The organism is Sphingomonas vulcanisoli (assembly GCF_011761305.1).
GTDB classification, from domain to species: domain Bacteria; phylum Pseudomonadota; class Alphaproteobacteria; order Sphingomonadales; family Sphingomonadaceae; genus Sphingomonas_I; species Sphingomonas_I vulcanisoli.
Genome location: NZ_JAAOZC010000009.1, coordinates 57,672 through 114,184, shown reverse-complemented (window position 1 = coordinate 114,184; position 56,513 = coordinate 57,672). Strand labels below are relative to the sequence as shown.

The window sequence follows — 56,513 nt, the reverse complement described above, 5'->3', positions numbered from 1 at the left end:
GCCGAGCTCAACCGGCGTCGCGCGGTGGTGTTCGTCCACCCGGTCTCCGCCGCCTGCTGCCGCAACCTCGTCGCGGGCGTGCCCGATACTTTGATCGAATATGGCGCCGATTCGACCCGCTGCATCGCCAGCCTGATCTTCAACGGCACGACCACGCGGTTTCCGGATGTACGATTCATCTTTTCACACGGTGGCGGTGCGACGATGGCGGTGATCGAACGCTTCCTCGGCGGCACCCATGGCGAAATCGTACCGGGGATCGAGACGCAGGGCGTCGCGATGTTCCCGGCGAAACAGCCGCCCGCGGGCGCGCTGGCTGAGCTGCGGCGGCTGTATTTCGATACCGCGCAGGCGAGCAACGCGGTTGTTCTCGGTGCGCTTAAGCAGGTCATGCCGATATCGCAGATCCTGTACGGGACGGACTATCAGTTCCAGACTGCGGAAGTCACGAGCCGGGAATTGCGCTTGGCGCGCGTCTTCAGCCCGGCGGAGTTGCGAGAGATCGAGCGCGGCAATGCGCTCCGTCTCTTCCCACACGCCGCCGGGTAGCGGAGCCGCCCGGAACGCTGGTCAGGCGGCGGATACGCTTTTGCGCCGCGCCAGCGCGGTGGGCGTTACGCGGGCCGGTGCGGCGGGCCGGGATCGGCTCGCGCGCTCCGGCTCGGCCGGGCTGCCGATCTCCAGATCGTCATCTGTGGAAAACCGATTCAGATTTTCTACGATGACGTGCAGAATGCGTGTGAGGTTGGAAACGTCGACCGGCGAGAGACCGGCGATCATATCGGCCTGCGTTCCCAGCGCCCAGGGAATCACGTCATTGACGATCGCGCGTCCCTTCTCGGTCAGCGTCACGCGAACCGTGCGCTGATCCTGCAGTGTTCGTTTGCGCTTGATCAGCCCGTCACGCTGAACGGATTTACTGATCCGCGACAAGGTCGATACCTCAATCGACGTCAGCTCGGACAGTTCGCGGTGAGAAAGATCATCATGCTGCCAAAGAACGGCCAAAATCCGCCATACCGCAACATTTATTCCGAACCGCGCCAACTGACCTGCGGACGCAACTTCAAGTTGCGAATGAATATGCTTGAACAGGTAAGGGAGATGTTCGGATAGCTCGAAGCTGAAGAGGGTCTTTGAAACGGCTTTCTCGGTCACGCCAACCTCTGGAGATCTTATGGACCGAAAAAGCACGGCCACCCCTTGACGGGAATCAAGTAGCGCGGGCTGCCCAATAGGGTCAACTATTGCGTATGAAACGATAAAAGGGCTGATGCCGCTGCATTATAGTGCAGTCGGTGAGGTGGTATTTGGGCGCGCTGCCTAAGCGCCCGGTCTAGCCGGGCCGGCGGCTGGAGGATAAAGCTATTGCGATGGAGCCGTTTTCCGAGCCCTTTGAACTCAGCGGCGCGAGGCGGCGCGGCATCAATTCCGTCGAGCAAGGCGTCGCGGTTCTCCAGGCCGTCGTGGAACTTCGCGCGGCCGCCTCCCTGAAGGATATCGCACGCGTGGCGCGGCTGGATTCCAGCCAAGCGCACCGATATATTTCCAGCCTGGTCAATTGCGGCATGGTTCGTCAGGATCCGGCGACCGGCCTTTATGACCTTGGGCCGACCGCGCTCCGCACCGGCCTGGCAGCGCTCGCCCGGCTCGATCCAATCGCGCAGATCGATGAGGCAGCCCGCGATCTTGCCCGGCGCTGCGGCGGCACAGTGCTTCTTGCCGTCTGGGCGATCGGCGGACCGACCATCATCCGGTGGTATCATGGTACGCCGCCGGTATATACCGCACTCACGATTGGATCGGTGCTGCCCCTGACCGCGTCGGCGACCGGAAAGATATTTCTCGCCTTTCTTGCCGATCCGCTGCTTGCTCCCCTGTTGAAGAGCGAAGGCATTTCGGCGCCGGATCACGATCCGAAGCTCGCCGAGGAGCGCGGCTGCGTGCGCGCGGCTCATTTCGCCACCGTCGACAATAGGGTCATTCCGGGGTTGCGGGCGATGTCGAGCCCGGTGCTTGGCGCGGGCGAACGGATCATCGCCGCCCTTGCGATCATCGCCTCGGATGCGACACCTCCCGTGGTGGACGCCGAACGGGCGGCCGCTCTGCTGACGACATGCCGTGGCCTGACACTCGACCTTGGGGGCCATTGGGGCGGACCTTCCCGTTAGTCCGTTCATCGATCGCTATTGTCCATTAGACAATACGCTGCTAAATATCCAGCACGGCATCCCGGAGCTTCGTGCACAATGACTCGGCATTTTCCTCACGATTGGCAGTCGGCCAACGTCTCGCGGATACCTTATCCGCTCTATACCGATGAAGACGTCTACCGGCGCGAGCTTGAGGCGATCTTCTATGGTCCGCACTGGAGCTATGTCGGGCTTTCGTGCGAGATTTCGGGGCCGGGTGACTATAAGGAGACCAGCATCGGCGAGCGCTCGGTGATCATGGTCCGCGATCCCGACGGGTCGATCAACGTCGTCGAAAATCACTGCGCGCACCGCGGCGTGAAATTCTGCCAGGAGCGGTTCGGCACGGTAAAGAGCTTCATCTGCCCCTATCACCAATGGAACTACAATCTGAAAGGCGATCTGACGGGCTTGCCGTTCCGCCGCGGCTTCAAGGGCCAAGGCGGCATGCCCGCCGATTTCGATACCAAGCAGCACGGCCTGACCAAGCTCCACGTCGCCGAGCATAATGGCGTTGTCTTCGCAACCTTCAGCGCCGACACGCCGCCGCTGCTTGATTATATCGGACCCAAGATCCTCGAGTGGTTTGAGCGCACCTTCGACGGGCGCGAACTGACTTTGCTCGGCTATTCGCGCCAGCGCATTCCCGGCAATTGGAAGCTGATGCAGGAGAATATCAAGGACCCCTATCATCCGGGGCTACTGCATACCTGGTTCGTCACCTTCGGGCTGTGGCGTGCCGACCAGAGCTCGCGGATGATCATGGATGAGCATGGCCGTCATGCGGCGATGGTCTCGGCCAAGAACGCGGGCGGCGGCGGCGAGGTCACGCAGAACGTGTCCAGCTTCAAGGCCGACATGGCGCTCAACGACGATCGCATGCTCGATATCGTGCCCGAGGAATGGTGGAAGGGGCCGACGGTCGTGATGACGACGATCTTCCCCAGCCTGATCCTCCAGCAACAGGTCAATTCGGTCTCGACCCGCCAGATCCAGCCGCGTGGGCCAGGCAAGTTCGATTTTGTCTGGACGCATTTCGGCTTCAAGGACGACACCCCCGAGATGACGCGGCGGCGGCTGCGTCAGGCGAACCTCTTCGGCCCGGCAGGGTTCGTTTCGGCGGATGACGGCGAGGTCATCGAATTTTCGCAGCAGGGGTTCGAACAGGATCCGGCGAACGAGACTTATGCCGAGCTGGGCGGAACCGATGTCGCGGATACCGAGCATATGGTCACCGAGACGCTGATCCGCGGCATGTACGGCTATTATCGCAAGGTGATGGACCTGTGATCGATCCATCCGTTCGCTTCGCCATCGAGCAGCTTTACGCCGCTTACACCTCGGCGCTCGATAATGGCCGCTTCGATGACTGGCCCGATTTTTTCATCGAGGACGGGCGCTATGTGCTGATCCCGCGCGAAAACCATGATCGCGGCTTGCCGCTGGCGACGATGTCGCTCGAAAGCCGCGGCATGATGAAAGACCGCGTCTACGGGGTCATCAACACGCTGTTTCATGCGCCTTATTATCAGCGCCATATTCTCGGGCCGATGCGGATCGAGGAGGACGGGGACGCGCTGCTCGTCGAGGCCAATTATGTCGTGTTCCGGACCAAGCGCAACGAAATGTCGGAGGTATTCAATACCGGCCGCTATATCGATCGGATCGTTAACACAGACGACGGCCTGCGGTTTGCCGAGAAATTGTGCGTGTTCGATAGCGAGATGATTCCCAACTCGATCATCTACCCGATCTGAAGCCGATCATGACGGCAATGCTGATTATCGGCGCGGGCGAAGCCGGGATCGCGGCCGCCGGGGCGCTGCGCGAAGCAGGCCACGTCGGGCGTGTCCTCGTCGTCGGAGAGGAGCCGCACCATCCTTATGCGCGGCCGCCGCTCTCCAAGGCGGTGCTGACCGAGGATGCCTGCCCGGTGGAGCACATCCGCAGCGCGGAATGGCTCGAAGAACGCGGGATCGAATTATGGCTCGGCGCCTGCGTTGAGTCGGTGGATGCGGCCGCGCATAGCGCCGAGATCGTGCGGGGCGCGGAGCGATGTGTCGTCCCTTATGATAAGCTGCTGATCGCCACGGGCGCCGCGCCGCGGCATCTGCCCTCGCTCGATCCGCTCGGCGGCCTCGTGACCTATCTCCGCAATTGGGAGGAGGCGATAGCGCTGCGATCGCGGTTGGCGCGGGCGCAATCGGTGGTGATCGTCGGCGGTGGCGTGATCGGTCTGGAGGTCGCGTCGTCGGCCATCAAACTGGGGTGTACTGTGACGGTCATCGAACCCGCCCCGCGCCTGATGGCGCGGGCGTTGGCGGCGGGCACATCGGAGATGCTGCTCGATCTTCACCGCACCGCCGGCGTATACGTCAGGCTTGGCGTGGGGCTCGCGTCTGCAAAATTGGTCGATGGGTACGCCGAGCTGACCCTCGATGATGGTGACCGGATCGACGCAGACTTGGTGGTCGCGGCGATCGGTGTCGTTCCCAATGACCTGCTGGCGAGCCGGCTGGGCTGCGCGGTGGATCAGGGCATCCTGGTCGATGCAAATTGCGCGACCAGCGTCGCCGATGTCTTCGCGGCGGGCGATGTCGCGCGGCTCGTCCATCCGCTGGCGGACGAGCCCATCCGGGTCGAAGCCTGGCAGCATGCCCGGCGGCACGGCGCACACGCCGCGCGGGCGATGCTGGGCGACACCTCGCCTTATGCCGAAATCCCCTGGTTCTGGACGGACCAGCATGGCGTCAACATCCAGGTCGCCGGTTTGCCCGGGCTCGCCGACAGCCATGTCGAGCGGGGAGCGACGACGCTGCATCTGCAAGGCGACCGATTGATCGCCGCGACCACGATCGACAATGGCCGCGATATCCGGCCCGCCACCAAGATGATCGCCGCGGGCTGGAGCGGCCCTGTCGCCGCGCTCACGGATCCAAGCATCCCGCTGGCGCGTCTGGCGCAGGCGCCGATCCCCGCTTAAAACCGCTCTACAGGAGAAGCCAATGAGTGATGAATGGACGCCGGTGGCGGCGACGGGCGATGTTAGTGAGGATCAGCCGTCGGTCGGCAACGTCGACGGTGCGGAGATCGCGATCTACAAGGTCGACGGAGACTATTTCGCGACCTCCAATATTTGCACGCACGGCCTCGCGCGGTTGTCGGATGGATATCTCGACGGCTTCCTGATCGAATGCCCGCTGCATCAGGGGCTGTTCGATATTCGCAACGGCAAGTGCGCCGGCGATCCGGTCGATGTGGATCTGGCAAGCTATGACGTGCGCGTTGTCAACGATACGGTCGAAGTCCGCCTCCGCGCCTAGATCAGCCCGGTCGCAGTCCCGCTATTTCCGTCGGACGCACTCTCGCGTACAAGGCGGCGAGAGTCGCAATAAGCGTCCAAAAAATAGCAAGCTGGAGAGCGCCATGGTCTGTATTTCTACGATCGACATCCAAACCAGGCTCGACGTTCAAGAACTGTTGAGCCACTTTTCGCATTTCCTGGATCATGACCGCGGCGCGTGCTGGGCCGATCTTTTCACGACCGATGGCGTTTTCGAATGTGCTGACGGCAATAGGCTGTGCGGCGCTGCCGAATTGGCGACCCTGCCCTCAATGGTGAATGAGCGCGGGCATGGCGCCTGGCGGCATCTCATCACCGCGCCGATCATCCAGCGGTGCAATACCCGCAAGGAGATGTCCGTACACGCTTATTGCCAGGTTCTCGATATGGACGAGAACAGCGCGGTCGCGGCGTTTTATGATCTCGATCTCACGCTTCGGCACGCGGCGCGCTGGCGGATCAGCCATGCGCTGGCCCGGCGGGTCGGCGTGTCCGTCAGCGCCAATATCGGCGCCGCAGCGATGGCGAATACGGCGTCGGCGCAACGATCGCTGCAATAGCTTAAAGCCAACTCGATCACGGTATATCTGTCGGTCGCTGTGGCCGAAGACCCGGACGTCTGCGCTCGGCCGCCCATTTCGTGTGGAAATGGCAAGCATAGCAACACGCTATTTGTTTTCATGCTTCCGAACGAGCAAAGCGTGCCTCCACAAGGCTTGAAAATGCCATTAGCCGCCGCGGCATAAGCTGCCGGTGCCCTGGGGGATGGGTGTGACCGAGACTGAAGAGTATCTGAGGCTGGACGAGGCATTCTTTTCCGCGCTCGAACGCGGTGACTCCGCCACCATCGCCCAATGCTATGGCCAGCAGATGCGGATCTGGAACAACGCCCAACAGGTCGAAATGACCGGCGCCGAACATATCGCGGGTCTGGAGGCCTTCTTTTTTCCGCGCTTTCTGAACCGTGTTTACGAGAATAAGCGCACCGATCTGCTCTCCGATGGCTTTGTGCGGCAGCAGGTGTTGAGCGCAACCTTCGATGGCGAGCCGGTTCGTATCCCGATGTGCCTGATATGCCGGGTCACAGAGGGGCGCATCAGCCGGATCGATGAATATCTGACGCTGTCCGCCATCCCGCAAACCTGATGGCGCAGCATTCACCGCATCGGGAGGAAGCCGGACTGCGCCCGCTCGAAGCCAAGGTGATCATCGTCACCGGCGCACTGGGCGGCATCGGCGGGGCCGCTGCCCGTGAACTGGTGGCGGCGGGCGTCCATGTTGTGGCGACCGACATCACGCCCGCGGGGGACGAGGCACTCGCGCAATGGGGCGCCGATGCCTCCTTCTTCCGGGCCGATCTGACGCAGGAGGATCAGGTTGCCGCACTCGTCGCCCATACGCTGGAGCGCCACGGCCGCCTCGACGGCGCCTTCAATAATGCCGGCATCGAGCAGCACGGCAAGCCGCTGACCCAATTGGATGCCGCGGAATGGGATCGCGTCCTCCACATCAACCTCGGCAGCATGTTCTTTTGTCTGAAGCATCAGATTCCCGCCATGGCCTCCGGCGGATCGATCGTGCTTACCTCGTCCATCCTGGGGCAGGTCGCGGTGCCTAATGCGGCCGAATATATCGCATCGAAGCACGCCGTGATCGGCCTGATGCGCGCGGCGGCGATCGAGGGTGGGCCGCTCGGCATCCGCGTCAACGCGGTGCTGCCCGGCGCTGTCGATACGCCGCTTCTCCGGCGGCAGTTCGACGATCCCGCGCTGCTTCCGATGATGGAGGCGGTTCGCAAGGCACATCCGCTGGGCCGCTTCGCCTTGCCGGAAGAGATCGCCAAGGCCGTGAAATGGCTGTTGTCGGGGGAAAGCAGCTTCACGACCGGCGCGACGATCAGCATCGATGGCGGCTTTACCGCGACCTAGCCGTCGCGCCTTCCCGGCAGCGACATTAACCAAGCAGAGATAAGCCATGGCGGCGGAATTTACGGATCGGGTGGCGCTGGTGACGGGCGCGGCGGGCGGCATCGGACGCGCCAGCGCGCTCGCCTTCGCCGCGCGGGGCGCATCGGTCGTCTTGTGGGACGTATCGGACATGGGAGAAACCGCGGCGATGGTGGAAGGCCTCGGGGCAAAGACGCTCACGACCAAGATCGATGTCTCGAACGGCGCATCGGTCCGCGAGGGCATCGATGCGGCGATTCGGACGTTCGGCCGCCTGGACTTCGCCCACAACAATGCCGGCATTTCGGCGATGGCGCCCTTGGCCGACATTGAAGAGGCCGACTGGAGCCGGGTGATCGGCGTCAACCTGACGGGCATCTTCCTCTGCATGAAATATCAGATGCCGCACCTAATCGCGTCCGGCGGCGCGATCGTGAACACGGCTTCGGTCTGGGGGTTGCAGGGCGCGGGCCTGTCTTCGCCTTATGTGGCGAGCAAGCATGGCGTCGTCGGGCTGACGCGGGCGGCGGCGCACGATTATGGCCCGCAGGGGGTGCGCGTGAACGCCGTCGCCCCCGGCCCCATCCGAACACCGATGACCGCGCCCGCGCCGGAAGAAGCGATGGCGGCGGTGGTCGCGCGAACCCGCGCCGGCCGCATGGGCGAACCGCAAGAGGTCGGCGAGGTCGTTGCCTGGCTTTGTTCGTCCGCCGCCTCTTACATCAACGGGGCTATCCTCCCCGTCGACGGCGGCTATCTGGTCACCTGACCAGCGCTCACGCGCCGGCCGGCGGCGGCCCCCTATGCTGATCGATGGTATCCGCCAGTCCGGTTACCGCCGCGATGAACCGATCGAGGTGCATCAGCGAAAGCTCCTTGTGGGCCATGGCCGCCGCGGGATTATCGGCCGCCAGTGCGCCGACCAGTTCGTCGACCGTTCGGCGGCCATGATAAAGACTGTCGAGAGGGTCCGCCTTCAAGCCTGCTTCCTTCGATCCCGGAAAGGCGCGGGGTTCATCGCAGCCCTCCGCCCAGCGAGCGATAGAGTTCAACCATGTTGGATTGCTCGGTCAGCCGTGTCGTGACGAGCGTCTGCTGTGCCGAATAGAGCGTGCGCTGCGCGTCCAGCACGGTCAGGAACGGATCGACGCCCGTGCGGTATCGCAGGTCCGACAGGCGCAGGCTTGCTGCCGCCGCCTCTTGCAGCCCAGTCTGGGCGGCCAGCTGGTCGCCGATCGTCGCGCGCTGCGCCAGGGCATCGGCAACTTCCTTGAAACCGGTCTGAATCGCCTTCTCATATTGCGCGATGGCGACATCGCGTGATGCCTTCGAATAGCGAAGGTTAGCCGCATTCTTGCCGAAATCGAAGATCGGAAGAGTCGCCTGCGGCTCGACCGACCAATTGCCGTTGCCGCTGCCGAACAGGCCCGACAGCGCTGGGCTGAGCGTGCCGAGCGCCGCGGTCAGGCTGATCGTCGGAAAGAAAGCGGCGCGGGCGGCGCCGATATCGGCATTGGCGGCGCGCAACTTATGCTCGGCCTCCGCGATGTCGGGGCGGCGCAACAGTACCATCGACGGCAGAGCGACCGGCAGATGGGGGATGGTGGCGCCGTTCTCGGGCAGGCCGTTGGGAAGTAGCTCGGCCGGCGGCGCCGCGCCCACCAGCAACTGGAGCGCGTTGAGATCCTGAGCGACCAGCGTCTTGCGCCGTGCGCTGTCGGCAAGCGCGCTCTCGTAGCTGGTCTGCGCTTGCCGCACGTCCAGCTCGCTCGCCGTTCCAACTTTTAGGCGGGTCCGGGCGAGATCGAGCATCGTCCGATTGCTTGTGACGGTGGCGGTTGCAACGGCGAGCCCCGCCTGATCGGCGCCGAGCGTCAGATAGGCGGTGGCGACCTCGCTGATCAGCAGAACCTGCGCAGCGTTGCGCGCCTCTTCGCTGGCCAGATAGGTCTCGAACGCTTCCTTGCTCTGGTTGCGCAGGCGGCCAAACAGATCGATCTCCCACGAGGAGATGCCGATGCTGCCCTGATAGATGTCGATCCGGCGCGGGGTCGATACGCCCGAAGTCGGAACACCCTGGGTTGCAAGCTGGCCCCGCGACTGCTTCTCGAATGTGGCACTGCCGGACGCCGAGATCGTCGGGAAGAGTTCGGCCTTCCGTTCGCCGAATTGGGCACGGCTCTGCGCCACGTTCGCCACCGCGATCCGCAGATCACGGTTGTTGGCGAGCGCGAGCTCGATCAGTTTCTGCAGCCGGGGCTCGGTGAAAAAATCGCGCCAGGCGACATCGGCCGGATCGACCGCGCTCGGATCGGGACTGGCGGCGGGCAAGGTCGGCGGCACTGGCAAAGCGGGCCGCACATAATGCGGCGCAAAGTCGCAGCCGCCAAGCGTAAGGGCGGCGGTCAGGGTCAGGCTCAGGGTTGTACGGCGCATATCATTCCCCTTGCGGCGAGGCGGAGGAGAGCGTCGGCTCTTCGCTGGTATCGGCGGGGTGCTTCTCGTCCTCATGCCCGAACAGCTTCTTCACCAGCACGAAAAAGACCGGCACGAAGAAGATCGCGAGCAAAGTGCCGGACAGCATGCCGCCGACCACCGCGCGGCCGATCGCATGGCGGCCCGCCGACCCCGCGCCGGTCGAAATCGCCAGTGGCAGCACGCCGAAGACGAACGCGAGGCTGGTCATCAGGATCGGTCGAAGCCGGAGCTTCGCCGACTCCAAAGCCGCTTCGACAACACCCATGCCGCCCGCGACACGCTCCTCGGCGAATTCAACGATCAGGATCGCATTCTTCGAGGCAAGGCCCACGGTGGTGATCAGGCCGACCTGGAAATAGATGTCGTTGTCGAGGCCCGTAATCGTCGCCGCGATCACCGCGCCGACCACACCCAGCGGCACGACCAGCAGCACCGCGATCGGCACCGACCAGCTTTCGTACAGCGCGGCGAGGCACAGGAACACGATCAGCAGCGACAGGCCGTAGAGCGGCAGCGCCTGCCCGCTCGATGCCATCTGTTCATAAGACAGGCCTGTCCAGTCGAAGCTGAAGCCGGGCGGCAATTTCGCGGCCAGTGACGCCATCGCGTTCATCGCGTCGCCGCTGCTCTTGCCCGGCACGGCCATGCCCTGCAGCTCCATCGCCGGTGCGCCGTTGTAGCGCTCGAGCCGGCTCGGCCCCATCGTCCAGCTGGTATCCGAGAAAGCGGAGATCGGCGTCATGACGTTGTTGGAGCCGCGCACGAACAGCGCGTTGACGTCCTCGGGCCGGGTACGGAACGGCGCATCGGCCTGGACGAACACCTTCTTGACGCGGCCGCGATCGATGAAGTCGTTGATATAGGCGCCGCCCAGCGCGGTGCTCAGCGTATCGCTGATGTCGGTCGGGGCGAGCCCGAGCGCGGTCGCGCGGGGCAGATCGAGATTGACCTTTAGCTGCGGCGCATCCTCGAGCCCGTTCGGGCGCACCTGGGTGAGCGTCTTGTCCTGCATCGACATGCCGAGCAGCTGGTTGCGCGCGGCGGTCAGTGCGGCGTGGTCATGATCGCCATTGTCCTTCAATTCGAAATCGAACCCGGTGGCGTTGCCCAGCTCGAGCACCGCCGGCGGCGCGAATGCGATCACCTTGGCCTGCGGCACCGCCCGCGCCATGCTCATGATCGCCCGGTTGGCGATCTGCTGCGCGCTGTTCTTCGATCCCTTGCGATCGTCCCACGACTTCAACCGCAGGAAGGCCGTGCCGACATTCTGGCCGGTGCCGCCGAAGCTGAACCCTGAGATGTTGAAGAAACCGTCGACGTTGTCCTTCTCGTCGACCAGGAAATGCTTGCGCACCGTGGCCATCGCCGCCTCGGTCTTGGCGACGGGGGTTCCCGCCGGCATGACCACCTGCGCGAACAGCACGCCCTGATCCTCATCGGGCAGGAAGCCGCCGGGCAGCCGCACGAACAGCAGCACCATGCCCGCGCAGACCAGCCCATAGACCAGCAACGTCCGGACCCAATGCCGGTTCGCGGCGGTGACGCCGCCCGCATAATGATCGCGCGTGCGATCGAACTTGGTGTTGAACCAGCCGGAAAAGCCGCCCTTGCGCTTCTCCTCCTTGGCGCGCGGCTTGAGCAAGGTCCCGCACAGCGCGGGCGTCAACGTCAAAGCCACCATCACCGACAGCACCATCGACGCGACGATGGTGATCGAGAATTGGCGATAGACCACGCCCCCTGAGCCGCCGAAGAACGCCATCGGCAGGAACACCGCCGACAGCACCACGCCGATGCCGATCAGCGCGCCGCTGACTTCGTCCATCGATTTGTGTGCCGCTTGCAGCGGCGAGAGGCCTTCCTCATTGATCAGCCGCTCGACATTCTCGACCACGACGATCGCGTCGTCGACCAGCAGGCCGATGGCGAGCACCGTGCCGAACAGGGTCAGCGTATTGATCGTGAAGCCCACCGCGTAGAGGATCCCGAACGTGCCGAGCAGCACCACCGGCACCGCGATCGTCGGGATCAGCGTCGCCCGCCAGTTCTGCAGGAACAGCAGCATGACGAGGAACACGAGCACCACCGCCTCGATCAACGTCTGCACGACCTCGTGGATCGACAGGGTGACGAACGGCGTCGAATCGAACGGATAAGCGACCTGAATATCCTGAGGGAAGGTCTTTTGCAGGCGCGCGATCTCTGCCTTGACGTTGCGCACCGTTTCCAGCGCGTTGGCGCCGGGCGCGAGCTTGACCGCGATGCCGCTGGCAGGCTGACCATTGTAGCGTGAGATCGTGCTGGCGGCTTCCGCGCCGATCTCGACCCGGGCGACATCGCCGAGCGTCACGGTCGATCCGTCGGTGTTGGTCTTGAGCACGATCGCGCGGAACTGCTCGGCGGTCTGGAGCCGCGATTGGGCGGTGACTACCGCATTGATCGCCTGGTTCTTCACGGTCGGCAAACCGCCGATCTGTCCTGCCGAAACCTGCGCATTCTGGGCGGTAATCGCATTGCGGATGTCGCCGGTTGTGATCTTCAGGCCCTGCATCTTGTAGGGATCGATCCACACCCGCATCGCATATTGCGAGCCGAACAATTGGGTGTCGCCGACGCCGGTGATGCGGCTCAGCGGATCTTGCATCTTGGCCGCGACCAAGTCGCCGATATCGTCCTGATCGTGGCTGCCGTCCTTGGAATAGACCGCGATCACCAATGCGAAATTCTTGACCGATTTGGCGACACGCAGCCCCTGGAGCTGGACCGCCTGCGGCAGCAAGGCGGTCGCCGCCTGCACCTTGTTCTGGACCTGGACCTGCGCGGTATCGGGGTTGGTGCCTTGCGCGAAGGTGAGCGTCACCACGGCCGTTCCCGACGCATCGCTGGTCGAGGAGAAATAATTGAGGTGATCGATGCCCTTGAGCTGCTGCTCGATGACCTGCGTGGTGGTATTCTCCAGCGTCTGGGCATCGGCACCCGGATAGGTGGCGGTGACCGAGATTGCGGGAGGAGCGATGTTGGGGAACTGGGCGATCGCCATCGATCGGATCGCCAGCACGCCGATCAACATCAGCACGATCGCGACGACCCAGGCGAAAATCGGCCGGTCGATGAAATAACGGGACATCAGGGGTGTCCCTGTCCGGGCTGTGATCCAGGGGCGCCCGGCGGCGGCGCGGGCGGCACGGTGCCGGCCGGATGCGCCTGCACCTTCATGCCCGGCATCACGCCGACCAGCCCTTCGGTGACCACGCGGTCACCCGGCTTGAGGCCGGCCGTGACCAGCCATTTATCGCCGACCGTCTGGCGGGTGGTGACGACGCGCGGCTGGAGCTTGTCGTCGGGGCCGAGCACCAGCGCCGTTGCCTGCCCGCGCTCGTTGCGCGAGATTCCCGCCTGGGGCACGAGCAGGCCTTGCGTCTGGACGCCCTCGACGATGCGGGCGCGGACATACAGGCCGGGGAGCAACATGCCGTCGGGATTGGGGAAGGTGGCGCGCAGCGTCACCGATCCCGTATTCTGATCGACCGTTACCTCGGCGAATTCCAGCTTGCCCTCTTGTCCGTAGGTCTGGCCGTTGGGCAGCAGGAGCTGGACGCGCGCGCTGTCAGGTTCCTGGCGGCTGACGCCGCCGCCGCTGACCGCCGCCTTGAGATCGAGCAATTGCGCCGCCGATTGCGAAACATCGACGTAAACGCTGTCCATCCGCTGGATCGTCGCCAGCGCATCGCTCTGGCCGTTGGCGACGAGCGCGCCTGGGGTCACCAGCGATCGGCCGATTCGTCCGGTGATCGGTGCCCGGACGCGGGTGAAGCCGAGATTGACCTGCGCGGTGCGAACGGATCCGCGCGCCGTGATGACCTGCGCCTGCGCCTGCCGAGCCGATGCGTCGGCGTTATCGGCATCCTGCTTGCTGACCGCGTTGGCGCCGGCCAGCTGGCGATAGCGATCGGCTTGCAGCGCCGTGGAGCGGATCGTCGCTTGCGCCTGGGCCAACTGCCCCTGCGCATTGAGCAGCGAGGCGCGGTAGGGGGCGTCTTCGATCACATACAGAATCTGACCAGCGTGAACGATCGAGCCTTCCTTGAACAGCCGCTCCCGCACGACCCCTGAAACCTGCGGCCGCACGTCGGACGTCTCCATCGCCGAGATGCGCCCGGGAAGCTCGGTCGTGAGCGTGACCGGCTCGGTCTTGAGGGTTACGAAGCCGACCGAGGGCGGCGGCGGCGCGGGCGGCGGCGCCTTGCCGCAGCCGCTGAGTACCGTGCCGGCAGCCGCAAGCGTGCAAAGCAGGAGACGGGTCATGTTCGGATCTCTCATTGGTTCGCGGCCTTGCGACGAGCACAAAAATATGCCGGATGGAACATATATATCGGGCGATACACTTGTGTCAAGTGATATATTTCTGTAAAGGGACCGAAAGAATGGATAGGAAGGGGAAAATGGCGGCGAGGGTACGCATCATCGGAGGCCGTTATCCGCGGGGCGAGGAGACCAAGCAGCGGGTGATCGACGCCGCCGTCGACATCTTCGGGCGGCAGGGTTTTGAAGGCACGTCGACTCGCGACATCGCCGCCGCCGCCGCGGTAAATACCCCGGCCATCCAATATTATTTCGGCAACAAGATGGGCCTGTACAGCGCCTGCCTCGATCAACTGACGGGCAAGGTCTGGCGCAGGATCGGGCCTGCCGTGCAGGCGTGTCAGTCAGGACTTCAGGCGGGCGCCACGCTGGAAGAGATCATCTTCCTTCTCAACGACGTGCAGAGCTGCCTGATCGATGCCTTCTTCTCCGATGACGAAGGCGCTGCGATTCGGCGGCTGCTGGCGTGGGAAGACGTCGAACATGACGAAATGGCGTCAGTCGATTTCATGAAAGCGCGGATCGGCCTACCGATCTTCCAGACATTCTACATGGCGGTCGAGCGCGTTGCCGCAACCCCCATGAAGCCCATCGAAATGGAAATGCATGCGCTGTCCCTGATGGGGATCTCGATGATCTTCCACTTCAACCAAAGTCGCGTGATGGACATGCTGAGCTGGTCGACATTGGATGATGGGCTGCTGTTGTCGCTCAAGGCGGTTGCGCAGAAACAGCTCGCATACGCCATCGTCGGCCTGTCGCGGCCCGACGAAGAGATCGATTCCCACAAGCATTAGGCCGCAGCGGCTCCGCTGCAAGGATCAGCAGCCGCCGTTCGGCCTCGGCAGCGGTGATCAGCTCGCCGGCCTCCACTAGCAGGGGTTGGATGCGCTCGAACGACCAGGCGGCGGCTGCGGCGGGGGTGCGCGGCCACGGCAGGCCTCCTGTTTTCGGTTGCCATCCTGCGCATCATCCTCGACGATTTCGCGCTGTCCTCGGCCAGCTATCGCGTCAGGGATGGTTCCCGCCTCAAGGGACTGGCTCACGAGAAGCGGAACTACGCCCTGCGGGCGGGCGAGCAGCGCACCCGATTATCTGGGGTCAATCCCGCCGCACGCCCGCGCCGTGAAATGGCGCTGAGTATCGCGTGCGATATCCACCCAATCAATAATCTGCGCGTTCCCTCGCCTGACCGCGATCGACGATCGGGCCGCCGAGTTGCCAGCCTTTCGGGAGGCATCCCCAAAACTGTAAGTTAGGGCTTTTCGTCCGCCAGTTCGCGCAATGCGTCCGTCGGATAGTCCCCCATACTTTCTAGCGCGTCCGCGATGGTTCTAAAGCCGATGGTCTTGCCGTAATGCATCGGGCCGCCGGTCCAGGCGGGCCAGCCATATCCCGTGGTCCACACCACATCGATATCCGACAGGCGCTGCGCGATCCCTTCGCGCAGGATCAGCGCGCCTTCCGCGACCATCGGCCAGAGCAGCCGCTGGACGATGGCGTCCGCCGTCACCTCGCGCTGGGTGGCGCCCTTCTCGGCCGCGAAGCGCTCGACGATCTCGATCGCCTGCGGCGAGGGGCTGGGGCGGCGCTTCTCGTCATAATCGTAGAAGCCGGCGCCAGTCTTCTGGCCCCGGCGGCCTGCCTCGCACAGCCGTTCGCGGATGGTCGCCCCGGTCGAGGTTTCGGCCGACCAGCCGAGATCGAGCCCGGCGAGGTCGCCGATCCGAAACGGCCCCATCGGGAAACCGAACGCCTCGATCGCCGCATCGATCGCATAAGGCGAAACACCCTCCGCCAGCATCGCCTCCGCCTCGCGGCGGCGGACGGCGAGCAGGCGATTGCCGATGAAGCCGTAAGCGTTGCCCGAGACCACGGGCGTCTTGCGGATGCGCTTGGCGAGCGCGAGGCCCGTTGCCAGCACATCGTCCGCGGTCGCGCGCCCGCGCACGATCTCCAGCAGCTTCATGATGTTGGCCGGGGAGAAGAAGTGCAGGCCGATCACGTCGGCGGGCCGGCCGCTCGCCGCCGCGATCGCATCGACATCGAGATAGGAGGTGTTGGTGGCGAGGATCGCGTTCGGCTTGGCGACCTTGCCGAGCGCAGAGAAGATCGCGGTCTTCACCTCCATCGTCTCGAACGCCGCCTCGATGACCAGATCGACCGATCCGAGATCGTCGATGATGAGCGTCCGGCTGAGCAGCGCCTGCGCCGTATCGGCGGCGGCCTGCGTCATGCGCCCGCTCTTGGCATTGTCGGCCAGCGTCTTGGCGATTGTGGCCGCGCCGCGTTCGAGCGCCTCGGGATTGGCTTCCATTAGCGTTACCGGCAGGCCGGCGATCAGGAAGTTGATGGCGATGCCGGTGCCCATCGTGCCGGCGCCGATCACGCCGACCGTGGCGATCGGGCGCGCGTCCACGCCATCGAGGCCGGGAACCTTGGCGGCTTCGCGCTCGGCGAAGAAGAGATGGCGGAGCGCCAAGGTTTGCGGGCCTTCGCGCAGCTTCAGGAAAACCTCACGCTCGCGCTTCGCGCCTTCCTCGAACGGCAGCTCCACAGCCGCGCGTACCGCCTCGACGATCGCGGGCGGGGCATCGAGCCCGCGGAACTTGCGCGCGTTGGCGGCGGGAAAATCCTCGAATAAGGTCGGCGATGTGAGCGCGGCGTTGCGATCCCGGCGACGTGGGACCGGCTTGTCCGCGATCGATCGCGCGAAGGCGATCGCATCGGCGACGAGATCCTCCCCGGCGATCCGATCGATCAGCCCCAGCGACAGCGCCTTGTCCGCGCCGATGCTGTTGCCGAACGCGATCATCGGCAGCGCTTCATCAGCCCCGATCAGGCGCGGCAGATGCTGGGTGCCGCGCGCACCCGGCATCAGGCCGAGCTTGACCTCGGGCAGGCCGAACTGCGCTTTCGGGGCGGCGATGCGATAATGGCAGGCCATCGCGACTTCGAGGCCGCCGCCGAGCGCGCTGCCGTGGATCGCGGCGACGACCGGTTTGGCGCTCGCCTCGATCGCATCGACCACCTGGGTCAGGAACGGTTCGGTCGCAGGCTTGCCGAACTCACGCAGATCGGCACCCGCGATGAAGGTCCGGCCCGCGCAGGCGATCACCAGAGCATCGACGCTCTCATCGGCCGAAATCGCCGCGATGGCGTCGAACAGCGCGATGCGCACGGCCTGCGACAGGGCGTTGACCGGCGGGTTGTCGATCGTGAGAAGGGCAACCCTGTCGCGGACTTCCCAGCGTGATACGGTGGAGGCGGGCGTGTTCACAGCGCGGCGACCGCATCGAGCGTCGCGGGCGCGCCCTGGATGGCGGTGCGCTGCATGTAATGGCCCATACCGATCAGCCCGCCGAGCTCCTCGCCGCCGCCCGCGCGGCCGGGACCACCATGGACCATGTGCGGCATGGCGGCGCCATGACCCGTCGAATCGGCGGCGCTGTCGCGATCGACGATCAACATCCGCCCATGGCTCGATGCCGCCTCGATCAGGAAGGTGCCGATCGCCGCCGCATCATGGCTGAACAGCGAGCATACCAGCGACCCTTCGCCCTTGCGCGCGATTTCGGCAGCCTCGGCGATGTCGCCATAAGGCATGATCGTCGAGACCGGCCCGAATGCCTCGACCCGATGGACGATTTCGGCGGTCAGCGGCGTGTCGCAGCGGAGCAAAGTGGGCGCGAGGAAGGCGCCCTTTTCGCCATCGGCATCAAGCAATGCGGGGACGTCGCCGCCGCAGACGAGAGTCGCCTCCTCGCGCAGCGTCGCTATCCGGGCGCGGACATCGTCGCGCTGCGCCTGGCCGGCGAGCGCGCCCATGCGGACGCCCTCGGCCCGTGGGTTGCCCACGGTCGTCTTGGCGAGTCGTGCGACGATCGCCGCCTGAACGGCATCGATCTGCGCGGCGGGGACAATGGCGCGACGGATGGCGGTGCATTTCTGCCCCGCCTTCTGCGTCATCTCACGCACCACTTCCTTGACGAACAGATCGAATTCGGGGCTGTCGGGCGTCGCGTCGGGGCCGAGCACCGAGGCGTTGAGGCTGTCCTGCTCGGCGGTGAAGCGCACCGCTTTGGCGATGACGTTGGGATTGGCCTTGAGCTTGGCGGCGGTGTCGGCCGATCCGGTGAAGGCGACGACGTCCTGCCCGTCGAGCCGATCGATCAGGTCACCCGCGCTGCCGAGCAGCAGCTGCAGCGCTCCAGCGGGGACGACATTCGCCTCGATCAGAATGCGGAAGGCGGCGGCGGTAAGATAGGCGCCGACGGTGGCCGGTTTGACGATCGCCGGCATGCCCGCGAGCAACGTCGGCGCCAGCTTTTCCAGCATGCCCCACACCGGGAAGTTGTAAGCGTTGATATGGACGGCGGCGCCGCGCAGCGGGGTGAGGATGTGCTGGCCGGCGAAATTGCCCTTGGACAGCGCTTCGCGATCGCCCTCGGCAAGCACATGCGTATCGGGGAGGCTCTTCGCCTTGGAGGCGTAGACGAACAAAGTCCCGATGCCGCCGTCGATATCGAACGCGCTATCGCCGCGCGTCGCGCCGGTTTCATAGGAGAGTTCGTACAGCTCTTCCTTCCGCGCGGTGAGCGCATCGGCCATCGCGCGCAGCATCTTGCCGCGCTGCTGGAAGGTCATCGCGCGCAGGTTGGCCGAACCAACCCTGCGGGCATGCGCGAGCATCGCGGCCGGATCGGCTGCGGCAGGCATTTCGGCAACGACATGACCGTCGACCGCCGACGCCAGTGCCGTTCCGCCGCCCGCCTGCAGCCACTTGTCCTCGGCATATGATGCCAAAGCGATCACGCTCATGTCAGCTCCTCTCGCTGAATTTCGGGGTTCGTTTTGCCGTAAAGGCGGTGACCGCCTCACGATAGTCGGTTGCTGCACCAAGTGCTGCCTGGCTGATCTGCTCGGTGGTGAGCGCGGCGGCCAAGTCAGAAGGCGGCGCGGTGCGCAACGCCTGCTTGATCGCGTGGATCGCTTGTTGTGGCCCTTTGGCAAAGCCGGTCGCCAGTTCGGTGGCCGCGCTGCCGAGGTTGTCATCGTTGACGATGCGATCGCACAAGCCGATGGCGAGCGCGCGATCGGCATCGATCGCCTCGCCGGTCAATGCCAGCGCCAACGCGCGGCCCCGCCCGACGCGGCGCGGCAGCAGCCAGCTCGTGCCCGCGTCCGGGCCGAGCGCGACGCGGACGAAGCCGAACTGGAACCGCGCCGATTGGGCCGCGACGACGATGTCGCAGGCGATGGCGAGCGCCGCGCCCGCGCCCGAGGCAATGCCGTTGACGGCGGCGATTACCGGATAGGGCAGCGCTACCAGGCGGCGGATCAGCGGATTGTAATTTTCGGACAGGGAGGCGCCGAGGTCCGGCGTTTCGCCGCGCGCAAAGGCCGCGTCGCGCTCGCCGAGATCCTGCCCGGCGCAGAACGCCCGGCCTGCGCCGGTCAGCACAAGTGCGCGCACCGAGCTATCGGCCTCGACCGCCGACAGTGCTTCGCGCAGGTCCGCGTGCAGCTCGGCATCGAAAGCGTTGAGGCGATCCGGACGGTTGAGCCGGATGGTGGCGACGCCCTCGGCGATCGCAAGCTCGACCTTGCCGACCACCGTTCAGGCCCGGGTGAACTCGATCGCGCCCTGCGGAAGCAGATAGAGGATCAGTGCCTTACCCCCGCGCACGGTCGGATGATGGGCGGAGCCGGGTCCGTAGACCTTCCAGCCGCGCGGGGTGCCGTCGAACGCGGCGTCGGCGTCGATCGGCATCACCATGTCGATCTCGCCATTGGGATGGGCGTGGTGGGGGCCTTCGATATCGGTCATCTCGACGACATCGACCGAAAAGCCATGCGTTTCCGGCGCCGGCTTGACCGGCCGGCCGAATTTGATGCCGCCATGCTCGCGTGCGCAGAGCCAGCCGTCGTGCGTGCCCTGATGGCATAGGGCTTCCAGCTCGGTGAAGACCGGCCCGTCGGCGGGAAACTCTGCATTCAAGGTCGCGGTGAGCGCCGGCTCGACCGGTTGCCCATCGATCTTGCCCGTGATTGTCGCAATCAGATCGACGAAACGCGAAGGAACTTCAGCCATAGATCAGGCCGCGATCCGCAGAGCACCGGCCCAGCCTGCGGCCCACTCGCCCGCTTCGTCTTCGGCAAGCGTACCCGCCGATGCGTCGTGGCGCTCCAGCGGAGCGATGCGCGTCGCGCCCTTGTCGGCGAACAAGGCGTCCCACTTCTCGCCTGCGTGGCAGAAGGTATCCATGTAAGTCCGGTCGCCGAGCGCGAACACGGTGAAGCTCTTGCCCGCAAGACTGTCGACCGCGGACAGCGCCTCATAAAAAGCCTGGCCGTTGTCGGGGATATCGCCGTGGCCGTAGGTCGAGGAGATGATCACGATCGTATCGAAATCATCGATCGCATCGGCGCCGAGCCCGTCCATCAACAAGGTCTCGGTGGCGATGCCGGCGTTGCCGAGCGCGGTCTCCACCTCTTCGGCGCAGATCGACGCGAGCCCGGTCATGGTCGCCACGAAAATTCCAGTGCGTCCGCTCGACATGCTTCTTACTCTCCGGCACTATCTACCATCATTCAATATGCACTATATAGCATTCTGGCAAGAGGTTTTCAAATTTGGCCGAAATCCAGTCGGTAGCCGAGGAAGGTAGCACGGATGTCGGCGTGCGGCTGCGCGCGGCACGGGCCAAGGTGGGCATGACGCGGCGCCAATTGGCCACCGCATCGGGCATGTCCGAACGCTATCTCGCGCACATCGAGGCGGGCACCGGCAACCCGACGGTGGCGGTGTTGGAGGCGCTGGCGGGCGCGCTCGATATGGCGCCGGCCGAACTGCTGCCGCTGGGCGGAGAGCGCAGCGAAGCGCGTGCGGCGGCGGCGGCGACGCTGCGCCGCCTGCCCGAATCGCGGCTCGGGCCTTTGCTCGATCAGATGGCGCAGCTCGGTGGGGCCAACAGCTCCAAGGGGCGGCGAATCGTGCTGCTCGGAATGCGCGGGGCAGGCAAATCTTCGCTCGGCAAGGCGCTCGCTCTAAGGCTGCGGGTGCCCTTCCTCGAAATGTCGAAAGAGGTGGAGATCGCCTACGGCGGCGAGATGCGGCTGCTGATCGAGCTCGGCGGCCAGAGCGCGCTGCGGCGCTATGAACATGAGGCTTGGGAGACGCTGATCGCCGAGCACGAATCGGCGGTGATCGCCACGCCGGGCGGCATCGCCGCCGATCCCGTGCTGTTCGACCGCCTCCTCGCCACCGCCCACAGCATCTGGCTCGAGGCTTCGCCGGACGATCATATGCAGCGCGTGATGGCGCAGGGCGACTTCCGGCCAATGGCGAGCAACCGCGGCGCGATGGAAGATCTCAAAGCGATCCTGCAAGCGCGGGCGAGCGAATATGCGCGTGCGGAAGCGCAACTCGATACGTCGGCGCAGGATTTTGAGGGCACGGTCGATCGCCTCGAGCAAATGGCGAGGCGCCTGATCGCCTAACATGCAATATAGTGCTTGCGGAATGGGATGATGCGCTATAATGCATGATCCGAGAGGAGTTTCGCATGGCCACCCAGCTTGCCCCGGCGCCCGCGCCGGCCACCGACCGCACGATCTTCACCTATGACCGCTCTCCCGAGACCTGGCGCCACTGGCGCCTCAGCATCGATGGGCGAATCGCGACGATCGCGATGGCGGTCGATGCCGACGGCGGCCTGGTCGATGGCTACAAGCTCAAGCTGAACAGCTATGATCTCGGTGTCGATATGGAGCTGCACGATATCGTCCAGCGTCTGCGCTTCGAGCATCCGGAGGTCGGCTGCGTTGTCCTCACCTCGGCGAACGACCGCATCTTCTGCTCGGGCGCGAACATCTACATGCTCGGCAAATCGACCCACGCCTGGAAGGTGAACTTCTGCAAGTTCACCAACGAGACGCGCAACGGCTTCGAGGATTCGAGCGAGAACGGCGGCTTCAAATTCCTCGCCGCGGTCAACGGCACCTGTGCGGGCGGTGGCTATGAGGTTGCGCTCGCCTGCGACGAAATCCTGTTGATCGACGATCGCTCCTCGGCGGTGTCGCTGCCCGAGGTGCCCTTGCTCGCGGTGCTGCCCGGCACGGGCGGCCTCACCCGCGTCGTCGACAAGCGCAAAGTCCGCCGCGATCTCGCCGATGTCTTCTGTACCTCAGAAGAGGGGGTTCGCGGCCGCCGTGCCAAGCAGTGGAACCTGGTCGACGATATCGCCGCGCCCGGCCGCTGGGCCGAGGCGGTGAAGGCGCGCGCCGAAGCGCTCGCCGCGCAGTCCAAGCGCCCGACGGCCGGCGAGGGCGTCACGCTCACGCCCGTCGCGCGCACCATCGATGAGGCAGGCTTCCATTATCCGCTCGTCGATGTGACGTTCGATCGCGCCCGCGGCTTCGCGACGATCAAGCTGACCGGGCCGTCCGACGAAGCGCCGACCGATGGCGAGGCGATGCGCGCTCAGGGCGTCGATTTCTGGCCGCTCAAGCTTGCCCGGGAGCTCGACGACGCGATCCTGATGCTGCGCACCAACGAGCCTGAGCTCGGCCTGTGGGTGCTGGAGACGGTGGGCGATGCCGAAAAGCTGCTCGCCTATGACGCGGCGCTTGCCGGCGCCGCCGATCACTGGTTCGTCAACGAGACGATCGGCATGCTCCGCCGCACGCTCTCGCGGCTCGATGTCTCGTCGCGCTCGATGTATGCGCTGGTCAAGCCGGGCTCGGCCTTTGCCGGCCTGTTCGCCGAATTGCTGTTCGCCGCCGATCGCGGCTACATGCTTGAAGTGCTGTCGAACCCGGAGACGGGTCCGGCACTGATGCTGTCGGAAGCCAATTTCGGTCTCTATCCGATGTGCAACGGCCTCAGCCGCCTGCAGAGCCGCTACCTCGGCAATCCGTCGCAGCTCGAAGAGGTGCGCGGTCTGATCGGTTCTCCGATCCCGACCGGCGAGGCCTATGACCTCGGCCTCGTCACCTTCGCGCCCGACGATATCGACTGGGATGAGGAGGTGCGGCTCGCGATCGACGAGCGCGCGGGTCTCTCGCCCGACGCGCTGACCGGCATGGAGGCGAGCCTGCGTTTTGCGGGGCAGGAAACGACCTGGTCCAAGGTCTTCGGCCGTCTCTCGGCCTGGCAGAACTGGATCTTCATCCGTCCCAATGCGGTCGGCGAGGGCGGTGCCCTTAAGCTGTTCGGCACCGGCCGCCGCGCCGAATTCGACGCCAAGCGCGTCTGACATCCTTTTTCGGAGAATCCCGATGGCGATCGACTATCAATCCCGCATTCCCAACAATGTCGATCTTTCGACCGACCGCGGCCTCCAGCGCGCGCTGGAGCATTGGCAGCCCGCCTTCCTCGATTGGTGGAAAGAGCTCGGCCCCGATCATTATCAGGGTCATGAAGTCTATCTGCGCACCGCCACCTCGGTCGATGCCAAGGGCTGGGCGAGCTTCGGTCACGTCAAGATGCCCGATTATCGCTGGGGTATCTTCCTTGCCGACAAGCAGCAGGATCGCACGATCGGCTTCGGCGATTTCAAGGGCAAGCCGGTGTGGCAGCAGGTGCCGTCCGAATATCGCTCGATCCTGCGCCGCCTGATCGTCACGCAGGGCGATACCGAGCCTGCCTCGGTCGAGCAGCAGCGCCTGCTCGCGCTGACCGCGCCGTCACTGTACGACATGCGCAACCTGTTTCAGGTGAACGTCGAAGAAGGCCGCCACCTGTGGGCGATGGTCTATCTGCTCCACGCTTACTTCGGCCGCGATGGCCGTGAGGAAGCCGAGGACATGCTCTATCGTCACTCGGGCGATATCGACAATCCGCGTATCCTCGGCACGTTCAACGAGCCGATCGATGATTGGCTGTCGTTCTTCATGTTCACCTATTTCACCGATCGTGACGGCAAGTATCAGCTCAAGAGCCTCGCCGAGAGCGGCTTCGATCCGCTGGCGCGGACCTGCAAGTTCATGCTGACCGAAGAAGCGCACCATATGTTCGTGGGCGAGACCGGCATCAGCCGTATCGTCAAGCGCACGATCGAGGAGATGCAGAAGCTCGGCACCGATGACCCGGTGACGCTGCGCAAGGCGGGCGTGATCGATCTGCCGCTGCTCCAGCGGTACATCAACTTCTGGTATTCGTCGGCGCTCGATCTGTTCGGCGCGGAAATCTCCTCGAACGCTGCCAATTACTTCGCCAATGGATTGAAGGGACGCCCGGACGAGGAGAGCTTCGCCGATCACGACGCCAGCACGACGATCGAGATGCTCGATACGCCGAACGGTGCCGAGGAAGTGCCGACGCGCAACGCGATGAACTATATCACGCGCTCGGCCTATGTCCGCGATTGCCAGGTCGGCTTCACGCGCTGGAACCGATCGATCGCCAAGGCTGGCTTCAGCTTCGAGCTGAGCTTGCCCTCCGAGCGGTTCAACCGCCGCGTCGGCCTCTGGTCGGGCTTCGATTTCGGCACCGACGGCAAGCCCGCGTCGCGCGACGCGATTGTGGCTTCGCTGCCGAACGATGCCGATCGTGGCTACGTCAAGTCGCTGATGGTGGCTGTTACCGAGATCGGCAAGTGCGCCAACTGGATCGCGCCGCCCGAGCGCGGCATCAACAACAACAGCTTCGATTACGAATATATCCGCGCAGCCTGATCGCAAGAGGCTGATACCGGGGGCGCCGTAAAGGCGTCCCCGCCTCAAGACGGGAGACGCCGGCCAACGGCGCAGTCTTCGGGAGAACAGAATGGACAGCAGTCTCGCGCGGACGATCGAGGATCTGCCCGAGCGCTTCAATGCGGCGAGCGATCTGCTCGATCCCAATCTGGCTGCCGGCCGTGGCGCGAAGACGGCGGTAATCGATGGCGCGGGCGAAACCAGTTACGATGCGCTGGCCGATCGGGTGGCGCGGATGGCGGGCGTCTTCGCGTCGCTCGGGGTACGGCGCGAGCAGCGCGTGCTGCTGTGCCTGGTTGATACCGTCGATTTCCCGACCGTCTTTCTCGGCGCGATCCGGGCCGGCGTCGTGCCGGTGCCGCTCAATACGCTGATGACGCCCGATGATTATCGCTGGATGCTGGCGAACAGCGATGCCGCCGCCGTCTTTGTCTCGAGTGAACTTGCGCACCATTGGGCGGAGATCGCGGCCGATTTCCCGCATGTCCGCTTCGTTTCGAGCGGCGGCGGCCCGTGGCTGTCGCTTGCGGCACTGATCGACGAGAGCGACACCGCCGAAATCCCACCCGCGCCGACCCACCGCGACGATGTCGCCTTCTGGCTCTATACCTCGGGCTCGACCGGGCGGCCCAAGGGCGCGATGCACACCCACGCCTCGATGCGGCTGACCGCCAACCTGTTCGGGATCGGCGTGATGGGCATCGGGGAGGGTGATGTCGTGCTTTCCGTGGCGAAGCAATTCTTCGCTTACGGCCTCGGCAACGCCTTGACGTTCCCATTCGCGGCCGGGGCGACCGTCGTGTTGCACGAGGGTCGGGCAACGGGAGAGGCGATCACCACTCTCATCTGCCGCCACAAAGTCACCGTGCTCGGGGGCGTGCCCACCTTCTTCGCCGGCTGGTTCGCGACCGGCACCGCCCCGACCAAAGGCGCCGCACCGGCGCTGCGCATTGCGACCTCGGCGGGCGAATGCCTGCCGGCGCATCTCGGCGAGGCCTTCCGTGCGCGCTATGGCGGCGACATTATCGACGGGCTCGGCTCAACCGAGATGCTCCACATCTTCCTGTCGCAGCGGCCGGGCGCAGTGAAATATGGCTGCACCGGCAAGCCCGTCCCCGGATATGAGACGCGCATCGTCGATGATGCCGGGCATCCGGTCGGCCCCGGCGAACTGGGCGAGCTTCAGGTGCGCGGACCCACTGCTGCGATCGGCTACTGGCGCAACCAGCCCAAATCGCGCGCTACGTTCCAAGGCGAATGGATGCGTACCGGCGACAAATATTCCTGCGATGCCGATGGCTGGTACACCTATGGCGGGCGCGGCGACGACATGCTCAAGGTTGGCGGCATCTACGTCTCGCCGATCGAGGTGGAAGAGGCGCTGGTCTGTCATGCTGCCGTGCTGGAGGCCGCCGTGGTCGGCGCGCCCGATGCCGACGGGCTGATCAAACCGCGCGCTTATGTCGTCGTCCGTCCGGGCGAGACCGCCGATGAGACGCTAGAGGCGGCGCTCAAGGCGCACGTCAAGGCGCTGCTCGCGCCCTATAAATATCCCCGCTGGATCGAGTTCCGCGAAGAGCTTCCCAAGACGGCGACCGGCAAGATCCAGCGCTTCCGGCTAAGGCAGACGGCATGACGGTCGCACTTGCCGCGGAACGGATCACGATCGGCGGCGTCGGGCTCGAGGTTCGGCGCTGGCCTGGCGTAGGAACGCCGATCCTGCTGCTTCACGAGGGGCTCGGCTCGGTCTCGATGTGGCGCGACTTTCCGGGCCGGCTGGCGGCGGCGACCGGTCGGCCCGTGATCGCCTGGTCGCGGCAGGGCTATGGCGCGTCCGATCCGCTGCCCGATCCCCGCGAACCCGCCTACATGCACGATGAGGCGCGATGGGTGCCGCTGGTTATGGATGCGCTGGATATCCCGCGCGCGGTCCTGCTCGGCCACAGCGATGGCGGCTCGATCGCGCTGCTCGCCGCCGCCTGGTTTCCCGAGCGGGTCGCTGCGCTGATTCTCGAAGCACCGCATGTCTTCGTCGAACGGCTGACGGTCGACAGCATCGCCAAGGTCAAGCAGGTCTATCTCACGACGGATTTGGGGACCAAGCTCGGTCGCCATCATCGCGACGCCCAAGAGGTGTTCTGGCGCTGGAACGACATCTGGCTCGATCCGCGCTTCGAGGCCTGGAACATCGAGGAATGGCTTCCCTCGATTGAGGCGCCCGCCCTGCTGATCCAGGGCCTTGACGATGAATATGGCACGCTGGAGCAGCTCGATCGCATCGAGGCGGTCCTGCCGCGTACCACCCGTGTCGAACTTGCCAACTGCGGACACTCTCCGCATCGAGACCAGTTTGATGCCGTGCTCGCGGCGTGCCTGGATTTTCTGAAGGATGATGACCTTGGTTGACGCTTTCCTCTGCGATGCCGTGCGGACCCCGATCGGCCGTTACGGCGGCGCGCTCGCTTCGGTACGCGCCGATGATCTCGCAGCGGTGCCGATCGCCGCGCTCAAGGCGCGCAATTCCGGGCTCGACTGGAGCGCGGTGGATGATGTCATCCTCGGATGCGCCAACCAGGCGGGTGAGGATAATCGCAACGTCGCCAGGATGGCGGCGCTGCTTGCCGGTCTGCCCGAGAGCGTCGGCGGCTCGACGGTCAATCGTTTGTGCGGATCGGGTCTTGATGCAGTCGGCACGGCGGCGCGCGCGATCCGTGCGGGCGACGCGGGCCTGATGATTGCGGGCGGCGTCGAGAGCATGAGCCGCGCGCCCTTCGTCATGCCCAAGGCGGACGCGGCCTTTTCGCGCGCCAATGCGGTCTATGACACGACGATCGGCTGGCGCTTCGTCAATCCCGCGATGCGCGCGGCCTATGGTGTCGATTCGATGCCAGAGACCGCCGAGAATGTCGCCGACGACTTCGGCATAGCACGCGCCGATCAGGATGCGTTCGCGCTGCGCAGCCAGCAACGTGCCGCGGCGGCGCAGGCCAATGGCCGGCTGGCGGCGGAGATCGTGCCCGTCACCATCCCGAAGAAGAAGAGCGACGCGGTGATCGTCGATCGCGACGAGCATCCGCGCGAGACGACGCTGGAGGCGCTCGCCAAGCTCAAGCCTGTGGTCCGCGCCGACGGCACCGTCACCGCCGGCAATGCCAGCGGCGTCAACGATGGTGCGGCGGCGATGCTGATCGCATCCGAGGCCGCCGCTGCGCACCATGGCCTGACGCCGCGCGCGCGGATCGTCGGCATGGCAACTGCGGGCGTCGCGCCCCGGATCATGGGCATCGGGCCCGCCCCTGCGGTGCGCAAGCTGCTCGCACTCACCGGCGTTGGGCTCGATCAGGTCGGGGTGATCGAGCTCAACGAGGCCTTCGCCGCACAGGGACTAGCAGTGCTGCGCGATCTCGGCATCGCCGACGACGATGCCCGCGTGAACCCCAATGGCGGGGCAATCGCGCTCGGCCACCCGCTCGGCATGTCGGGCGCGCGGCTCGCGCTGACCGTGGCCGAGGAATTGCAGCGCCGCGGCGAACGCTATGGTATCGCGACGATGTGCATCGGCGTCGGCCAGGGCATCGCGATGCTGCTGGAGCGGGTGTGATGCGGCATCGCCTGCTCGGCGGCAGCGGCTTGCGCGTGTCGGAACTGTGCCTGGGCACGCTGACCTTCGGCGAGCGCAAGGATTGGGGTGCGGATGCGGAGGCATCGCGGGCGATCCTGACGCGCTTTGCCGATGCGGGCGGCACTTTCATCGATACCGCGCCCAATTATGCCGATAGTGCCGCGGAAGAGATCGTCGGCGCGTTCGTGGCGGGCCGGCGCGACGATTTCGTTCTCGCCACCAAGTTCACCGCATCGGTCAATCGCCACCCGCTGGCCGGCGGCAACAGCCGCAAGGCGATGCTGCGCTCGGTCGAGGCGAGCCTGAAGCGGTTGGGCACCGATCATATCGATCTGCTCTGGCTCCATTTCTGGGACGGGACGACGCCGATCGAGGAGATTGCGCGCGGGTTCGATGATCTCGTCCGCAGCGGCAAGGTACTTTACACCGGCTTTTCCGATACGCCGGCCTGGCTGGCCAGCCGCGCCGCGACGATGGCGGAGCTGCGCGGCTGGGTGAAACCGGCGGCGATCCAATTCGAATATAATCTCGCCGCGCGCACGCCCGAGCGCGAGCTGGTGCCGATGGCGGAGGCGATGGACCTCGGTCGCGTCTGCTGGGGACCGCTCGCGGCTGGCGCGCTGGCCGGTGGTGAGCGCACCCGCCTTGCCAAGATGCCGCCGAAGCTTGCCGAAACCTCGGCCGCTTTGTCCGCAATCGCCGCCGAAACCGGCCTCACGCCGATCGTCCTCGCGCTGGGCTGGCTGATCGCGCGCGGTTGCATCCCGCTGATCGGGGCACGGCAACCGGAGCAGCTTGACGCCGCGCTCTCGCTGGCGCCGATCGATGCGGCGATCCTCGCGCGGCTGGATGCGATCGCGCCGATGGACCCGGGCTTCCCGCACGCGCTGATCAACTCCTCCTATCTGCGCCGCTTCGCCCTTGGCGATCCCGAGCGCCTTCTTCCTCCCGCCAGAGCCCGCTGCTGATGTTCGCCCATGTCCACAGCCATGTAATCGAATGGGGCGAGTGCGATCCGGCCGGGATCGTGTTCTTCCCGCGCTTCCTCGAAATGTTCGACGTTGCCACCGCCTTTATGTTCGAGGCGGCGACGGGCATGTCGCGGGCGAAGCTGGTCAGCCATTACGGCATCTTGGGATGGCCGATCGTCAGCTGCCAGGTCGATTTCCGCGCGACGGCGCGCTTCGACGATCGGGTGACGATCCACAGCGAAATCCGGCGTCTCGGGCGCACCAGCATCGAGATCGCGCAGGTGATCCGCCGCGACGATATCGTCTGCGTGGAAACCACCGGCACGCGGATCTGGGCCAAATATGGCGAGGAGGGCGCCGTCGTGCCCGAGCCCTTGCCCGCCGAATTGCGGCACCAATTGAGCAAGGGGAATGAGGCGTGACGAAGAGCTACGATGTCCTGATCGTCGGCGGCGGCCATGGCGGCGCTCAGGCCGCGATGGCGCTGCGCCAGCAGAAATTCGAAGGGACGATCGGCATGATCGGCGACGAGTCCGAACTGCCCTACGATCGCCCGCCGCTCTCCAAGGAATATCTCAGCGGCGACAAGCCATGGGAACGTATCGTCTTCCGCACCGCCGAGGCATGGGCGGAGCGCAGGATCGACATGATGCTCGGGCAGACGGTCACGGCCGTCGATCCCGAGGCGCACAAGGTCACGACGGCCGCCGGCGCCGAAATCGGCTATGGCGCGCTTATCTGGGCGACGGGCGGAAGCCCGCGCCGGCTGACCTGCGACGGCCATGATTTCGTCGGTGTCCATACGGTGCGCAACCGCGCCGATGTCGATCGGATGATGAGCGAGCTGCCCGCGGTCGAGCGCGTCGTCGTCATCGGCGGTGGCTATATCGGGCTCGAAGCGGCAGCGGTGCTGAGCAAGTTCGGCAAGCATGTCACCTTGCTGGAGGCTTTGGATCGCGTGTTGGCGCGGGTGGCGGGCGAGCCGTTGTCGCGCTTCTACGAAGCGGAGCATCGCGCGCACGGCGTCGATATCCGCCTCGAAGCACGGGTCGAATGTGTGTTGGGCGAAGCCGATCGCGTGACCGGCGTGCGGCTGGCCGATGGCGAGATTCTGCCGGCACAGATGGTGATCGTCGGCATCGGCATCATCCCCGCGGTCGCACCTTTGCTGGCCGCCGGCGCCGAGGGTGGCAACGGCGTGCGCGTCGATGGCCAGTGCCGCACCTCGCTGCCGGATATCTATGCGATCGGCGATTGCGCCGAACACCGCAACGCGCACGCCCAAAATGCCTGGATACGGCTGGAGTCGGTCCAGAATGCCAATGATCAGGCGTCGGTCGTCGCTGCGGCGATCCAGGGCGGGGCGGGCGAATATGCCGCGGTGCCGTGGTTCTGGTCGAACCAATATGATCTTAAGCTGCAAACCGTCGGCTTGTCGCTCGGCTTTGACGATTTGGTGGTGCGCGGCGACCCGGCGACGCGGGCGTTTTCGATCGTCTATTTGCGAGACGGGACTGTCATCGCGCTCGATTGCGTCAACGCGGTGCGCGATTTCACGCATGGCAAACTTCTGGTCGCGAACGGCAGCCAGCCGGATCGTGCAGCCATCGCCGATAAAGAGATTCCTCTAAAACAGCTTATGTAAAAATGGCGCTCCGCAGCGATAGTGGGAAGCGGCTTTGCTTATGCAAGTGACTGGTAGCACCTATTTCAGCGGCCTGACGCCTCGATTTCTGGTCACGCCCCAGCCGCCCAATATCCCTCATGCATCGATGGTGTTCGACCTGCATGGGACGATCGGGCTTACCGCGGATCTGCTCAACGGAGGAGGCGTGCGACCGAGACGGTCCGGTTCGCCAATCTCGTGAGCTTCACCTGCATGAAGGCGTTCGCGTTCGACCAGCTGACGAGTTCAAGGATGCTGTGGGATGGAAGCACGCCGAGGCCGTGGGCGAAGCGTTCGGCCGTCTGCATGCTAGGTTCGTGGTTCCTGACCCCGCGCAATCCTATCGCCGCGATGGTGCGGTGGCTGTCGCGCGCCTGGACGGCCCAGTCGGATGGCAACTCGGCCTCGACGGCGTTCTGGAAATGGATGATCTCCCGGCGCTGATACCGCTGCATGTTGCGTCCGATCACCGAGCCGTCGAGCACGTTAGCGCCGCGAACAGCATGTTGTGCCGTTGCGCCTGTCGTCGTGCGTCATGGTCCGAGCCCTATCGAAAGCCGTGACGGCGATGTTGATACCCCTGCGCATGCCGCAGCGTCGCACGGCATGACCCAAAGGGGAATCCGATCCGGACTTTTCCGTTCCTATCAATCCACTAGATCATTCATCTAATTCTATAGGCAATCAGGCGGCACGAGGGCCAACGCAAATCACTCCACCGTCGATCTTAACCCCGTAGACTTCCACCGGATCTTCGGCCGGAATGTCGGCTGGTTCACCCGTTTTCAGGCTAAAACAGCTATCATGCAATGGGCATTGCACTTCCAAACGATCGATGATCAGATCGCCGTTCGAAAGATAGGTATGGAAGTGTGAGCAGATATTGTTGATGGCATAGATTTCGCCATCGATTTTAGCGATCAACACACGTTCATCGCCGAGTTCGAGACCCTGCATGGTACCTTCGAGCAGTTCAGACTCGGGAATTGTAGGCGTAAATTCAGTCAGCATCGGTTTTCATCCTTCACTTTATTGCGCCGCGTGGAGGCAAGCCGGGCCATGTGGGTTTGGGTGGCCGGCCAATCTGGTCAATCGCTTCAAGCAGCTCCGGCGAAAAATTCAGGTCGGATGCCGAGACATTCGCTTCAAGCTCATCGATCGTTTCCGGCCCAATGATGGCAGAGGCGACGGCGGGACGGGACATCAGCCACCCCAACGCCATCACCGCATGCGGAATGCCATGCGCTTTGGACAATGCATCAAGCTGTTCCGCCAGCCCGAGATCACGTTCGGAAAACCCCTGCCCTCCCCAACGGCGGCTGCCGACGAACTCGCGGTCTAGCACCGACGGGCCGGCAAACAGGCCGCCTGCCAGCGGGCCGAAAACGGTCAGCGACAGGCCATGACGCAGGCACAAGGGCACCAGATCCGCTTCCACGGCGCGAGAGGCGATATTGTACCCTACCTGGACGCAAACGGGGGCGCTGGCTCCCAGCTTTTCGGCGATCGCCAAAGCTTCCATCACCTCCCATGCGGGATAGGTCGACAAGGCGCAGTATCGTATCTTCCCCTGCCGGATCAGATCGTCGAAGGCGCGCATCGTTTCGTCAAACGGCGTGTCGGGATCGGGATGATGCGCGTAATAGACATCGAGGTGGTCCGTGTTCAGCCGTTTCAGGCTTCGCTCGATCTGGGCCATGATGTGGCGGCGCGACAGGCCTCGCTCGTTCACGTCGGTTCCGACCGGCTCCATCACTTTGGACGTAAGGACGATGTTCGACCGCCTGCCCCGGATCGCCCGTCCGACAATCTCTTCGGCAGAAGCGCGCTGGTCGGCTGGCGGCGCTCCCGGACGATCGAACCTTGCCTGATCGCCATAGGTATTGGCCGTATCGACCACATTGATGCCGAGATCGAGAGCGCGCCCGATCAGACGATCGGCATCGGCCTCCAGTGGCGCGATCCCTAACGTCGCGGTTCCCAGCGACATCCTGGAGACATATGTTCCGGTTCTTCCGAGTGGGGCGTATTTCACGATCGGTCTCCTGGAAGACGGTTCCTGGCTAAAGACTTCATGATGGGCGTTTCCGCCCGCCTGCTGCCCGACCTGTCACGGCAGGCCCAATGTGAGGCGCCGCCCGTCATGCCGCACCTCTGGGCATCTTCTGGCCGCTGATGTCCGCCCCGGCATCTGCCGAGAGTTGAGCGTAAATCGGGATAGCCAGGATCGCCATGATGCCGATCACCGAAAATGAGACCCCGAAGTCTAGCCTATCGAGCGGGCCGTCATGAAAATAATGGCTTATTTCCAGCGCTAGGCCCGCCAACGTGATGCCCAGGCTCACGGTCAACTGCTGCATCATCGCCAACAGCGTTGCGGCGGAGCTGATCTTTTCATCGGGCATATCGGCATAGGCCATTACGTTGGCCGAACTGAATTGCGACGATCGGGCATAGCCGCTCAGGACGAGAACGCCCATCATCAGCCAGATCGGCGTCGTATTGTTGAAAAGGGCGGGCGCGGCACCGAACAAGCCGATGGCGAGCGAGGAAATGATCAGCATCTTGCGAAAGCCGAGCAGGCGGACAATCTGGGGTCCGAACGGTCGTGATCCCAGCGCCCCTACGGCGACAGCGGTGGTGATAATGCCCGTTTTCAGCGGCGGCCATCCCAGTCCGATCTGAAAGAACAACGCCAGCAAATAGGGCGATCCGCCGATGCCAAGGCGGATCAGGCTGCTGCCGACGATCGTGCTGCGATACGTCGGGTAGCGCAGCAACGAAAGATCGATCACCGGCTTGCGGCCGCCAAACTGGCGCCGCCGGGCGTGCGCGACATAGGCAAAGCCCGCCGGAACCGCGATCAGAGCGGCGACGATCTGCAAGCGGGGATCATGGCCAGCCCCTTCCACAACGGTCATCACGGCGCCGATAACGATGACGACGTACCCGAAACCGACCAAATCGAATAATCCGGGGTGCGGACGGGAAATACGAGGGACGACGCGGGCGATCGCGATGAGGGCAGCGATCCCGACCGGCAGATTGATGAAGAATATCCACGGCCACGTCGCAACGCTCACGATCATGCCGCCGAGCGACGGCCCCACGATCGGCCCGGTCAGCCCCGTCACACCCAGCCACATCATCGCCTGGATTAATTGATTGCGCGGGGTTGCGGCCACCACGATGATGCGTCCCACCGGCACCATCATCGCTCCGCCCAGCCCCTGAACGATGCGTCCGCCGATCAATTGAAGAAGCGAATGCGACAGCCCCGAGAAAAGCGAACCGAGCAGGAAGACGGCCATCGCCGCCATGAAGACGCGCCGCGCGCCAAAACGGTCGGCCGCCCATCCCGAGGCTGGTAGGAACAGGGCCTGGACCACCATATAGATCGTCAAAACCAAGCGCATGTCGATCGGACTGGCGTGGAAACTGCGCGCAAGGGTCGGAAGGACCGTCGACAAGGCCGTTGAATCGACCGATTGCATGAACAGCCCGACACCTACCGCGATAACGGCGATACGGGATGCCATTGGGACGGTATCTTTCGGCACCTCGATCGGAGCGGGGGATACCTCAATAGCATCGATCATGTCGGTATCACTCATGCGATAGCCGCAAGATAAAGCAGCGCACCGTCAGGGTTGCGGCCATGGTCGGTTATGGGCGTCATGCCACTCTCAAACCGTCCGCAACAGCATAGCGATCGGCATCGAGATCAAGCTTTAAGAAAGGAGATCACGACCCGATTGAACGCATCGGCATGTTCGAACTCAACAAAATGCCCGGTGCCGCCGCCCCACAGATGCACCTCGACCTTGGGAATCAAGGCCAACGCTCCCAGCGCGCCATCCATCGCAACCATCCGATCCTGGTGCCCCCACAACACCAAGGTCGGCATCGTCAACTTTGGCAGAAGGGCGCGAATATCGGCAAGTTCGGTGGGCTTGCGCGCCGCGGGCTTGAGCATCATCGCCTGTTGCGCGGAGGCGAAGCGCGCCTCGATCAAGGCATCGGTCAACAGCCCCTTGCCCGGCACGAACAGGCGCATCAGCTGCGTCATATTCTCGAAGGTTGGATCCTGTCGGAAGGTATCGAGCGCACGGATGCCGTCCATCGGTGACGGCGTCAGGAAATGCTTGCCCATGCCGGCCGGTGACTTCAGGACCAATTTCAGCACCCGATCGGGATGATCGTGGGCGATCCGGATCATTGGGGTCGCCCCCATCGACGGGCCGAACAGATGCGCCGCTTCCAGACCCAGGGAATCCATCAACGCAAGCACCGCGCGCGCATAATAGCGATCCCGGCTCTCATCCGCCTCTGCCTCGAGATTGTCGGACGTGCCATATCCGGGAAGATCGAGAAGCAAGACCCGATGATCAGCGCTCAAACCATCTAGCGCCCATTTTGTATTGTCCCAGGCATTGGCGCCCGATCCACCGCCATGAACGCAGATCAACGGCGTGCCTTCGCCGATATCATTATAATGGAGCCGCCCACCCAGCGCCTCGAGATGATGGCTGGTTTGCTCAAAGCTGATCATTTTTTGCATCCAATCCTTGCCAGATTCTTTAATCGGCATGGACATCATGGCAAGCGACGGCATCCATCACTTCTCATCAAATGACATTTGAGATCGGATGCATTGAGGTTGCCCGATCGAGGCTGGCTCGCTTCGCTGACGGCGCCATGGTAGCTTTCGATACACGGCAGCGACATCAGCAGCAGGGTATGCGCGAAGACATCTCGATCCGCACCGGATATGGCGATTGCCGCTCCTTCATATTCACGCCCGATGGATCGGGACCTTGGCCCGCCATCATCCTGTTCATGGACGGTGGCGGGATTCGGCCGATATTGTTCGCAATGGCCGAACGGCTTGCCGGATACGGATACGTCGTGCTGCTTCCCGACATGTTCTATCGCGCCGGCGTGTACCTGCCTTTCGACGTACCCCACCTGTTTGCGACGGGCACCGTTCGCGACGTCATCGGCCCTTATTCCGCGACGATCGACAATGCGCTGGCCGCTGAGGACACCGCCTTTTTCCTACAATATCTCGACACCCGCGAGGATGTTGCCGGGCCCAATATCGGCACCGTCGGCTATTGCGGAGGCGGCGCGTGGTCGCTGACCGCAGCAGGTCGCTATCCTTCCCGCGTCGTTGCCAGCGCAAGCTTCCACGGCACCAACCTGGCCACGGAGTCTCCGATGAGCCCCCATTGGTTGGCCCCATACATGAAGGGCGAAATTTACGTGGCTGGCGCCGCGGAGGACAAAGGCTATCCCCCAGAAATGGCCGCGCGTCTGGAGCAAGCGCTAAGCGCCGCCGGTATCGACCATCGCTGCGAAATTTATGAGGGCACGCGGCATGCATGGACCATGCCCGACGTACCCGCCTACGATCCCATCGCGGCAGAGCGGCATTGGCACGAACTGTCCCTCTTGATGAAACGGAAGCTGTCTTAGCAACGGCTATGACGGCATTTTATAGCCCGGTGCCGGATTATCGCTGGGTGAGAAATGGCCGGCGGCACGGAATTGCTTGCGTACAAAAGCAAAGGCAGATGAGGTGGCGATGTTCTGGCACGTTTGTCCGCTAGGCGTCGCGATCTGAGATGTGGCGGGACGGGGTACGCGCTTGCTGACGCGGCAATTCATTTTTTTGTGCCTCGCGATCTTCGTGACCTTTGCCAATCAGGCAATGCTGATCCCGACGATCCCACTGTACATCAATTCGCTCGGCGGCAGCGCGTCTCTGGCCGGCCTGGCACTGTTCACTTTTGCGGTTCCGAGCTTTCTGGTGCGCCCGCTGATGGGCAACGCCTGCGACAAATGGGGCGGAGCTTTTGTGCTGATCGCTGGTCTGGGCATACTGGCGATCGGGGGATTATTATATTTCATACCGTACATGGCCGCCGTCTTTGCCGCCTCGATCTTACGTGGAACGGCCTGGGGAGCGACCAGCACCGGGGGGCTGGCATTGCTGGTGACCACATCGCCGCAGGGCCGTAGAGGTGAGGCTTCAGGATATTACAACAGCGCCATGACCAGCGCATCCATCCTGTTTCCGGCCGTCGCGCTATGGATGATCCATGGCCACGGGGGATATCGGTGGGTGTTTCTGCTATCGATCGTGTTCGGTGTCTTGGCGATCCCGATGACCTTGGCCATTCGCGCGCCGCGTGAGCCGACTGCGGCAATGCGATCGGAGGACGGTGGCCCGCCTCAGCCAGCGATAAATCGCGGCATTATACTGGCCATGTTGCTGAACCTGGGCGCCAGCATCCCGCAGCCCGCGATCGTGTCCTTCCTGCCTTTATACGCCAAGCACCTTCAGATCGGCGATGTCGGCCTATTCTATGTTATTTCAGGAATTTTGACCGTGGTGTTGCGGCCGTTGCTGGGCAAGCGTTCAGATTCGCTTGGCCGCGGACCGTATATCGCTCTCGGATTTGTAATCCAGGCTATTGGATTTACCGTGGTGTTTTTCGGAACGACCAAGATCATGGTCCTGACCGGCGCGGTTATCGCTTCGTTCGGGCCGGCTTTGGTGGGCGCCGCAAGCATGGCTTTGGCGATGGATTTCGCACCAGTCCACGGTCAGGGGCGATCGATGGCGACCTATTCGATGACCTACCAGCTTGGCGGAGGTTTGGGCTCGATGCTGGCGGGTGGACTTGCCGACATGTTCGGTTTGCCCAGCATGTATATCGGCGCCTTGGTCGTGACCCTGTTCGGCGCCGCGCTACTGGCTGCAACGTGGCGCGAGATCGCGCGACCTCAGCTTGATTTTCGCCGTTCCCTGCCATCTTCGGCATGATCGGCAGGTGCCGGAAGGGTCGGAGAGATGACCTTGGGCAATGACAGGAATTCGCGCCTGCGACCACATTGGACATCCGCGCGCATTATCGCTCCGTGAGAAATGATCCACCGTGGATTCTTGCGCCGCCTCCCAAAACGCAAGATATCGAGCTTCCTTGAAGCTTTCTGTCTCCTCATATCCCGTGCTGACCCTGGCGCGATAAGGCAATGATGAATTGATAGCTTCGAAAAGAGAAAAAGGACGTTCTCCGAAATAACGTCCGCATTTGAAAGAGAAGGAGCGAGCGTGGAACCAGGAGCTCAGACGCCCGTGGAGCGTCAATTTGCCGTAGAGCAATTCTATTATAACGAAGCGGCGATGCTAGATTCGCGGAATTATGCGGAATGGTTCAAGTTGTTCGCGGAAGACATTCATTATTGGATGCCTGTCCGCCGCACGATGACCTCGAATGAACTCGCAAAGGAATTCACCCAGCCCGGCTCCATAGCCTTTTTCGATGACGATTACACCGCGCTCGGCGCACGCGTGCGCAAGCTCGAAACCGGATATGCCTGGGCCGAAGACCCTCCCTCCCGGCAGCGCCACATCGTCACCAACGTTCGCGTGGTGAGAGACGACGACGACGAACTAGAAGTGGAAAGCAATTTTCACTTGTACCGCACCCGCCTTAATTCCGAAGAGGATAATTGGCTGGGCATGCGCCGCGACGTTCTGCGCAAGGTCGACGGATCTTATAAGATCGCCAACCGAAAGATATTTCTCGATCAAACCGTCGTGCTATCGCGTAATCTCTCTAACTTCTTCTGATCTGGGACACCGTCATGGCTGATATCAAGCAGTTTTCGCCGGCCGAAGCCGCCAAAGAGATCGAAGCCGGGCGCTTTGTGGTCGATACGCGCTTCCCCTTTGATTACTTTGGCGGCCGTGTTCCGGGTTCGCTCAATCTTCCCGGCAAATCCATCGAAGGGCGCAAGCAGCAAGTGCCCGCCGGTCGGCCGTTGCTGATCGTTGCCGAAGACGACGAAACCGCCCAGGAAATGAGCGAATTCGCGGCATCGCTGGGATTTGAAGACGTTGGCATGCTGCTTGGCGGCGTTGATGCCTGGATCGACGCCGATTACCAGATCGACACCATCTCCGACGGTATCATGCCGACACCGTCCTGATTTGCCGCCAAGCGGACTACAAATGCCTTATTTCGATGGGACCACCGGCTTGCTCGACCGGTCGGTGTTCATTTCCGAAGAAATTTACGAGGAAGAGCAGCGAACGATTTTCCGGCGGTGCTGGCTCTTTGTAGGGCCAGCCAACTGGATCGATAAGACCGGCGCGTATTTCGTGTCTTCCATGGGGGAGACCCCGATACTCGTATGGCGCGGAGCAGACGACGAACCGCGCATTTTCGTCAACCAGTGCGTGGCGGGCGATGGTGCGATAGCCCGCCGGGAGCGCGGTATCGCGGATTATCTGGCCTGCAGCTGCCATGGCCTGTCGTATGGCAGGGAAGGTATCGTGACCGGGCAGGCACATCTCCATGCCGTCGCGGTGCCGCGCGTCGCGATCTACAAGGGATTGATATTCGCGAGCTTCGATCCGAATGCCGCGCCCCTGACCGCTTACCTCGGCGACTTTGCTTGGTACCTGGACATGCTCGTGGATCGCCGTGAGGGCGGCGTCGAAGCATGCGGTCACGCCGCTTTTCGTTGGGAAGTCGATGCCAATTGGAAAGTACCGGCGGAGACATATGCGGGCGATGCCTATTGTGAATCGACCTTGCATGCGGCCACCAACATGGCGACCGGAAGCCTCAGCCCGAGTAACCTAGATCAGGGGCTGCAAATCAGCGCCGGCTCCGGCGCTATGGCCGTGCTGACCGACCCGACGCTTTACCAACCTTCGGCCGTTGTCAGCGCCTACGAGCAATCGGTGGCCGACGAGGTGGAAGCCCGCCTGGGCAGGGATCGCGCCCGCGCCATGATCCCGCTGGTCGGCACGCTCTTTCCCAATCTTTCATTCGATTGGCGAACGCGCAGCCTACATGTGTGGCACCCTCGTGGCCCAACCCGGACCGAAATCAATACCTATTGCTTTGCCGATGCCGCCGCGCCCGACGAGGTCAAAGACGCGATGCGCAGATCCTGCCAGCTGCATTTCGGGCCTGCCGGGCTGCGATCGGCAGACCAGGTTGAGCCCTGGTCGTCTCTGACCAAGAGATCGGGATCATTGTTGGCCGCCCGGACCGCGCTTAATTTTCAGATGGGCATGGGCCACGAACTCAAGCGAAACCTGCCGGGACGTGTTTCGGACCTGTTCAGCGAGATGAACCAGCGCCACTTCTTCGAATGGTGGGAAAGTCGCCTGACGGACGAACGCGAGCCGATTGCCGCCATTGCCCAAAGCATGCGTATCGCGCCGCCCTACGTCGCCGACTGAAGGACCAGGCGGCTATCCGCTGGACGTCAATCCGGCGCCTTGTCCGCGGCAAAGCAATAAAGCAGCCCTTTGCCGCCCGAGAGCGCAAGCCGATCCACGCTACACCCCGGTGCCGCATGAGCGGAATTCCACGATAAGCCGAAATATTTGGAATCCCGATCCCAGTGGCCGACCTGCGGCGCGCCGTCCGGACCGCCATAAGTCCAGTTATGGCATGTATGGTCGACGGAGCCCTGGAAAGCCCGACCGTCTGACCGTGATCCCGTCAGGACGTCATGATAAACCGCATGAGCGGCATCGCCGGGAACCTGCGTGCCTTGCTCGGTCAGCGCGTTGCTGCGCGAGATCAGGTTGCCGCGGCGGGCGCTTTCAAGCGTATCGCCATGAAGATCGTCCAGATCCATCGCGATGCGGTCGCCGTGAACATTGTACCATGGCCCCTTGCCGATGCGATCGCGCGCATTGACCGCGGCCGCACCGGCGCGCGCAGCCACACTCAGATAAGCCCGCCACGTCCGTCCGCCCAAACCGGCCGCTCCAGCAAGTTTCTGGCAATGTCGGTCGGCACCTTCAATACCCCCAAGATCGCCGCCATGGCCCAGGCCGACACTGCTGACGAAGAATGACGGCGGGCCCTTCGGCGGCAACTTGGGTGTTGGGACGGGGCTGGGCTGTGCGAGTACAAAACCGCCTCCGCACGCCGCCAAAGTCACCCCTACGACTGCCGACCATCGGCGAAAGCGTCTTTGGGTTATCGCCACGCTTGCCTCGCCATATTGCCGTCCTCCCATGCGTCCGACGGCCGCCGACCGTGTCGTTACCGGCCCGCCGTGAGGTCCAGCGCGACATCGACGATCATGTCCTCCTGTCCGCCGACCATCTTACGGCGGCCGAGCTCGACGAGGATCGCGCGGGTGTCGAGCCCATGTTCGCCAGCGGCTTTTTCAGCGTGGCGCAGAAAGCTCGAATAGACTCCGGCATAGCCAAGGGTCAGCGTTTCGCGATCGACCCGGACCGGGCGATCCTGGAGCGGCCGGACGAGGTCTTCGGCCGCATCCATCAGAGCGTAAAGATCGCAGCCATGGTTCCAGCCGGCACGATCGGCAGCGGCGATGAACACCTCGAGCGGGGCATTACCCGCACCCGCGCCCATCCCGGCGAGCGAAGCATCGACCCGCACCGCTCCGTTCTGAACCGCGACGATCGAATTGGCCACACCGAGCGAAAGGTTGTGATGCGCGTGGACGCCGCGCTGGGTCTCGGGCTTCAGCACCCGGTCATAGGCTTGGAGCCGGGCCGCGTAATCGTCCATGTTCATGGCGCCGCCGCTGTCGGTCACATAAACGCAGTGCGCGCCATAGCTTTCCATCAGCTTGGCCTGCTGGGCCAGCGGTTCGGGCGGCGACATATGGCTCATCATCAGGAAGCCGGAGACATCCATGCCCAGGTTGCGAGCGGCCTCGATATGCTGTTTCGAGACGTCCGCCTCGGTGCAGTGCGTGGCAATGCGAACCGACCGCACACCCAAATCGTATGCGTGTTTCAGGTCATGGACGGTGCCGATGCCAGGCAGCAGCAAAGTCGTCAGGACGCTGTGCTCCAGTACCTCGGCCACCGCGGCGATCCAATCCCAATCGGTGTGCGCGCCGAAGCCATAGTTGAAGCTTGAACCCGACAGGCCATCACCATGAGCCACCTCGATCGCATCGACCTTGGCCTTATCGAGAGCGCGCGCAATCGCACGCACATGATCAAGTCCGTACTGATGGCGCACGGCATGCATGCCATCGCGCAGGGTAACGTCCTGGATGTAAAGTTTGCCCGCCGGCAGCGCCGCACTCATGCCAACACCTTTTCGCGATGACGAAGCGCAATCTTTTCGGCGGTCTTAAGCGCCGCCGATGTCATGATATCCAGGTTCCCCGCGTACGCGGGAAGGTAATGCGCCGCCCCTTCCACTTCGAGAAAGACCGTTACCTTCAGTCCGGTAAACGCATGATCCATCTCAGGTATGCGTAACGGCAGGTTGTCGCCGATCCGTTCAAACTGCACCTGCTGCTTCAGTCGATAACCGGGAACGAAAGTTCTAATTTCCTCGACCATCGACTTGATCGACGCCTCGATTGCAGCCGTGTCGCCATCATCACAAAGGCAATAGACGGTGTCCCGCATGATCAGCGGCGGCTCAGCCGGGTTGAGCACGATGATCGCCTTGCCCCGCGTTGCGCCTCCGACTTTCTCTATCGCCAGCGCCGTCGTTTCGGTAAATTCGTCGATATTGGCGCGCGTGCCGGGGCCTGCCGATTTCGAGGCGATAGACGCGACGATCTCGCCGTAATGCACTTTGGCAACGCGGTTTACAGCCGCAACGATCGGAATCGTCGCCTGGCCTCCGCACGTGACCATGTTGACGTTGCCTTGATCGAGATTATCGTCCCCGTTTACCGAGGGGATCGTGTAAGGGCCTATCGCGGCCGGCGTCAGGTCGATCACGATTTTGCCGTGCTGGCGAAGGATCTCGTCATGCCGCTTATGAGCGCCCGCCGAAGTCGCATCGAAGACGATATCGATATCCGCAAAACCCGGCATTGCGACCAGACCGTCGATGCCCTCAGCCGTGACCGGAACACCCATACGCTCGGCCCGTTTGAGCCCGTCGGAATTTGGATCGATGCCGACAAAGGCGCCCATTTCCAGAATGTTCGACAGTCGCATGACCTTGATCATCAGGTCGGTGCCAATATTGCCAGACCCAATAATCGCGACGCGCGCTTTACCGTCTGCATGCGTCATGCCCGTTCGTCCCTATAGCTGAAAGCAACTGACCCTAAGCCCCCCACCGTGGCCTTTACCTGATCGCCGGGTGAAAGTGCGACCATCGGGCCGAGTGCTCCGGTCATCAGAACGTCCCCCGCGCGCAATCCTTCCCCGCGTTGGGCCAAGGTTCGGGCGAGCCACGCCGCGGCGTTTAGCGGGTGGCCCAGGCAAGCCACGCCCGCACCAAGCGACACGACCTTATCGTTGATTTCCAAGGCCATACCGCAGGTGCGGAGATCGAGGCCCGGGAGCGGCTTCTTATCCGTCCCCAACACGAAATAGGCCGATGATCCGTTGTCTGCGACGGTATCGGCAAAGGTGATTTTCCAGTCGGCAATGCGACTGTCGACGATCTCAATAGCGGCGACCGCATATTCGGCTGACGCAGCGACGGATTCCGCGGTCGCATCGGGATCGTTCAAATCGCGCGCCAGGACGATTGCAATCTCGGCCTCGGCCTTGGGTTGCAACACCTTCGACGCCAAGAGCTCTCCGCCCTCCGCGATCCACATGTCATCAAACAGGACGCCATAATCCGGCTGATCGACGCCGAGTTGCTTCTGGACCGCCTCGGCGGTCAGGCCGATTTTGCGGCCGATAATACGGCGCCCCTCCTCGATCCATCGCCGAGTGTTGATCTGCTGGATGGCATAAGCGCCGTCGGCGTCGGTCGGCTCCAGCCCATCACGCAGCGGCGGTACGGCGCCCCCGCGATATGCGTCATACAAACGCCGGGCGATTGTTTCGCGATCGATCGGCACCGGCGTTGGACCTTTATCAAACATCCTCGAAGGTTCGTTTATGGGAGCGGGCTTGCGCGGGCAACGCTAATACCCTAAATTCTCTCAAGATATAAGAATAGGGTTAGGGAAGAGAAATGGTGACCCCTGCATCAAATACCCTCGATAAAGGCCTTCGTTTGCTTGAGGTTGTGATCGATCATGGTGGTGGCGCACCAATCTCTTTGCTGGCCGAGGAAGCGGGCATTCCGGCATCGACAGCCCATAGAATTCTGGCAACGCTACAACGGCGCGGATTTGTGTCGCGTGCTTCGCGCGGCAATTATCTTCCAGGCCTGACGCTGATCCGGTTGGGACGCACACGCGACATGCAGGGCGTGTTGAAAGCCGTAAGCAGGCCGCTACTCGACTCTCTGGCCAAACGCACCGGACTGACCGCGCATCTCGGAATGCTGGAAGACGATATGGTGACCTACCTGGTCAAGGCGCGCGGTGATGCCAATGTCCTGACCCAGGAAGGCATGCAACTCGAGGCTTATTGCTCTGGCATCGGGAAAGTGTTGCTCGCTGCTATGCCGGAGCGCGAACGCGAGCGCTATCTCACCTCCAGCCCGTTCGTCCGGTTGACGGCTAACACAATCGTGGATCCCGAAATCTTACGCGCGGCATTGAAGACTGTCCGCCAAACCGGGCATGCGCGAGACAATGGCGAAATCGATCCGAGCGTGCGGTGCATCGCGGTGCCCGTTCGCCTCGATGGACGGGTCTTTGCGGCTATATCGATTTCTCAATCCGGTCCGAATCCGGGCGGGCCAGGTGGAGAGGAATTGCTCGAGTTGCTGCAGCAAACGGCTCGATTGATCGAAGCATCGTTACAGCGTCGGCCCATTCCGGCAAAACAAAAGGCCGAACACGCCACCTGATTTTCATCATTGCTCATATGGTGGATGTTTCACCGCAGTGGCAAAGCCCTGCGCCGACGGCAATATTGACACGATATCCTTGGTCGCGCAGCCCCCGGACGATATCAGCCAGCGAGCATCGATAGTGGACAGCGATTACCTTTTGATTGGTGGCGGCGTCGCCTCATACAATGCGGCAAAGCGGATCCGGCGGATCGATGCGAGCGCTCGTATCGTCATGGTCAGCGACGATAGCTTACCGCCGTATCACTTGCCGCCCCTCTCCAAGGAGTTTCTGCGCGGCGAGCAGTCAGAAGGCGATATCGTCTATCCTGATCTCGTGGCGATGGGCGGTCCAATCGACATTCACCTGTCGACAAGTGTCACAGATCTCGATCCCGCAGGGCATGAGGCCGGGTTGGACAATGGCTTGCGCATTTCGTTTCGTAAGGCACTGTTGGCCACAGGCGGGACGCCTATCCTGCTGCCCGTACCCGGCGCTGAACTGGAGGGCATCTATTATGTACGCACCGCCAATGACGCCCGCCGGATAGGCGCAGCCGCAGCCACCGCGCGCCACGCCGTTGTCATTGGTGCCGGCTTCATCGGGCTCGAAGTGGCGGCTTCCCTTCGCAAACTGGGGTTGAGCGTCACCGTCGTCGAGGCTCAGGCGCGCATCTGGCCACGCTTTGCTGATCCGGCAATCGCCGAGGTGGTGCGTGAGCGGTGCGCAGCCGAAGGCGTGACGTTCCTGACGGGGGAACGGGTGGAGAGCGTCAACGGCGATAGCCATGTTCGCGCGGTCGTCACGGCAAGCGGCCTCGAAATCGAATGCGATCTGCTCTGCGTGGGGATCGGCATCATTCCTAATACCAATCTCGCCAGCGCAGCCGGTCTGGAAATCGCGAACGGGATCGTCGTAGACCATACGATGCAGAGCAGCGCGCCAGACATCTTCGCGGCGGGCGACGTAGCCAACTATCCCGATCCGATTTGCGGGCGGCGCTTGCGGGCGGAGCATTGGGGTCATGCAGAATATAGCGGGCAGCTCGCAGCGCGGAACATGTGCGGCGATGCGGCTGAATATGATTTCATAAACTATGCCTGGTCGGACGTCTTCGATCTGCATATCGAATCTGCCGGTCACATCGAAGATCATGACACAGTCATTGTTCGCGGGAACATTTCCGACACCAGCTTCAGCAGCCTGTATCTGAACAACGGCGTCCTGGTCGGCTATTGCGCCGTGAATCAGGCACCCAAGGAATTCGCTACCTACCGCCGGCTGATACGCAGCCATCAGCCGCTTTCGGATCATGTGACGTCATTGCGCGATACGCAATTCGATGTGCGTTCCCTGGTCTCAGCGTGAGCTGGTGACGATCGCTCAATTGTCCGAAGCCTGAAAAGGCAGCGACGCTTACTTTTGGACGGTTGATGGGGAAACCTGGATAAGCACATAGCGCCAGCCAGCCGCAGTCTTGCGCACCACCCGTGTGCCGAAGGCATCGATCACCCGGGTCGGGTTTTGGCGAGTAATGTCGTGCTTGCCCAACATCACCGCGGTATCGCCAAAGCATTCTATTTTCATCTCGCCAATCTCGATCGAACGGGGATTCCCTTCGACCGCCGCGACATAGGCTTCGCGCCCTTCGGTTTTGCCGCGGAAGTGAACGAACAGCATATCAGGCGAAAATATCTCGTTCAGAGTCGCAGTGTCGCCGGCGGCAGTCGCAGCGCAGCGCCGCTGTTCCAAAGCTTCGAGTTCTTGCACGACGGCATCGTCAGGGGTCATCGCTCTCACCTCTTGCGACCGAACTTGTGCTCCACACGGTCGATCTGTCCGTCGAATAGCTGTTTCAACGCGATCTGCGAGCCTGGGCTGGGCGTAGTCACTCAAATTATGAGATTGCATTTCCGGGCTGCGGTGGAGCAGCGTCCACTCCCCGTTTTGCGAAAACCAGAGTTCGCAAGGCGACCATCGCCGCCAGCAGAGACGCGGCTATCACCCATGACATCGGCCGGGGCGTTCCGTCCCGCATCAGGCCAGTCGCGGTCGCGCAGATCGATCCTGCCAGCAGCCCTGCTGCACCCTGCAGAGAGGCGGTAGTACCCGCCCTTCGCGGATCGACATTGAGAGCACCGGCCATGGCATTCGACTGATTGAAGCCAAATCCCGACATGATCAGGAACATCGGAGCCAGAATGCCAAGCGCTCCGCCAATCCCGGTCGTCGCATTGAACACCATCACCAGCGATACACCAAAAATGATGCGATTGGCCCATTTGAGGATCGTATCTGAAGGGTAGCGCCGCGCCAGTCGCGCATTCATCTGATTGGAAGCGACATAGCCGGCAGCATTGACCGCGAAAACCCAGCCAAACTGCTGCGGCGAGAAATGGTACATCCCGATAATCACGTCCGGCGAGGTCGAAATATATGTGAACAGGGCCGCACCGGAGAATGCGCCGGTCAAGAGATAGCCGGATAGCTGGCGATTCCCCAGTAATGAGAGATAGCTGCGAAAAGGATTTTCGGATCTCGCCAGAGCCGCAGCGGTAGCCGAGCGCGATTCCTTGAGCGTCAATGCCGAAATCGTCCCGATGATGACCGCGAACAGCAACTGGAAACCGAACAGCCACCGCCAACTCGCTACGAGCAACAGCCAACCACCGAGCAGCGGCGCGAGCACCGGGGTGATTCCAAACACCAGGACCAGCATGGAAAGGACATGCAGCACCTCGTCATGTGCAAAGCTATCGCGCACAATCGCTCGCCCGATCACTTGGCCTGCACAGCCGCCGAGAGCCTGGATCACCCGGAACGCGATCATCACATGGATCGTCGGCGCCAGAATGCAGCCCAATGTGCCGACGATATAAAGCCCGATGCCAAATAGCAGCGGTTTTCGTCGGCCATATCGATCCGAAATCGGGCCATAGAAAAGCTGCCCAAACGCCAGGCCCAAGATGTAGGCTGCCACCGTTATCTGCGCCGGCGCTTCGCTGGCATGGAGCGATTTGGCGATGCTCGGCAGCGCAGGCAGATACATATCGATCGAAACCGAGCCGAACGCCGACAGCGTGCCAAGGAGAATAACGAATCCGAGCGGAGCTTTGGCGGCTTTGGCAAGCCCGCGATCGGCAACAACGGAACGCTGCTCGATAATCCCGTCGGCCATAGCGCTCCCTCTCGCGCCCCGGCTCTAAATTAAAGGATCGGCACCGCAAGCCGCCCCCGGATGCGAAACCATCAAACGGGACACGATATGCGAAGAAACCGTCGTCTAAGTCTCACTTAGTGAAAACACCGCTCATTATAGCGGCCGATCATGCGGGATGGATCAGTGTCCGTGCCGGTCTGAGCTAATGCCCTATCGGGCCTAGGCAATCCGCCCATAAGGCAGCTCGGACAAGCGCGGCAATCGGGGACGCAGGTTGGCCGCCTGTTGCATTAGCGCCTGGCGATAGTCCTCGATCGCATCGTTGGAAAAACCCGAGATAAGACCAGAAATGGTCAACACACCGATCAACTCGTCTTCGGCATTGAGCAGCGGCACCGCCACCGCTGCGAGATCTGGATCGCGGCTGCCCAGCGATACGGCCCAGCCCTGTCGTCGGATCCCCGCAGAAGCCTTGTCCCGCGCCCCGGCAAAAGCACGGAGGATCGCGCCGGCCGCACCGTGGTTCAACGGATGCCGCGACCCTTCCTCCAGATGATGGCGTGCGGAGCGAGGCGAATTATGGCGGAGCAGACACAGCCGGACATTGCCGTCCTGAATATAGAAAGAGGCGGTCTGCAGGGCCGTCAGCGACAGTTCGGCCAAGACCGGGCGAATAAGATCGTCCAGCCCGATTTGAGGGCTGCTTAGCCCGCCGAGGCGCTGTAGCTCGGGGCCGAGCAGAAACCGGCCTTGGCTGTTGCGATGGAGGAAGCCCTTGCGCACCAGCGATCCGGCCAACCGTAAAATCGTACTTTTGTACATCGTCGAACGCTGGGCCAGTATCGCCAGACTCAACTCTTCGCCCGGGGTACGAAAACACTGCAGCAAAGACAGGGCGCGCTCGACGGCCTCGACCCGTCCCGTGTCCGAAGCCTTGCTATCCGCCATCCATCCTCCCGCGCCAGCAGCGACATCCACGTATGCCAGCTAGCGTCCGCTAAAGGCGTAGCGCTCGCGTTCGCGCGGCGTCAATCTCCGCCGGAACGATCGCTATATACAGGCGAGAGGCCCCCTAACGGTAGCGTTACGCATCGATAGTCAGTTCAGCCGATGCGGCGCGCGATACACAAACCATGATGGCACTGTCATGCTCGCTGTCGGTCAGAACATAGTCACGGTGATCGGCCTTTCCAGCCAACAAACCGGTGCGGCAGGCCCCGCACGCCCCCGCCTCACAGGAACTGGGCACACCAAGACCATGGCGTCTCATCGCTTCAAGGATGGTTTCCTGCGACCCGACATCCAACACGCCGCCGCTCCGAGCCAGATGGACGCGAAACGCAAAATCCTCGGCGTTCGGCTCGACGCTCCCGCCAAAGTCCTCGAAATGGACGTGACCGGGCGCCCAATGCCGCGTCGCCTCGCGCACTGCGCCCATAAGCCCGCGCGGGCCACAGCAATAGAGGTGGGTTTCGGGTGGGCAATCGCGCAATGCCGCCGCGATATCCAGTGCCTTTTCCGGATCGCCGCCATCGTAATGGATCATCGTGTGATCGCTAAATTGCGGAGCGGCGAGTACATCGATGAAAGCAGCCGTTTCGGGAGACCGCGCGCAATAGATCACCCGGAAGGAGCGGCCGTGTTGCTGCAGATGCCGCGCCATCGCCAAGATCGGTGTAACCCCGATCCCCCCCGCGATAAGCAGTGTTTCGCCGTCGGCGGGCTCAAGCGGAAAGTGATTGAGCGGAAGAGAAGCTGAAACAACGTCGCCAATGTTCAGATCCTCGGCCATGCTTGCAGAACCCCCACGTCCCGATCGCTCGCATTTCACGCCGATCTGGTAGCGGTGCAGCTCCGCACTGCTCGAACACAGGGAATATTGCCGCGGCACCCCCGCCGGCGTTCGAACGATGATGTGCGCTCCCGGTTCGAACGGAGGCAGTTCGTCGTCGTCGATCGAGACCAGATCGAACAGCCAGATATCGTCGGCAATCTCGCGCTTGGTGTCGACCACGAGCGAAAGCGCGTCGACATCCGGAACGGGCGGGAGATCAGCGTTCACGCCGGTACAGCTCCTGACGAGGAGCGCCAGATTTCTCCGATTTGCTCCCTGTCAGCAGCCGATAGACACGCGATGCCGGGGGCGGCAATTTCCTCGAGCTGCTCGATCGACGAAAAGCCACCGATCGCGGTGGTGACGCCGGGATGATCCAACACGAATTGGTAGGCAGCCTGAGCCATACTACGCTCGGACCGGGCGAGGACGGCGAAGCGCTCTGCGCGCTCAACAGCCGAAGGGGCGCCGCGGCGCGGTCGGGAAAGCGGATTGGGCGTAATCTCGCCCGAGAGCAGCCCTCCCGCCAGCGGGCTGAACACCGCAACGCCGCACCCGGCGGCCTTGGCTACATCGATCACCCCGCCATGGTCCCGTTCGCCGTGGAACACCGGACCAGAGGCCGCGGCGGAAGGATTGATCAGGCTGAAGTTGAGGTTGATCAGGCTGAATACGCCGGTTTCGAGCAGCCGGCGAACTTCGTTCACGTCTTCGCCGCGGCACACGAAGCCGACATGGCCAACCGTTCCGTCACGCAACAGACGTTGCAATCCCTCCACCGCACCACCCGGTCGGAGGAAGTGTTCGATCCAGAGATGGTGATAATCGCCGTTTGCCATTGGTGGCGGTGAGGCGGTAGGTCCGTTGTGGATCTGCAGGACGTCGATCCGCTCGCGCCCAAGGCGGCGCTGGCTTTCGCGGGCCGAACGCTCGATGTGACCGGCGATATCGGGAAGATCGCTGCTTCGTATTTCCACCTTGGTAGTAATTATGGTCTCACGCGCGCCAAGCACGGCCAGCGCATCGCCCAACGCCTGTTCCGCTCGGCCAGCGCCGTAATCAGGCGCGACATCGAAGTAGTTAATCCCTAGTTCCAGCGCCCGGGCGATCACCTTTCGCTGTTCGGCGGCCGAGCCGCGGATCATCAACCCGGCGTTGCCGCCACAACCAAAGCCGATTTTCGATAGGATCACGCCCGTGCCGGGAATTTCACGATAACGCATGATTCAGGGCTCGATCAATCGCGCGGCGATCAGATCGCCTTCGCGGCTTAACTGGCAAATGATCTCGCTCGAATCGTCATCGAACGCGATCCGCGCGACGATGTCTCCGCCGGAGGCATCCTCGAAATCTACATGCGCCGGAATGCCACCAATCTCGTCCAGCAGACGCTGGATCGTCGCGGCCGCCGCACGCTCATTATCGATAGCCTCACGTGCCAAGTTCATTCTCCGCGCAGCGGCGGGCCGATCGCCCGAACCCGGCCTTAGTGTTCGCCGGCCTCGGCAAGAGCAGCAGCCTTCACATCCTGCGCAGCAGCCCGCCCAAGCTGGAACGCTTCTATCTCCCGGTGAAGTTCCTTGACCGTTTCGAACAGCGGACCATAGCGATCGGCATCGTCATTGCCGAAGCCAAGATGATAGAGACCGCGGAACGTGTGGCGCAGCAAAGGCTGCGAAAGGTCCGGCGGCGAACCCTTGCCATAAATGATAGGCGGCGATTCCGCCCAGGTATTCATCGGCGCCTTGCCTTGTTCTACTCGGGTGATCTGCTCGTCCAATTGCCGGCGCAGTACGACGATCGGAATGTCGGTGCGCCCGAGCAGTTCGGACGAACGATCGGCGATAGGGCCCTGCGCCTTCCACGTCACCGCATCCTGCGCCAGCACATAATCGAGGATCGGATTGCCATCGGCATCGATGGTCGGCGGCGTATAATAGGGAATCGATGTCTGTTCAGGCGCCTGCATCCCTTCAGGCGCAGCATAGACCTGATAACAGATGTGATAGGTATGAGTATCATCCATGGGCACACGGATCTGATATTCGCTGCGCGGCGCACCCGTCTTGCCGGTTTGGGTGTAGAACGGGAATATGACCGTCGAATGCTCTTTGGTTTCGTCCTTTTCCGCGCCGAGTTCGGTCGAATATTTTATGCCCTTGCGGAAGCCGTGCTTGGTCTGCGAGGCGTAGATTTCCTTGATGCCTACGCCCACCGCCTTGCGCGTATGGATGGTGTGGACCTTGTCCTGCATCCGATCCGTTTCGCCTTTGCGATTGAGCACATAGTTGAACATGTGCCCGTGCGCCCATGCGCTGTGCGTAGGATCACCGGTATTTTCCTGGCATTGCAGCCAGTTGCAATCGATGACCTGCACGGCGATTTGACGGATGGCGTTGGGCCAAACGAAGAGATCCCATCGCGGCAGCGCCGGCGCCGGCAGCGGCCCCATATAGGCAAACACGAGGCCGCCCAGTTCCTCGACCGGATAGCCCTTTAACGATCGGCCGATATCGGCCTCGGGCTTCGCTTCCATCGGCCGTTCAAGGCATTTGCCGGTCTCGCCAAACAGCCAGCCATGGTAGGGGCAGCGCAGGCCGCGCTCGTCGGGAATGCCGTATTGCAGATCGACCAGCCGGTGCAGACAACGATCGCCAATCAATCCGAGGCCGCCGGACGTGTTGCGATAGAGGACAAGATCTTCCCCCAGCATGCGAATTTTCCGCACCGGATTTTCATCGAGCTGGCTGACCGGTGCGATCGGGATCCAATAGCGACGCATCAGCTCGCCGCACGGAGTGCCGGGCCCAACGCGGGTCAGTCGGTCGTTCATTTCCGGGGTGAGCATCACAAAACCTCGCCGATAGCGCGCCAGCCTCAGCCTGGCCGACAACGAACTGAAGTCGATTTATCGCCATGCCAATGTTCTGGCAAGCGCTTCGTGTTCCGTCAGATGGAATGGTTGACGGTCAATTCTGCAGATGTGTATTCCGCTCTTGAAAGCCGATTCGCTACGTGCTGGAGGGCACCTCGAAGCGCCTCGGATCGATGAGTTCACTTCCTGCATCGTCACGTGGCCTCGCCCCGAGGGCCATGCTGGCGGGCTCTTCGCTACGCCTGCTTTGCTCAAACCGATGCCTATAAGGACAAGTCCCGGATGACTCGGATTCCCCTCACCATCGCATTGAGCGATTATGATCACGTCCGCGATTTGGCCTCCGGGGTCGTTCGGCCCGAAGGCATCGACCTGACGGTCCTTACGCTTCAGGTCGAAGAGATATTCTTTCGCACCTTGAAGTATCGCGAATTTGACGCATCCGAAATCTCGATGGCCAAATATTCCTCGCTGGTATCGCAGGGAGGATGCGATCTGATCGCCATTCCCGTTTTCCCCTCGCGCATGCATCGCCACTCCTCGATCTATGTCCGCAGCGACACGCCGCTGCGGACACCTCAGGATCTCGTCGGGCGTCGGGTCGGTTTGCCCGAATGGGCGCAGACCGCCGCCGTCTATTCGCGCGGCTTTCTTGCCCACCAATACGGCCTAGACCTTGCTTCGATCGACTGGGTGCAGGCGAGCGTCAATCAACCGGGCCGTGGTGAGAAAGTCGCGCTGGCCCTGCCCAAGGGCATCACCATTGAAAGGCGTCCGGACACGTCACTGAACGCCATGCTGCTGTCGGGTGAAGTCGATGCGGTTCTATCCGCTCATCCGCCCCATAGCGTGGAACAGGGCGATCCTCGCGTGAAGCGCCTGATCGGCGATTTCCTTTCCGTAGAACAGGATTACTTTCGGGAAACCCGCATCTTCCCGATCATGCACACGGTGGTGTTTCGCCGCGAAGTCTACGAACGCAATCCCTGGATCGCGGGAGAATTGTACAAATGCCTTGAGGAAGCCAAGGACCGCAGCGTTGCGCGGGCGCTCGATTTCAACGCCTCTCGCTTCCCCATTCCATGGGGTGCCGAACACGCCCGTCGCGCGATGGAAACCATGCCCGACGATTACTTTCCCTATGGCATTGCCCCGAACCGGACAACGCTGGAGGCCTTCCTGACCTACGCCCACGAGCAGGGTGTGCTCCACCGCCCGTTGGAGCCGGAGGAACTGTTCGCGCCGAACACGCTGGAAACATTCAAGATCTAGGCTGGCAGGATCTCAACGAGGATCCGCCAGGCCCAACGGCAGCGCGGTCGCCCGAATCAAAAAGCGCTCCGAGCAAAGTGCCCGGAGCGCTCCTGATGGTGAAATTGCTGGGCTTACGCCCGATGCAGTTATTCGCCTGCCCCGGAGGCTACCAGCGTCGACTTCAGCGATTCTTTCGGCGCTTCGTGATTAATCCGGTCCTTGATGATGTCCTGGATGGACAGCATCGCGATGTCCGACGCCTCGACCTGATGGATCACGAGGACTTGGCTCTCGTCGCCGCTCTCGAACCAATATTGCACGCCGCGCGGGATCAGGATTCCTTCGAACGGACCAAGATCGGCCATGATCACGTCGCCTGGACCATAAAATTTGGCGCGACCGGCCAGCACTGTCCACACGCCGTCCAGATGCCGATGCGAATGGAGATTGTTCTCACCCCCGCTCTTGATCACCTGCACCGCCGCCACGACCCGATCGGTCCGCGACAGTATAGACACCTTCTTGTTCGAACCTTCGGGAAGGTCGGTTTCAATGCGGAACTGAACGGGGTCCAGCGTGGGATCCAGAACGCTCATGATGATTTCCTCTCCGGTTGTTGAGGCCTGCACGCGATGCCGCAGGCTGTCCGAACGAAGCCGAGCCAACTGTTTCCGGTCGACCACGTCGAACAGCAGCGAAGACATCCGAGGCGCTAATTTGGGTGGCCGCGCTGCATCAACAAATCATGCCCGTTTGACGTCGCCGAGAGAAGGCTTGGATCGACAGACTCAAGTGCCAATTCTCATCTATAGAGAGGACTTTCAGAATAACCCACCAAGGTATTCTCCGGTCGTCCCCCAGCCTTGCGCCGTTTTCCGCGCAACGATAGCGCGAAACCTCATAGCTTGAAGATGGCGGGAATATCGTAACCATGAGCGCGTCGTCGGCCGTCCTGCGCGACTCTTTCGAAGACCTCGCGCTCGCCAATCATATTCTGGCGCATCAGCACGTTCTGGACGGGTTCGGTCACGTCAGCATGCGTCATCCCGAAAGGCCCGACCATTATTTGCTGGCGCGCAATATGGCGCCCGAACGTGTCACGGCCGACGATATCCTCGAACTCGATCTGGACAGCCGGATCGTGACGCAGGGTGAGCACCGCTCCTTCCTCGAACGCTTCATCCATGGCGAAATTTACGCCGCCCGGCCCGAAGTGATGGGCATCGTCCATAGTCACTCGCATTCGGTGCTACCGCTAGGCGTTACCACTGCCGCGCCACTGCGATCGGTCTGCCACATGGGCGGATTTCTGGGTGTCGCGACCCCCGTCTTCGAAATCCGCGATGTCCGCGGCGATGAGACCGATCTGCTGATCAGTGACGCTGGCCTGGGGAAGGCGCTGGCCGGCACGCTGGGCGATTCCGCTGCGGTGCTGATGCGCGGACACGGCGTAACCGTTGTGGGTATTTCCCTGCGCCAAGCCGTGTTCCGTGCCGTTTACACGGAAATCAATGCCCGCATCCAGCTGCAAGCGATGGCAATCGGGCCGGTCAATTATCTGACCGAAGCCGAAGGCCGCGCCGCAGCGGCGACCAACGATGGTCAGATGAACCGGGCATGGGATCTGTGGTGCGAACAGGCAAAGCGTGCGCGCGCAGGTCAATAATCCGAGCTAAGCGAGCCACTAGAAGCAAGAGCCGGTTTTTCTGCGCCGTTCGCATCACCGGATAGAAAATTCCTGGATTGACGGAAGCTTTGTCATCAGCGAACCATAGCCCTCCCGCGGCTCTGCGATTCCCAATCTTTTCTGGATTTCCCAGACCCTTGCGGTTTGCGGATGGATCACGGGTACACCAAGATCCTGCTCCAGCCGCTCGACGATATCGAGCGTGTGCCAACCGGATCCGAGGATATAGATCGCTTCGGCCGGCGCCTTCTCGAAACTGGCCTTGATGAAATCATAGATCTGCGATGACGGCACCTCCTGCACTTTGGCGAAATCGACCCCAGGCAGGCCTTGCATACCGGTCACCACAAAACCGGCGTCCTCGAAATATTTGGAGTAGATATCGTTGATATCACCCAGGAAATAGGTGACGCCCAGGATGGCTTTGACATTCAGCGCCCGCAAGGCGCGGACGTGATTTTGGCCTGACGTAAAGATCGGAGTACGATAGGTTTGCTGCCACGCGCCGACCAGAGCGGTTTCCTTCTCCAGACCTTGCACCATGAACGGCGGCGCACCTAGCGGATGGATGATATCGCAATCGTGATCGGCAAGAATTCCGATCTGCCGCTCATATTCGCCAAAGCCTTCCCGGAATTCATCCGCAGTCCCCTGGCGGAACTGGAGGTAGACCGGGATGATACCAACCCCT

57 protein-coding genes and 1 pseudogene (2 of these 58 cut by a window edge) are annotated in these 56,513 nt (G+C 62.8%); 30 read left to right on the top strand and 28 right to left on the bottom strand.

Annotated features, from left to right (window positions below):
• Positions 1–549, top strand: partial view of an amidohydrolase family protein gene (locus tag FHS31_RS14420; RefSeq protein WP_167074758.1) — the 3' portion only. The gene continues 552 nt to the left of window position 1, outside the view; 549 of the gene's 1,101 nt are visible here — the last part of the coding sequence; the start codon falls outside the window, past its left edge; the stop codon is at positions 547–549.
• Positions 550–570: 21 nt separating this feature from the next.
• On the opposite strand, the gene FHS31_RS14415 is transcribed toward FHS31_RS14420, so the two are convergent.
• A complete protein-coding gene (locus FHS31_RS14415; protein WP_167074756.1) occupies positions 571–1,158 on the bottom strand; it encodes a transcriptional regulator, SarA/Rot family in 588 nt (195 codons plus the stop codon).
• Positions 1,159–1,373: 215 nt separating this feature from the next.
• Here FHS31_RS14415 and FHS31_RS14410 point away from each other — a divergent pair, with 215 nt between their 5' ends.
• The 9 genes from FHS31_RS14410 to FHS31_RS14370 all read left to right on the top strand — a co-directional run bounded on the left by FHS31_RS14410 (position 1,374) and on the right by FHS31_RS14370 (position 8,250).
• Positions 1,374–2,171, top strand: coding sequence for an IclR family transcriptional regulator (locus tag FHS31_RS14410; protein WP_167074754.1), 798 nt, complete (start codon positions 1,374–1,376; stop codon positions 2,169–2,171).
• Positions 2,172–2,249: 78 nt separating this feature from the next.
• Positions 2,250–3,482: an aromatic ring-hydroxylating dioxygenase subunit alpha gene (locus tag FHS31_RS14405; RefSeq protein WP_167074752.1), complete on the top strand. Its 1,233-nt coding sequence runs from the start codon at positions 2,250–2,252 to the stop codon at positions 3,480–3,482.
• On the top strand, positions 3,479–3,949 hold the full coding sequence (locus FHS31_RS14400; protein ID WP_341786368.1) for an aromatic-ring-hydroxylating dioxygenase subunit beta: 471 nt from the start codon (positions 3,479–3,481) through the stop codon (positions 3,947–3,949). The genes FHS31_RS14405 and FHS31_RS14400 overlap by 4 nt, the downstream gene beginning before the upstream one ends.
• Positions 3,950–3,957: 8 nt before the next feature.
• Positions 3,958–5,175, top strand: a complete 1,218-nt coding sequence (locus FHS31_RS14395) for an NAD(P)/FAD-dependent oxidoreductase (protein WP_167074750.1) — start codon at positions 3,958–3,960, stop codon at positions 5,173–5,175.
• Positions 5,176–5,197: 22 nt separating this feature from the next.
• Complete coding sequence (locus tag FHS31_RS14390) at positions 5,198–5,515, top strand: non-heme iron oxygenase ferredoxin subunit (RefSeq protein ID WP_167074748.1); 318 nt, start codon at positions 5,198–5,200, stop codon at positions 5,513–5,515.
• Positions 5,448–6,095, top strand: coding sequence for a nuclear transport factor 2 family protein (locus FHS31_RS14385; RefSeq protein ID WP_341786367.1), 648 nt, complete (start codon positions 5,448–5,450; stop codon positions 6,093–6,095). Before FHS31_RS14390 ends, FHS31_RS14385 begins: the two co-directional genes overlap by 68 nt.
• A 211-nt stretch (positions 6,096–6,306) precedes the next feature.
• Entirely contained in the window at positions 6,307–6,681 is a 375-nt protein-coding gene (locus FHS31_RS14380) for a nuclear transport factor 2 family protein (protein ID WP_167074744.1), read from the top strand.
• Entirely contained in the window at positions 6,681–7,463 is a 783-nt protein-coding gene (locus tag FHS31_RS14375; protein ID WP_208408742.1) for an SDR family NAD(P)-dependent oxidoreductase, read from the top strand. Before FHS31_RS14380 ends, FHS31_RS14375 begins: the two co-directional genes overlap by 1 nt.
• A 46-nt stretch (positions 7,464–7,509) precedes the next feature.
• Positions 7,510–8,250: an SDR family NAD(P)-dependent oxidoreductase gene (locus FHS31_RS14370; protein ID WP_167074742.1), complete on the top strand. Its 741-nt coding sequence runs from the start codon at positions 7,510–7,512 to the stop codon at positions 8,248–8,250.
• Positions 8,251–8,257: 7 nt separating this feature from the next.
• On the opposite strand, the gene FHS31_RS14365 is transcribed toward FHS31_RS14370, so the two are convergent.
• From FHS31_RS14365 to FHS31_RS14350, 4 genes are read right to left on the bottom strand one after another with little or no spacing between them, the layout of a single operon-like run.
• The gene (locus FHS31_RS14365) at positions 8,258–8,461 is read right to left on the bottom strand and encodes a hypothetical protein (RefSeq protein ID WP_167074740.1); all 204 of its coding nucleotides are present in this window, start codon (positions 8,459–8,461) and stop codon (positions 8,258–8,260) included.
• 34 nt (positions 8,462–8,495) lie between these two features.
• Positions 8,496–9,917, bottom strand: a complete 1,422-nt coding sequence (locus tag FHS31_RS14360) for an efflux transporter outer membrane subunit (RefSeq protein ID WP_167074739.1) — start codon at positions 9,915–9,917, stop codon at positions 8,496–8,498.
• Between the two features lies 1 nt (position 9,918).
• Positions 9,919–13,086: an efflux RND transporter permease subunit gene (locus FHS31_RS14355; protein WP_167074737.1), complete on the bottom strand. Its 3,168-nt coding sequence runs from the start codon at positions 13,084–13,086 to the stop codon at positions 9,919–9,921.
• On the bottom strand, positions 13,086–14,264 hold the full coding sequence (locus FHS31_RS14350) for an efflux RND transporter periplasmic adaptor subunit (protein WP_167074735.1): 1,179 nt from the start codon (positions 14,262–14,264) through the stop codon (positions 13,086–13,088). The genes FHS31_RS14355 and FHS31_RS14350 overlap by 1 nt, the downstream gene beginning before the upstream one ends.
• Before the next feature lie 200 nt (positions 14,265–14,464).
• Between FHS31_RS14350 and FHS31_RS14345 the strand changes: the two genes are divergently transcribed.
• Positions 14,465–15,118: a TetR family transcriptional regulator gene (locus FHS31_RS14345; RefSeq protein ID WP_167074733.1), complete on the top strand. Its 654-nt coding sequence runs from the start codon at positions 14,465–14,467 to the stop codon at positions 15,116–15,118.
• 458 nt (positions 15,119–15,576) lie between these two features.
• Here the strand turns inward: FHS31_RS14345 and FHS31_RS16745 are convergent, their stop codons facing one another.
• Genes FHS31_RS16745 through FHS31_RS14315 form a run of 5 tightly spaced genes read right to left on the bottom strand, consistent with a single transcriptional unit; the run spans position 15,577 to position 20,883 of the window.
• Positions 15,577–17,601 (bottom strand): 3-hydroxyacyl-CoA dehydrogenase NAD-binding domain-containing protein, encoded by a 2,025-nt coding sequence (locus FHS31_RS16745; RefSeq protein ID WP_167074731.1) that lies wholly within the window; start codon positions 17,599–17,601, stop codon positions 15,577–15,579.
• On the bottom strand, positions 17,598–19,142 hold the full coding sequence (paaZ, locus tag FHS31_RS14330; RefSeq protein WP_167074729.1) for a phenylacetic acid degradation bifunctional protein PaaZ: 1,545 nt from the start codon (positions 19,140–19,142) through the stop codon (positions 17,598–17,600). Before paaZ ends, FHS31_RS16745 begins: the two co-directional genes overlap by 4 nt.
• A 1-nt stretch (position 19,143) precedes the next feature.
• Positions 19,144–19,938 carry an enoyl-CoA hydratase-related protein gene (locus tag FHS31_RS14325; protein WP_167074727.1) on the bottom strand — a complete coding sequence of 265 codons (795 nt, stop codon included), beginning with the start codon at positions 19,936–19,938 and terminating at the stop codon, positions 19,144–19,146.
• Positions 19,939–19,941: 3 nt separating this feature from the next.
• Complete coding sequence (locus FHS31_RS14320; protein ID WP_167074725.1) at positions 19,942–20,415, bottom strand: 4-hydroxylaminobenzoate lyase; 474 nt, start codon at positions 20,413–20,415, stop codon at positions 19,942–19,944.
• 3 nt (positions 20,416–20,418) lie between these two features.
• Positions 20,419–20,883, bottom strand: coding sequence for a flavodoxin domain-containing protein (locus tag FHS31_RS14315; RefSeq protein WP_279587910.1), 465 nt, complete (start codon positions 20,881–20,883; stop codon positions 20,419–20,421).
• 74 nt (positions 20,884–20,957) lie between these two features.
• Between FHS31_RS14315 and FHS31_RS14310 the strand changes: the two genes are divergently transcribed.
• The 9 genes from FHS31_RS14310 (at position 20,958) to FHS31_RS14270 (ending at position 31,260) form a co-directional block, all read left to right on the top strand.
• Entirely contained in the window at positions 20,958–21,824 is an 867-nt protein-coding gene (locus FHS31_RS14310) for a shikimate kinase (protein ID WP_167074721.1), read from the top strand.
• A gap of 65 nt (positions 21,825–21,889) precedes the next feature.
• The gene (gene boxC / locus FHS31_RS14305) at positions 21,890–23,581 is read left to right on the top strand and encodes a 2,3-epoxybenzoyl-CoA dihydrolase (protein ID WP_208408741.1); all 1,692 of its coding nucleotides are present in this window, start codon (positions 21,890–21,892) and stop codon (positions 23,579–23,581) included.
• Between the two features lie 22 nt (positions 23,582–23,603).
• The gene (gene boxB, locus FHS31_RS14300; protein WP_167074717.1) at positions 23,604–25,001 is read left to right on the top strand and encodes a benzoyl-CoA 2,3-epoxidase subunit BoxB; all 1,398 of its coding nucleotides are present in this window, start codon (positions 23,604–23,606) and stop codon (positions 24,999–25,001) included.
• 91 nt (positions 25,002–25,092) lie between these two features.
• Positions 25,093–26,658 carry a benzoate-CoA ligase family protein gene (locus tag FHS31_RS14295; RefSeq protein ID WP_167074715.1) on the top strand — a complete coding sequence of 522 codons (1,566 nt, stop codon included), beginning with the start codon at positions 25,093–25,095 and terminating at the stop codon, positions 26,656–26,658.
• Positions 26,655–27,428, top strand: a complete 774-nt coding sequence (locus tag FHS31_RS14290; RefSeq protein WP_167074713.1) for an alpha/beta fold hydrolase — start codon at positions 26,655–26,657, stop codon at positions 27,426–27,428. The genes FHS31_RS14295 and FHS31_RS14290 overlap by 4 nt, the downstream gene beginning before the upstream one ends.
• Positions 27,421–28,623 carry a 3-oxoadipyl-CoA thiolase gene (gene pcaF / locus FHS31_RS14285; RefSeq protein WP_208408745.1) on the top strand — a complete coding sequence of 401 codons (1,203 nt, stop codon included), beginning with the start codon at positions 27,421–27,423 and terminating at the stop codon, positions 28,621–28,623. Before FHS31_RS14290 ends, pcaF begins: the two co-directional genes overlap by 8 nt.
• Complete coding sequence (locus FHS31_RS14280; RefSeq protein WP_167074711.1) at positions 28,623–29,612, top strand: aldo/keto reductase; 990 nt, start codon at positions 28,623–28,625, stop codon at positions 29,610–29,612. The genes pcaF and FHS31_RS14280 overlap by 1 nt, the downstream gene beginning before the upstream one ends.
• Positions 29,612–30,037 (top strand): acyl-CoA thioesterase, encoded by a 426-nt coding sequence (locus FHS31_RS14275; RefSeq protein WP_167074710.1) that lies wholly within the window; start codon positions 29,612–29,614, stop codon positions 30,035–30,037. Before FHS31_RS14280 ends, FHS31_RS14275 begins: the two co-directional genes overlap by 1 nt.
• Positions 30,034–31,260, top strand: coding sequence for an FAD-dependent oxidoreductase (locus FHS31_RS14270; protein WP_167074709.1), 1,227 nt, complete (start codon positions 30,034–30,036; stop codon positions 31,258–31,260). The genes FHS31_RS14275 and FHS31_RS14270 overlap by 4 nt, the downstream gene beginning before the upstream one ends.
• Before the next feature lie 398 nt (positions 31,261–31,658).
• On the opposite strand, the pseudogene FHS31_RS16520 reads toward FHS31_RS14270, so the two are convergent.
• The 5 genes and pseudogenes from FHS31_RS16520 to FHS31_RS14245 all read right to left on the bottom strand — a co-directional run.
• Positions 31,659–31,830 (bottom strand): annotated as a pseudogene (locus FHS31_RS16520) (IS630 family transposase); the annotation flags it as partial.
• 135 nt (positions 31,831–31,965) lie between these two features.
• Positions 31,966–32,292: a Rieske (2Fe-2S) protein gene (locus tag FHS31_RS14260; protein WP_167074707.1), complete on the bottom strand. Its 327-nt coding sequence runs from the start codon at positions 32,290–32,292 to the stop codon at positions 31,966–31,968.
• Positions 32,293–32,305: 13 nt separating this feature from the next.
• Positions 32,306–33,271, bottom strand: a complete 966-nt coding sequence (locus FHS31_RS14255) for an aldo/keto reductase (protein ID WP_208408740.1) — start codon at positions 33,269–33,271, stop codon at positions 32,306–32,308.
• A gap of 151 nt (positions 33,272–33,422) precedes the next feature.
• Positions 33,423–34,895: an MFS transporter gene (locus FHS31_RS14250; RefSeq protein WP_167074704.1), complete on the bottom strand. Its 1,473-nt coding sequence runs from the start codon at positions 34,893–34,895 to the stop codon at positions 33,423–33,425.
• A 110-nt stretch (positions 34,896–35,005) separates the two neighbouring features.
• Complete coding sequence (locus FHS31_RS14245; RefSeq protein ID WP_167074702.1) at positions 35,006–35,833, bottom strand: alpha/beta fold hydrolase; 828 nt, start codon at positions 35,831–35,833, stop codon at positions 35,006–35,008.
• A 188-nt stretch (positions 35,834–36,021) separates the two neighbouring features.
• Here FHS31_RS14245 and FHS31_RS14240 point away from each other — a divergent pair, with 188 nt between their 5' ends.
• From FHS31_RS14240 to FHS31_RS14220, 5 genes are all read left to right on the top strand, one after another.
• Complete coding sequence (locus FHS31_RS14240) at positions 36,022–36,759, top strand: dienelactone hydrolase family protein (protein ID WP_167074699.1); 738 nt, start codon at positions 36,022–36,024, stop codon at positions 36,757–36,759.
• 172 nt (positions 36,760–36,931) lie between these two features.
• Positions 36,932–38,113 (top strand): MFS transporter, encoded by a 1,182-nt coding sequence (locus tag FHS31_RS14235; protein WP_167074697.1) that lies wholly within the window; start codon positions 36,932–36,934, stop codon positions 38,111–38,113.
• A 288-nt stretch (positions 38,114–38,401) separates the two neighbouring features.
• Positions 38,402–38,923, top strand: a complete 522-nt coding sequence (locus tag FHS31_RS14230) for a 3-phenylpropionate/cinnamic acid dioxygenase subunit beta (RefSeq protein ID WP_167074696.1) — start codon at positions 38,402–38,404, stop codon at positions 38,921–38,923.
• Positions 38,924–38,937: 14 nt separating this feature from the next.
• Positions 38,938–39,282: a rhodanese-like domain-containing protein gene (locus FHS31_RS14225; RefSeq protein WP_167074693.1), complete on the top strand. Its 345-nt coding sequence runs from the start codon at positions 38,938–38,940 to the stop codon at positions 39,280–39,282.
• A 22-nt stretch (positions 39,283–39,304) separates the two neighbouring features.
• Positions 39,305–40,549 (top strand): aromatic ring-hydroxylating oxygenase subunit alpha, encoded by a 1,245-nt coding sequence (locus tag FHS31_RS14220; RefSeq protein WP_167074690.1) that lies wholly within the window; start codon positions 39,305–39,307, stop codon positions 40,547–40,549.
• 26 nt (positions 40,550–40,575) lie between these two features.
• Here the strand turns inward: FHS31_RS14220 and FHS31_RS16280 are convergent, their stop codons facing one another.
• Positions 40,576–40,953, bottom strand: coding sequence for a hypothetical protein (locus FHS31_RS16280; RefSeq protein WP_208408739.1), 378 nt, complete (start codon positions 40,951–40,953; stop codon positions 40,576–40,578).
• On the opposite strand from FHS31_RS16280, the gene FHS31_RS16275 reads away from it, so the two are divergent.
• Complete coding sequence (locus FHS31_RS16275; RefSeq protein ID WP_208408738.1) at positions 40,933–41,175, top strand: hypothetical protein; 243 nt, start codon at positions 40,933–40,935, stop codon at positions 41,173–41,175. The two genes, FHS31_RS16280 and FHS31_RS16275, sit on opposite strands and share 21 nt — an antisense overlap.
• Positions 41,176–41,366: 191 nt before the next feature.
• Here the strand turns inward: FHS31_RS16275 and dmpG are convergent, their stop codons facing one another.
• Genes dmpG through FHS31_RS14200 form a run of 3 tightly spaced genes read right to left on the bottom strand, consistent with a single transcriptional unit; the run spans position 41,367 to position 44,127 of the window.
• The gene (gene dmpG, locus FHS31_RS14210) at positions 41,367–42,392 is read right to left on the bottom strand and encodes a 4-hydroxy-2-oxovalerate aldolase (protein ID WP_167074686.1); all 1,026 of its coding nucleotides are present in this window, start codon (positions 42,390–42,392) and stop codon (positions 41,367–41,369) included.
• The gene (locus tag FHS31_RS14205) at positions 42,389–43,342 is read right to left on the bottom strand and encodes an acetaldehyde dehydrogenase (acetylating) (RefSeq protein ID WP_167074684.1); all 954 of its coding nucleotides are present in this window, start codon (positions 43,340–43,342) and stop codon (positions 42,389–42,391) included. Before FHS31_RS14205 ends, dmpG begins: the two co-directional genes overlap by 4 nt.
• Positions 43,339–44,127 (bottom strand): 2-keto-4-pentenoate hydratase, encoded by a 789-nt coding sequence (locus FHS31_RS14200; RefSeq protein WP_425057239.1) that lies wholly within the window; start codon positions 44,125–44,127, stop codon positions 43,339–43,341. The genes FHS31_RS14205 and FHS31_RS14200 overlap by 4 nt, the downstream gene beginning before the upstream one ends.
• A 116-nt stretch (positions 44,128–44,243) precedes the next feature.
• Between FHS31_RS14200 and FHS31_RS14195 the strand changes: the two genes are divergently transcribed.
• Positions 44,244–45,029 (top strand): IclR family transcriptional regulator, encoded by a 786-nt coding sequence (locus FHS31_RS14195; protein ID WP_167074680.1) that lies wholly within the window; start codon positions 44,244–44,246, stop codon positions 45,027–45,029.
• Positions 45,030–45,108: 79 nt separating this feature from the next.
• Entirely contained in the window at positions 45,109–46,380 is a 1,272-nt protein-coding gene (locus FHS31_RS14190; protein WP_167074678.1) for an NAD(P)/FAD-dependent oxidoreductase, read from the top strand.
• A 48-nt stretch (positions 46,381–46,428) separates the two neighbouring features.
• Here the strand turns inward: FHS31_RS14190 and FHS31_RS14185 are convergent, their stop codons facing one another.
• From FHS31_RS14185 to FHS31_RS14155, 7 genes are all read right to left on the bottom strand, one after another.
• A complete protein-coding gene (locus FHS31_RS14185; protein ID WP_167074676.1) occupies positions 46,429–46,803 on the bottom strand; it encodes a YybH family protein in 375 nt (124 codons plus the stop codon).
• A 106-nt stretch (positions 46,804–46,909) separates the two neighbouring features.
• Positions 46,910–48,190, bottom strand: a complete 1,281-nt coding sequence (locus FHS31_RS14180) for a multidrug effflux MFS transporter (RefSeq protein WP_167074674.1) — start codon at positions 48,188–48,190, stop codon at positions 46,910–46,912.
• Positions 48,191–48,391: 201 nt separating this feature from the next.
• Positions 48,392–49,120 carry an IclR family transcriptional regulator gene (locus FHS31_RS14175; RefSeq protein WP_167074672.1) on the bottom strand — a complete coding sequence of 243 codons (729 nt, stop codon included), beginning with the start codon at positions 49,118–49,120 and terminating at the stop codon, positions 48,392–48,394.
• A 136-nt stretch (positions 49,121–49,256) separates the two neighbouring features.
• Entirely contained in the window at positions 49,257–50,186 is a 930-nt protein-coding gene (locus tag FHS31_RS14170; RefSeq protein ID WP_208408737.1) for a 2Fe-2S iron-sulfur cluster-binding protein, read from the bottom strand.
• Between the two features lie 44 nt (positions 50,187–50,230).
• Positions 50,231–51,229, bottom strand: coding sequence for an aldo/keto reductase (locus FHS31_RS14165; protein ID WP_167074668.1), 999 nt, complete (start codon positions 51,227–51,229; stop codon positions 50,231–50,233).
• Positions 51,230–51,232: 3 nt separating this feature from the next.
• On the bottom strand, positions 51,233–51,454 hold the full coding sequence (locus FHS31_RS14160) for a hypothetical protein (protein ID WP_167074666.1): 222 nt from the start codon (positions 51,452–51,454) through the stop codon (positions 51,233–51,235).
• 38 nt (positions 51,455–51,492) lie between these two features.
• A complete protein-coding gene (locus FHS31_RS14155) occupies positions 51,493–52,788 on the bottom strand; it encodes a Rieske 2Fe-2S domain-containing protein (RefSeq protein ID WP_208408736.1) in 1,296 nt (431 codons plus the stop codon).
• 402 nt (positions 52,789–53,190) lie between these two features.
• On the opposite strand from FHS31_RS14155, the gene FHS31_RS14150 reads away from it, so the two are divergent.
• Positions 53,191–54,153, top strand: coding sequence for a substrate-binding domain-containing protein (locus FHS31_RS14150; protein WP_208408735.1), 963 nt, complete (start codon positions 53,191–53,193; stop codon positions 54,151–54,153).
• A gap of 128 nt (positions 54,154–54,281) precedes the next feature.
• Here the strand turns inward: FHS31_RS14150 and FHS31_RS14145 are convergent, their stop codons facing one another.
• On the bottom strand, positions 54,282–54,839 hold the full coding sequence (locus FHS31_RS14145; RefSeq protein ID WP_167074664.1) for a cupin domain-containing protein: 558 nt from the start codon (positions 54,837–54,839) through the stop codon (positions 54,282–54,284).
• A 227-nt stretch (positions 54,840–55,066) separates the two neighbouring features.
• Between FHS31_RS14145 and FHS31_RS14140 the strand changes: the two genes are divergently transcribed.
• The gene (locus tag FHS31_RS14140; protein WP_167074661.1) at positions 55,067–55,801 is read left to right on the top strand and encodes a class II aldolase/adducin family protein; all 735 of its coding nucleotides are present in this window, start codon (positions 55,067–55,069) and stop codon (positions 55,799–55,801) included.
• Between the two features lie 54 nt (positions 55,802–55,855).
• Here the strand turns inward: FHS31_RS14140 and FHS31_RS14135 are convergent, their stop codons facing one another.
• Positions 55,856–56,513, bottom strand: partial view of an aspartate racemase/maleate isomerase family protein gene (locus tag FHS31_RS14135; protein WP_167074659.1) — the 3' portion only. Its footprint extends 53 nt past the window's final position; 658 of the gene's 711 nt are visible here — the last part of the coding sequence; its start codon lies beyond the right edge, outside the window; the stop codon is at positions 55,856–55,858.

What these genes read in the sequence shown, in the direction of transcription:
- FHS31_RS14410 (WP_167074754.1), top strand. Translation starts at nt 1,374, where the DNA reads ATGGAGCCGTTTTCCGAGCCCTTTGAACTCAGCGGCGCGAGGCGGCGC.
- FHS31_RS14405 (WP_167074752.1), top strand. Translation starts at nt 2,250, where the DNA reads ATGACTCGGCATTTTCCTCACGATTGGCAGTCGGCCAACGTCTCGCGG.
- FHS31_RS14395 (WP_167074750.1), top strand. Translation starts at nt 3,958, where the DNA reads ATGACGGCAATGCTGATTATCGGCGCGGGCGAAGCCGGGATCGCGGCC.
- FHS31_RS14390 (WP_167074748.1), top strand. Translation starts at nt 5,198, where the DNA reads ATGAGTGATGAATGGACGCCGGTGGCGGCGACGGGCGATGTTAGTGAG.
- FHS31_RS14385 (WP_341786367.1), top strand. Translation starts at nt 5,448, where the DNA reads ATGTGGATCTGGCAAGCTATGACGTGCGCGTTGTCAACGATACGGTCG.
- FHS31_RS14375 (WP_208408742.1), top strand. Translation starts at nt 6,681, where the DNA reads ATGGCGCAGCATTCACCGCATCGGGAGGAAGCCGGACTGCGCCCGCTC.
- FHS31_RS14370 (WP_167074742.1), top strand. Translation starts at nt 7,510, where the DNA reads ATGGCGGCGGAATTTACGGATCGGGTGGCGCTGGTGACGGGCGCGGCG.
- FHS31_RS14360 (WP_167074739.1), bottom strand. Translation starts at nt 9,917, where the DNA reads ATGCGCCGTACAACCCTGAGCCTGACCCTGACCGCCGCCCTTACGCTT.
- FHS31_RS14355 (WP_167074737.1), bottom strand. Translation starts at nt 13,086, where the DNA reads ATGTCCCGTTATTTCATCGACCGGCCGATTTTCGCCTGGGTCGTCGCG.
- FHS31_RS14350 (WP_167074735.1), bottom strand. Translation starts at nt 14,264, where the DNA reads ATGACCCGTCTCCTGCTTTGCACGCTTGCGGCTGCCGGCACGGTACTC.
- paaZ (WP_167074729.1), bottom strand. Translation starts at nt 19,142, where the DNA reads ATGAGCGTGATCGCTTTGGCATCATATGCCGAGGACAAGTGGCTGCAG.
- FHS31_RS14320 (WP_167074725.1), bottom strand. Translation starts at nt 20,415, where the DNA reads ATGGCTGAAGTTCCTTCGCGTTTCGTCGATCTGATTGCGACAATCACG.
- FHS31_RS14315 (WP_279587910.1), bottom strand. Translation starts at nt 20,883, where the DNA reads ATGTCGAGCGGACGCACTGGAATTTTCGTGGCGACCATGACCGGGCTC.
- boxC (WP_208408741.1), top strand. Translation starts at nt 21,890, where the DNA reads ATGGCCACCCAGCTTGCCCCGGCGCCCGCGCCGGCCACCGACCGCACG.
- boxB (WP_167074717.1), top strand. Translation starts at nt 23,604, where the DNA reads ATGGCGATCGACTATCAATCCCGCATTCCCAACAATGTCGATCTTTCG.
- FHS31_RS14295 (WP_167074715.1), top strand. Translation starts at nt 25,093, where the DNA reads ATGGACAGCAGTCTCGCGCGGACGATCGAGGATCTGCCCGAGCGCTTC.
- FHS31_RS14290 (WP_167074713.1), top strand. Translation starts at nt 26,655, where the DNA reads ATGACGGTCGCACTTGCCGCGGAACGGATCACGATCGGCGGCGTCGGG.
- FHS31_RS14280 (WP_167074711.1), top strand. Translation starts at nt 28,623, where the DNA reads ATGCGGCATCGCCTGCTCGGCGGCAGCGGCTTGCGCGTGTCGGAACTG.
- FHS31_RS14275 (WP_167074710.1), top strand. Translation starts at nt 29,612, where the DNA reads ATGTTCGCCCATGTCCACAGCCATGTAATCGAATGGGGCGAGTGCGAT.
- FHS31_RS14260 (WP_167074707.1), bottom strand. Translation starts at nt 32,292, where the DNA reads ATGCTGACTGAATTTACGCCTACAATTCCCGAGTCTGAACTGCTCGAA.
- FHS31_RS14255 (WP_208408740.1), bottom strand. Translation starts at nt 33,271, where the DNA reads ATGTCGCTGGGAACCGCGACGTTAGGGATCGCGCCACTGGAGGCCGAT.
- FHS31_RS14250 (WP_167074704.1), bottom strand. Translation starts at nt 34,895, where the DNA reads ATGAGTGATACCGACATGATCGATGCTATTGAGGTATCCCCCGCTCCG.
- FHS31_RS14245 (WP_167074702.1), bottom strand. Translation starts at nt 35,833, where the DNA reads ATGATCAGCTTTGAGCAAACCAGCCATCATCTCGAGGCGCTGGGTGGG.
- FHS31_RS14240 (WP_167074699.1), top strand. Translation starts at nt 36,022, where the DNA reads ATGCGCGAAGACATCTCGATCCGCACCGGATATGGCGATTGCCGCTCC.
- FHS31_RS14225 (WP_167074693.1), top strand. Translation starts at nt 38,938, where the DNA reads ATGGCTGATATCAAGCAGTTTTCGCCGGCCGAAGCCGCCAAAGAGATC.
- FHS31_RS14220 (WP_167074690.1), top strand. Translation starts at nt 39,305, where the DNA reads ATGCCTTATTTCGATGGGACCACCGGCTTGCTCGACCGGTCGGTGTTC.
- FHS31_RS16275 (WP_208408738.1), top strand. Translation starts at nt 40,933, where the DNA reads ATGAAGATCGTCCAGATCCATCGCGATGCGGTCGCCGTGAACATTGTA.
- FHS31_RS16280 (WP_208408739.1), bottom strand. Translation starts at nt 40,953, where the DNA reads ATGGATCTGGACGATCTTCATGGCGATACGCTTGAAAGCGCCCGCCGC.
- dmpG (WP_167074686.1), bottom strand. Translation starts at nt 42,392, where the DNA reads ATGAGTGCGGCGCTGCCGGCGGGCAAACTTTACATCCAGGACGTTACC.
- FHS31_RS14205 (WP_167074684.1), bottom strand. Translation starts at nt 43,342, where the DNA reads ATGACGCATGCAGACGGTAAAGCGCGCGTCGCGATTATTGGGTCTGGC.
- FHS31_RS14195 (WP_167074680.1), top strand. Translation starts at nt 44,244, where the DNA reads ATGGTGACCCCTGCATCAAATACCCTCGATAAAGGCCTTCGTTTGCTT.
- FHS31_RS14185 (WP_167074676.1), bottom strand. Translation starts at nt 46,803, where the DNA reads ATGACCCCTGACGATGCCGTCGTGCAAGAACTCGAAGCTTTGGAACAG.
- FHS31_RS14180 (WP_167074674.1), bottom strand. Translation starts at nt 48,190, where the DNA reads ATGGCCGACGGGATTATCGAGCAGCGTTCCGTTGTTGCCGATCGCGGG.
- FHS31_RS14175 (WP_167074672.1), bottom strand. Translation starts at nt 49,120, where the DNA reads ATGGCGGATAGCAAGGCTTCGGACACGGGACGGGTCGAGGCCGTCGAG.
- FHS31_RS14165 (WP_167074668.1), bottom strand. Translation starts at nt 51,229, where the DNA reads ATGCGTTATCGTGAAATTCCCGGCACGGGCGTGATCCTATCGAAAATC.
- FHS31_RS14160 (WP_167074666.1), bottom strand. Translation starts at nt 51,454, where the DNA reads ATGAACTTGGCACGTGAGGCTATCGATAATGAGCGTGCGGCGGCCGCG.
- FHS31_RS14155 (WP_208408736.1), bottom strand. Translation starts at nt 52,788, where the DNA reads ATGCGTCGCTATTGGATCCCGATCGCACCGGTCAGCCAGCTCGATGAA.
- FHS31_RS14145 (WP_167074664.1), bottom strand. Translation starts at nt 54,839, where the DNA reads ATGTCTTCGCTGCTGTTCGACGTGGTCGACCGGAAACAGTTGGCTCGG.
- FHS31_RS14140 (WP_167074661.1), top strand. Translation starts at nt 55,067, where the DNA reads ATGAGCGCGTCGTCGGCCGTCCTGCGCGACTCTTTCGAAGACCTCGCG.